Below are 57,671 nucleotides of genomic sequence, written 5' to 3'. Positions count from 1 at the left end.
GGTCTTGCCCTGCTCAACGGCACTCAGGCATCAACAGCCTTTGCTCTTGAAGGCCTGTTTGCGGCAGAAGACCTTTTCGCCTCAGCCACTGTGTGCGGGGCTATGTCTGTTGAAGCGGCACTCGGAAGTCGTCGTCCATTTGATCCACGAATCCACCGCGTACGTGGTCATCGTGGCCAGATGGATGCAGCAATGGCATACCGCCATCTGCTTGACAACACGAGTGAGATAGGTGAATCGCATACTTGCTGCGAAAAGGTACAAGATCCCTACTCATTACGTTGTCAGCCACAAGTTATGGGCGCATGTTTACAGCAGATCCGTAATTCAGCAGATATTCTTCAGACTGAGGCGAACTCTGTATCGGATAACCCGTTGGTATTCGCAGATGATGGTGACATTATCTCGGGTGGTAACTTCCACGCAGAACCTGTCGCGATGGCAGCCGATAACCTCGCTCTAGCGATTGCAGAGATCGGCAGCCTATCTGAGCGTCGCATGGCGCTGCTCATCGACAGCGCTTTGAGTAAACTGCCACCATTCCTTGTTGACAATGGCGGGGTTAACTCTGGTTTTATGATTGCTCAAGTCACTTCTGCGGCGCTTGCAAGCGAAAACAAAACCTTGGCTCACCCTGCTTCAGTAGACAGTTTGCCGACATCAGCCAACCAAGAAGACCATGTTTCTATGGCGACATTTGCTGGTCGTCGCCTACGTGATATGGCCGAAAATACACGTGGCATCTTAGCGGTTGAATACTTATCAGCTGCGCAAGGATTAGACTTCCGCGCACCAAACAAGTCATCAGCGAGAATTGAGGAGGCGAAACAGATACTACGTGAGAAAGTTAGCTTCTATGATAAAGATCGCTACTTCGCTCCAGATATTGAAGCGGCAAACTCACTGCTTATGATGGCGGTTCACAATCACCTAATGCCAGAAGCGATTCTACCAAGTATTGCGTAAGGACTAAGGGTTAAAAACAAAGCCCCTACTTGTATAAGTAGGGGCTTTATCGTTTTTAGGGCACACAAACCTTTATATCCAACGCCTTACTCGTTGCTTGTAGTCCAGATACTGTGAACCAAACAGTGCTTCTAGCGCTCTCTCTTCGGGCAAGATTTGAAAGCGATTCATGTACACAATAAAGCCGAAGCTAAACACGATCGCTAGCAGATTTTGTTGCCAATATGCATAACCAAACAGCAGTACAAACAACCCTAAATACATTGGGTTGCGCGTGTAAGAATAAATACCAGAGTCCACAACCGTCGATGCATCGTCGACCTTTATCGGGCTTACGGTTGTCTGAGCACGGCGAAACTCGTAAATTCCCGCTAAACCAACAAACCCAGCCACAACAAAGCAGAGAGCAAACAGCAAGCCAGCGAGTGGAAGGTTTACCTGAAAAGTGAGAAATTCATGACTCAACTGGTTACTCGCGACAATAAACAGTACAAACAGTGCGACAGGTGGAATTTTACGTTCCAATTTGTCCATGGAATCTCCCTAGAGATAAGATCGTATAGAATAAAAATAGCTCAGCGTTTGACGCTGAGCTATTCGATTTAAACAATCTGCAACAGAGCTTGCAAAGGATGCTGCGTTTTGACCTGTTCAAATCGCTTAACCTGACTGCGGCATGAGTAACCCGTGATCAGACAGCGATCTTTTGGCAAATCCTGCAAACGGGGTTTCCAACTTAAGCCATAGATATCTTTCGACATTTGCAGCTTGTCGACCTCATGGCCGAACGTACCAGCCATACCACAACATCCCACCGCCACAGTGTTTAACTTGGCGCCGAAGTGAGCAAAAATCGCTCCCCACTCTTTTTCAGCGTTAGGCATTTTTGTCTTTTCAGTACAATGAGCAAACAGATACCACGGTTGCTCTTCACTCGCCGGACGTTGTTCAAATTCAACCAGTTTTGGTTCTAACCATTCGTGAACCGTCAGTACTTGGAAATCACCTCGCTGATCACCCAACACCTCCTGATATTCATCTCGATAGCAAAGAACTAACGCCGGATCGACACCCACGAGTGGTACGCCAACATCCGCCACTTGCTGAAGAAACGCTGCGGTATTCGAAGCACTCTGCGCGAAACGTTTAAGGAAACCTTTAACGTGCTGTGCTTTACCATTTGGTTTAAACGGCAATAGCACTGGTGTCTTGCCAAGTTTCGCGACCAATGAAGCAAAATCTTCGACCACTTGCGCGTCGTAATAACTGGTAAATGGGTCTTGAACGATAACAACGTGGTTTGCTTTGTCCTCTTTGGACATCGCGGCAAGTTGTTGAAGGTCAAAAGCTTTGAGTGCCGATGTGCGCTGAGCCAAAGTAGGAACAGACAAGAGCGGCGAATCAACATAGCCTACTGATTTAGCGGTTAAGTCTTGAACCCACTGCTGTTTCAGCGCGCCATTGACCAGCTTTGGCGCTTTAGCCAAAACGGGCAACATGGTTTCGATGTTCGCAACTAGATAATCCTTCACTGGACGCTGGTAACGAGAGTAGTAAATATTTAGGAAGCGTGAGCGGAAGCTAGGTACATCAACCTTGATTGGGCATTGGCTGGCACACGCTTTACACGCGAGACATCCATTCATCGCTTCATAAACTTCATGAGAGAAATCATACTCATGACGCTTATTGAGGGTGTTGCGCACCCTTTCAATCATCGTCTTGATGGTTGCGTTATCTTCTAGGGTCTGCTTTTCGAGATCAAGAATATCAACCCCTTGCTCTGTTAGCTGTCGCAACCACTCTCGCACCATTCCCGCACGACCTTTAGGTGAATGGCGACGATCCGCGGTCACTTTCATAGAAGGACACATCGGCGATGAGGTATCGTAATTGAAGCATAACCCGTTCCCGTTACATTCCATCGCTTGTTTGAAGCTATCTCGTACCTCTACGTCGATCTGGCGATCGAAGTAACCACGCTTAACATCCGTCACCTTAACCAGCTCTTCATTGCTGTCAATCGGCGTACAGATTTTGCCCGGGTTCATCTTATTGTGTGGGTCACAAGCCGCTTTGACACGGCGCAGCTCAGCAAACAATTCTTCGCCGAAGAATTCTGGTCCGTATTCAGAGCGATAGCCTTTACCGTGCTCACCCCACATCAAACCACCATACTTAGCCACCAGCTTGACGACTTCGTCAGAGACTTGATGCATCAATGCTTCTTGCTTCGGATCGCACAAATCCAGCGCGGGTCGAACGTGCAACACACCAGCGTCAACGTGACCAAACATGCCGTAATTCAGCGACTTGGCATCGAGCAATTCGCGAAACTCACCGATAAAGTCCGCAAGATTTTCTGGTGGCACACAGGTATCTTCAGCAAAGGCGACTGGTTTTGCTCTTCCTTTCGCCGCACCAAGTAGGCCAACCGCTTTTTTACGCATGTTGTAGATACGGCCAATACTCGCCACATCATCACACACTTGATAGCCAATAATGCCCGCTTCTTCATTCGCAAGCATGTCATCGAGTCGTTGACATAAGGCCTTCACCTGTTGCTCAACTTCCTCAACATCTTGCCCTGCGAACTCAACCATGTTGATGCCCTGCATGTCTTTGCCAGGAACATCCGTCAATAGATCACTAACGGTATGCCAAACAATATCTTGTTTAGCCAGATTAAGAACTCGCGAGTCAACCGTTTCGACCGAAAGCGCCTTGGCTTCCACCATAAACGGTGCGTTACGTAACGCGGAATCAAAACTGCTGTACTTGATGTTAACTAGAGTGCGTGCTTTAGGAATTGGCGTTAAATTCAGCTTCGCTTCAGTGATGAAGGCTAATGAACCTTCTGCACCACATAACACTCGTGTAAAGTTGAATTGATCCGTCTCGGTATCTAATGCATTTTTCAGGTCATAACCTGTTAGAAAACGGTTGAGTGGTGGAAACTTCTCTTCGATCTGTTGGCGTTTTTCACGACAAATTCGCTCCGTCGTGTTGTAAGCCTCATAGGCATACTCACCTTCTGTAGGCATGCCATGTGACAGATCCGACTCCAAACATGAACCGTCTGCAAATACGGCTTGCACAGACAACACATGATCAGACGTTTTGCCGTATTTAAGAGAACCCTGGCCTGAAGCGTCGGTGTTAATCATACCGCCTAGTGTGGCTCGGTTACTGGTTGATAAGTCTGGAGAGAAAAAGTATCCATAAGGGCGTACCGCATCATTGAGTTGGTCTTTAACAACACCTGTTTGTACGCGAACCCAGCCTTCCGCTTCGTTAATCTCCAGTACCTTATTCATATGGCGAGACAAATCCACCACAATCCCCTTCGTCAAGGATTGACCATTGGTGCCTGTGCCACCACCACGCGGAGAAAAGGTGACTCGTTCATATTGAGACTGAATGGCTAACTTACCAATTAACGCAACGTCTTGAGTTGTTTTAGGATGAACAACTGCCTGAGGTAACTGCTGATAAACACTGTTATCGGTAGACACGGCTAATCGACTTGAATACTGACTTTCAATATCGCCACTAAAACCGTTCGCTTTGAGTTGTTCGAGAAAGGTGAGTACGATCGGATCCACATCCGATTGAGAATCTAATCTTGGTAACATTTGCTTCCTGCCCCCTACGACGCCGATCCTATCAGCACTGGGTTCGCTAAAGTGTAAAAAACTATTATTTGAATCAGGTCACTTTACAACATTTAAAAGAGTGATCAAAACAGAAATGCAGTGTCAGAATGGAAGTTATCGCATTTTTTTCCCACACTTATAAATAATTGATCCAATTTAAAGTGTTTCTATGAGCGAATCATCCATGAAAAAAAATAAAATCGTCACCACCGAAGACATTCTATTAAAGTTATGTCAGTCCGTTTCAGGTGTTCTAACTTCTGCAACGAGCTCAAATGTTACCTACTCTGCAATGGTGCAGAAAATTACCAAGACCAGCCTTAAACCTGACTTTGGCTGTTTTGTACTGTTTGACGGAGGGTTCTCAGGGTTAGTCGTGATTAACTTCACTGCAAAAGCGGCACTCGAAGTCTACACAAACTATATGCGAAACATGGGAATGCCCGACGAAGAACTTGCTGTGCTGCATACCTCAGATGAAGTGGCAGATGTTCTGGGTGAATTGATGAACCAATTGGTTGGTCACTTTACCAACCAAGTACGCAAAGACCTGCAAACACACATTACTCAAAACCAGCCAAAGATGCTCTCTTTAAACAAGCAAGTGAATTTGTCTGTCGATACCAATCTCGATCGCCCACAAGCACGCCGTGTTACCTTCTCAACTGAGCAGGGCAACATTTTTTACTTAGAGCTAGCAATGGACAAAACTGAGTTCATTCAACTTGAAGAATTTGACGTCGCTGAGGATGAATGTCCAGATACGATCCTAGAACAAACACAGCTTAAGATGAAAGCGAGTCAAGAGAGCAAAGCGGCTTCTAATCAATCAAGCAATGCGAATGACTTACTCGATGAACTAGGAATCTAACTTCACGACGTCACTCTGACCCAACTCAACCACGCCCCGAATACCGGTGGCGTGGTTGCACATCCCCCACCCCACAACGTTTATAACTACAACGTATTTCCGTTTTTACTCAGAAAACGTTAAAATGTTCGACTTTTCTAAATGAGTGAAACGTAAAGCGGTCGATGGATAAACAAAAAGCCCTCAAAAAAATTGCCAAATGTTTAGAGCTTGGTAACTCTGCCAACGTCAACGAAGCAGCCAATGCGATCAAAATGGCTCATCGTCTGATGCTCAAATATGGCCTCGATAAAGACGATATCGAGTTTATCAAAATGGGCAAAACACAATCGACCCACTTACTACCAGCCAGTGTCGCTTCAAACTTGTTACGCATCATTCGTGGCATCAACACTAAGTTTGGTGTCGAAGCAGTGCTACTTAACCATAAAGGCCTCAAACGTGTAGAGTTTATCGGTGAAGCTGACCGCGCTATCTTTGCAGCCTTCGCGTTCGATATTATTTATCGAGAGATGAACGAACAAACTGGCCGCTTCCGTAATGGTTTTGCAGGAACAGGGACACCCGCCAGTGAAGTCACTCGCCGAGTTAACTCATTCTTATCAGGCTGGGTGGAAGGTGCGCTGGAAAAACTTCCAATCATTAGCCCAGATGAAGAGTCTGCAAAAAAGATCGATGACTATATTGATAAAGAGTTTAAGAACATCGATCGAGAGACCTTTAAGCAGCAACTTAGGGAAGCGATGAAAAATCTTACTGAAGATTACGAAGTCGGTCTTAAGAAAGGTCGCACTGTGTCAGTCAATCGTCCAATCAACGGGGCCCAAGCGCCGAAAATGCTCAGATAGTGTAATTTTCGTTCAGCTATCGTTAATCTTCGGTCAATTAATCTTGATATAAATTGACATAATAAATGGCATCAGGTTTATTCACTGTCATCCAAAAAACAGACATAAGTCTGGTTCAAAATATAATGATACACGGAGATGTTATCGTGAAAAAAATCACGCTTGCTCTAGCAGTAGCTATCGCTCTTTCTGGCTGTCAGGCAACTCAACGCCAAAATGCCACTACCGGTGAATCAGAGACTAACTCTGCGACCAAAGGGGCATTGATTGGTGCCATCGCAGGCGCAGCAGTTGGTCTAGCGACCGGCGATGATGCAAAAGAACGTCGTAAACATGCGCTCATTGGCGCTGCGGGTGGTGCAGCAGTGGGTGGTGGTGTGGGCTACTACTTCGACCAGCAAGAAGCCGCACTACGCAAACAGCTTCTCAATTCTGGCGTTCAAGTTGAACGTGTTGGTGAGAACCAACTTCTGCTTCGCCTTGAAAACGGCATCGGCTTCCAGTCGAGCTCTTACCAACTAGACCCAAGCATCCACAACACGCTACGCGGCGTTGCACAAATTCTTGTTGAATACCCAGATACAAGCTTAGTCATTGACGGCCATACAGACAGCACAGGTAGTGACACCACAAACCAAGTTCTATCTGAACGTCGCGCTGAATCTGTTCGCTCTTACCTAGTATCTCAAGGTGTTGCTGCCGGTCGTGCAGTCGCACGTGGTAATGGTGAGCGCTACCCTCTGTGTTCAAATAGCACCGCGGAAGGCCGAGCTTGTAACCGCCGTGTAGAAATCCAGATCCTACCTCTTAAGTAATCTGCATTTCTCAACGTGACCATTTCTATTGGCTTCTCCGGAAGCCAATTTTATATCCATCACCTCAAATATGTTCAATTGTTATCAATTTTTACCGAGTAATTGATATACTTAGCAAATACTGCCCGCTTGCCAATCATGTCCAGAGGTTAATTTGCGCATCCTTCCCCTTCTACTGCTAGCGTTGTCCGCCTTTAGCTATGCCCAAACGGTAGAAGAGCTGATCAAAAGTGCCCAAAACAACAATGTCCACGCTCAGCTTGAGCTGGCTGAGATGTATAGCCAAGGCAATGGTATCGAACGCTCAGACTCAGAGGCATTTTATTGGTATCAGCAAGCGGCCGAAAGTGGCAACTCATCTGCGGCGATTTATCTAGGGCGTGCTTACCTCAACGGTGTTGGAACGAGCCCCGATGTTGAAAAAGCGATTTTTTGGTTAAACAAAGCCGCGTTTGAGGGAGATCCCCAAGCGCCTCGTCTTATCGGTGAGCTATACGAAAACTTGCAGCAGCCACCCAATAATTTGGACCTTGCTGAGATCTGGTATCTCGAAGCGGCGAAGAACGATCCCAACGCAGAAAACGCCTATGCTCGTATTTTAGAAGAGCAATTTAATGCCCGAAGAGCGAAACAAGTCGCCGCTATTGATCAGCTTGAAGTGGCATTTGATCACCAAGAAATCGAATTGAGTCCAACAGCAAAGTCTGTATCGCAAAGCCAACAGGCGGCAAACAGTCTGGTATATGCTCTATCCGCATTGCTATTGGTGAGTCTCACTCTTGTCGGCTGGTTATTGCGAAAGAACCAAACGCTCCAAAAAACCGCCAATACCACCGAGTCAGACACGCAACGACAGCAGATCAAACTTGAACGAGAACTCAAGCGCAAGGAAGATATTCTCAAGCAGCAAAAACGACAAATGGAGGTCATGTATCGCCATATCAAAAAGCAGCAAGAAAATACCAAGCCGGTAGTCACAGAGAGTCACAGTGAGAAGCCCCTAACGCTAGCGTGTGCCCTTTTTGGCTTTAACCCAGGCAAGATACCCGCCGAAAAAGAGATCAAATTAAGATACAAGCAACTGTGTAAAATCTACCACCCAGATCTCAAAGGCAGTGAAGAAGAAATGAAGCGTTTGAATCAAGCGTTGAAAATAATTCTTTCAAGTGTTAATAAATAGTTACATTTAAATTTATAAATATTTCACTTACCTTTTCAGCGTTTAAAACACAAGGCTGCGCAATCGATCACCTTCCCAATACACGTAACAAATGCTTAACTAAACCACGTAGTTTGTGTCATACTCCAGCGCGAAAATAGCACCTAAAAAATTAAGGTGGGGAGAGTATATGTTTACTATTGAAGGCGTGTGCGACTGGTGTAAGAAACCAAACATGCTAACCAAACATGATTACGTTGACGGAAAATGTCACCATTCATGTAGAGAGTGCAATGGCCTAGCGACTTTTGATGTTCGTCAGTTTAACATTGAAGAGTTACAACATAGAGAGCGACAACTTAGCGCTCTACGCTAATCAGCATTGTGTCTCCAGCGATGTAAATAAGCCACCGAATGACGGTGGCTTTTGTATTTTTAGTCTCTCAGTCACTGACGGCTAATCTGCATCCGGTTGTGACTCAGGAGCAGCTTGTTCAAACGCCGCAAGCTTATTAAGTGACGCCGTCACTTGAGTGATGTTCGGATACGCAGAGAGATCAACCTTAAACCGCTTGGCATTGTAAACCTGTGGAACGAGACAGACATCAACCAAGCTAACATCGTCTCCGACACAGTAGCGCCCCCGTGTCAGTTTTAGCCTCTGCTCTAGAGCATCAAACCCTTTCATTATCCAATGGGCATACCATGATGATTTCTCTTCGTCCGTGACGTTGAGTGTTTGAGAAAGATACTGTAAAACGCGCAAGTTATTGAGCGGATGAACATCAATCGCAATATCATGAGCCATCGCCTTAACCTGATAACGTAATGCTCGGTCAGTTGGCGTCAACAACACTTCCGGATAGGTCTCATCGAGATAGTCGATAATCGCTAAGGACTGATTAAGCCGCATCTCACCATCGATCAAAACGGGTACCAATTGATTGGGGTTGAGACGCTTAAAATCGGTCGAGTGCTGTTCTCCACCATTTTTAATCAAATGAATGGATCGCTGCTGATAGTCGAGCCCCTTAAGATTGAGGGCAATTCGGACTCGATAAGCCGCAGATGAGCGCCAGTAACCATATAAAATACGATCACCCATACTTAACCACTTGTTGGTCAATTGCACCAAAAATCGAGTGCCCATCGTTATCAAGCATTTCTATTTTGATCCGGTCACCAAACTGCATGAACCCAGTAGAAGGTGAACCATCACGAATCGTCTCTATCATTCGCACTTCTGCAATGCACGAGTAACCCACGCCACCTTCGGCAATCGCGGTACCATGTTCTGTCCCCTGTTTGTTTGACACCGTGCCCGAACCGATAATCGCACCGGCAGACAGTGGACGACTCATAGCAGCATGCGCAATGAGTTGTGGAAACTCAAATGTCATATCCACACCGGCGTTAGGGCATCCAAACGGCTCATTGTTGTAAAAACTTAATAGCGGCAGATTGACCTTGCCACCATCCCAGTCACTGCCCAATTCATCAGGAGTGACCGCAACCGGAGAAAAAACAGACGAAGGTTTAGATTGGAAGAAACCAAATCCTTTTGCTAACTCGTTTGGAATCAAACCGCGTAATGAAACATCATTGACGAGCATGACAAGTTTGATTGACTGAGCAGCCTCTTCAACACTGACGCCCATTGGTACATCACCGGTGATAACGGCAACCTCACCTTCAAAATCGATGCCCCATGCTTCATCAACGACCGGAATGTCATCACACGGGCCAATAAAGGCATCCGACCCACCCTGATACATTAGAGGATCGGTCCAGAAACTTGGCGGCATTTCCGCGCCACGCGCCTTACGCACCAATTCAACATGATTGACATAGGCTGATCCATCTGCCCACTGGTAGGCTCTTGGTAACGGTGATTCGCACTGCAGAGTCGAGAAAACCATTTCGTTGGTCAATTCGCCGTTATTCAATGCGATGTACATTTCATTTAACTGTGGCTCAACACGCTGCCAGTCATCCAGTGCTTGCTGCATTGTCTGTGCGATTTCTGGCACCGCGACACAATGAGTGAGTGATTTGTTCACAACAACCAATAAGCCATCTCGGCTGCCATTTTTTAGGCTTGCTAACTTCATTCTATTTGCCCTTATTTTTGTTCTTTCCAGCTATCGATATACTGCTCATTTTCAACCTGACGTGCGTGCTCACTAATTTCGAGTGCATGACGGGTATCGATCATCACTGCCACTTCATCGGTGAATTTCTTCTTATACTCCTGCCCTGCTTTAAAGGCCTTGGGATGTGGGCCGTGAGCAAATCCAGCGGGATGAAAGGTCACCATTCCCGCCTCAATGTTGTCGCGACTAAAGAAATCCCCTGCGTGGTAGAATAGCACTTCATCGTAATCATCATTGTTGTGGTAAAACGGCACCTTTAACGCCCCAGGATCACTTTCAATAGGCCTTGGCACAAATGTGCAAATAACAAATCCTTGCCCCACAAATGTCGTATGCGCTGACGGCGGCAAATGATAACGGTGCGACATAAGTGGCCTGATATCACGCCAGTTAACTCGTACCACAGAAAGGTCACCATGCCAGCCTATCGCATCTAGCGGATTAAACGGATAAGTGACGACGCTCACCTGCTCATGACGTTTAATGTAAACTTGTGTCGACTGTTCTGAATACTGATCTTTAAATGCCTGATCAATTTTCGGAACGTCGAGCACCGCTGGGTCAAAAACAGCGTGATTACCAACCATGCCTTTTTCCGGCAAGGTATAAGCGGCATCCGTGTTTTCAATCATCAGGATGAACATCGGCTCATGGGGTTCAAGCCGCCAAGTGGTTGAGCGAGGGATCATCACGTAATCCCCTTCAACCACCTCAAGGTGTCCATAGTCACAAAACAGATCGGCTTTGCCCTGATGAATGAATAAGAGTTCATCGCCGTCTGCGTTGCGTGCTAGGTGATCCATCGCACTATCGAGCTTCCAGATACGAACTTTACAGTTAGCGTTATGCAGAAGGTAAGGTACCGACCATGGAGAGTTCTGAATCGAGGCTTCCACTTGGTTGAAATTGAACGCACGAGGTTTTAGCTCACCCTGCCAATCACTCCAACCTGTAGGGGCATGCTGGTGATGGAAGTGAGCGGCAGGGCCAAAGAAACCACTGCGCCCCGCTTCGCGTTCATAAATCGCTTGTTCCGGGAAGTCAGCGTGTGCCTGCTTGGAGCACACTCCCTCCCGATGCGGGAATGTTATCCATTTATGCATCGTTTAGTACTCCACGACGAATTTGATCTTCTTCAATCGATTCAAACAAGGCTTTGAAGTTACCTTCGCCAAAGCCCTCATTACCTTTACGCTGAATAATTTCAAAGAACACCGGACCAATAACCGTCTGGGTAAATATTTGAAGTAAAATACCATCCTTCATTGGCGCACCATCGATAAGGATCCGCAGATCACGTAACTTATCGACGTCTTCACTGTGACCTTCCACACGTCCATCGATCTTTTCATAGTAGGTGTCAGGTGTCGGCATAAACTCCATGCCACGGTCACGAAGTGTCTGTACCGTTTGATAGATGTTATCCGTCGTTAGGGCGATATGTTGAATACCTTCACCGTTGTATTCACGGATAAACTCTTCTATTTGTGATTTGTCGTCAGAAGATTCGTTGATTGGAATACGGATCTTGCCACAAGGCGCGGTCATCGCACGGCTGACAAGGCCAGTCAGCTTGCCTTCGATATCAAAGTAGCGGATTTCTCTGAAGTTACCGATACGCTCGTAAAATCCAGACCACAGATCCATATTGCCTTGCTTAACATTATGGGTTAAGTGGTCAATCTCGTACAAGCCGACATCCATCTTTTCTAAACGTTGCTTGGCATCGTCATAAAAGCGGAAATCGACTTCGTAAATATTGCCATCTTGGTAGCGATCAACAAAGTAAAGCAGACTCTCACCGATACCATAGATCGCTGGAATACTGAGTTCCATTGGACCTATCTCAGTGATGTACTCTTTCGCACCATTGTCTAGTGCTTGTCTCATCGCAACCGAAGAGTCTTTCACTCGGAAGGCCATGCCACAAACTGAAGGACCATGTACCTTAGCAAATGCATGAGCCTGACTGTGTGGCTGAGCATTTACGATAAAGTTCACGTCACCTTGACGGTAGAGCCAAGCCTCTTTAGAACGGTGTTTTGCGACTTCTGCAAACCCAAGTGAGTTAAACAACTGCTTTAGGTCTTGAATACCCTTCTCATCTGCCGCTGTGTATTCGACAAACTCAAAACCATCAGTGCCTAATGGGTTGTACGCTTCGTTCATTTGATGTCCCTCGTGTATTAGTAACTACCATGTATCTATCAATAACTTGGCTTATCACGAGCAAAAAATGAATCTTTACGCGCAATTTCAAGGTTACGCAAATGTAATCAAAAACTGTAAACGGCGAATTTAAAAACCCATTTTAGCCATTAAAAACAACAACTTAAAACAAAACCGCGCAGTAACATTTATTTTACATTTCAAGCATCAACGACCGTGAATGAGGAATTTTTCAACTTTGCCTACATCGAGTTCTGAACCTAAGAGTGCGTGCCATTAGTGTTTGATAAAACGAGTAAATAGTCACCTGAACATGTATAAGCCCAACAGATACCTGACGATAAAAAGCCTGTCAGAGTCACCGATAGATTGACGTAGCGCAGTTTGCGACTCGGCTGAGCAAGATATGGTAATCCCCTCTGTTCCTAACGAGGTATAACAATGACTCAAATTAATCGTGAACGTCTGGTCGAACACTTTATTCAACTTGTCAAAATTGACAGTGAATCTCGCAACGAAAAGCAAATTGCTGAAACGCTAGCAGAGCAGCTCGGGGAGCTTGGCTTTACCGTACATAAGTTAGCTGTCCCACAAGATGTCTCCAATGGCTTTAACGTCTACGCTCGCTTGGAAGGTGAACTTGCCGACAGCATCGTACTGAGTTGTCACATGGATACCGTAACCCCAGGAATTGGTATTGAGCCTATCATCGAAAATGGCATTATCCGCTCTAAGGGGAATACCATCCTTGGCGGTGATGACAAGTCGGGTATCGCTGCAATCATAGAAGCAGTCCGTTGTATTCAAGCGGCTAACCAAGCTCACAAGACCATCGAGATAGCATTCACTGTTCATGAAGAAGGCGGACTATTTGGTTCGCAGCACTTTGACATGTCTTACATCCAGTCAGACAAAGCGATCGTACTCGATACAGGAGGGCCGATTGGCACCATAGTCAATGCCGCTCCGGGTCAGCAAAAAATCGTCGCCAACTTTATCGGTCGTCCTGCGCACGCCGGTTTGGCGCCAGAAGAAGGCATTAGCGCGATTCAAGTCGCAGCAGATGCTATCACTCAAATGAAGCTACTGCGCATCGATCACGAAACAACGGCTAATATCGGGATTGTACAAGGCGGTAATGCGACCAACATCGTTATGCCTTCTTTAAAAGTGGTCGCAGAAGCGCGCTCACTAAATGATGAAAAACTCTCCCAGCAAGTATCGCATATGATTGAGACGTTTCAGGCAGCGGCCGATAAGTATGGTGCTCAAGTAGAGATTGATTCAACCCGCGCATACAACGCATTTGTCATTGCTGATAACCACCCTCATATCGAAGCAGTTAAAGCATCATTTGAGGCGATTGGTGCTAAGCCTTACACCAAAGGAACTGGGGGTGGTAGTGATGCAAATAACTTCAATGCGAAAGGATTAACCACCGTAAATATCTCAACAGGTATGGCAAAAGTACATACCACAGAAGAGTTTATCGCCGTTGACGATATGGTCAAAGTAAGTGAGTTTGTTCAACACTACCTTACACACTAACCGTAAAAAAAGCCGCGACCGCGGCTTTTTTATTCTCTGGTTAATTTGACCAGCCGCGCTTCGCGCACCTCTTGTTTCATCATCGAACCGAACTCTTCAAAGGACAGTGGCTGAGAAAACAAGTAACCTTGGTATTGGTCGCATCCTTCTTGACGTAAAACATCAAGCTGCTCCTGATACTCAACCCCTTCAGCCACCAGCTTAATGCCTAAACTATGTCCCATCTGAATGATGGTTCGAACAAGCACTCGGTCTGAGTGGCTAACGGCACAATCATCGACGAAACATTTATCTATCTTGATCACATCCGTCGGTAACTGTTTGAGATATTTAAGGCTAGAGTATTCGACACCAAAATCATCAATCGCAACCGAAACGCCAATGGCTCTCAACTGGCGACAGATATCGGTAATGTTTTCTGGGTCACTCATTAAGGTCGACTCTGTAATCTCCATCTGCAATAGATGCGATGGCAGTTGTGTCTCTTTTAATGCGTGGCATACCACTTCGAACAGATCAGCGTGAGCAAACTGAACCGTTGAGACATTGACAGCAATACAGATGGATAGCCCCTGATCATGGTAACGTTTTGCTTGACGGCATGCTTCTATGATTATCCACTGGCCGACAGGCACGATCTGAATCGTTTTTTCCGCAATAGGGATAAATTCACTAGGGGAAATAGGCCCAAGCTGAGGATGGTTCCAGCGCAACAACGCTTCAGCACCAACAATGCGTGCGGTTTCAATTTCCACTTTGGGCTGGTACATCAACATAAATTGATCGCTTAATAACGCCGACTTAATTTCCGTTTCAATCTGATGCTGCCTAATTGTCTCGCCAAGTAGTTCATCATCAAACCAGCACACCGCTCCCGCTCCTTCAGAGCGTGCTTTATACAATGCAAAATCTGCGTTTTTTTCCCATACTTCGGTGCTGCCAAGTGCATCTCCCGCCATCGCAACGCCAATACAGTAAGACAACCGATGAGATGTATTGTCGACATTGAACATCACTCTTTGATGGCGGCTCAGTTTATCAACCAGATCATTGAGCTTTTCTACAATGTCCTGTTGCTCCACAACAACGAGAAATTCGTCACCACCAAAACGGTAAACCTTACCATCATCCCCGACCAAGTCTTTCATATGCCTGGCAAACGCGACGAGAAGATCATCTCCATGGCGATAACCAAGCCTGTCATTGACATTTTTAAACCCTTCTAACCCAATGTGGATCAGCCCAAATTTCTTGGCGTTACTCTCATTTATTCGGCTTATGTCCTCCCGATACGCATTGATATTCGGCAGTTTTGTGAGGTAATCGGTTTGACTTTCTATTTTAAAGACAAGGGCTTGCTGCTTGGTCTTCATATATGAATAGGTCATCAATGTTGCGAACACACTACTCGCTGTCATTTCAATCGACACATCGATAAAGGCATCAAACTCAGTGAGTGACAGTTGATATAGGTAGCCATTGATCAACGCTGCACAAACAGCAATCGGCCATAACGTTCCTGGGAATAACACCACATAGCATAAAGGAAGCGCAAAGAGGCATACCTTGATCTCATCAAGACCGAAGTGCTGCACTAAACCTCCAGCAATAAATATCGCTACACCAGCAAACGCACAAAGGTGTTTGAATGCAAGTACTTGCGTGTATAACGCAAAGAGGAGTAATGCAGGAAATAGGTAAAACGGCATCTCCCACGGATGTGGATCAGATAAAAGTGCACGGGACATGACGCCCACTGCAGCAATATAGGCGATATAGCTTATAACCTGCACGCTTTCATTGAATTTAAACAGCCGCATCCTGAGCCTTCATTTCCCAAGCAATTACTTTAAACGTAGCGCATTTTCTGAAAATCGCTTTACTCGTTACCAAATCAGTGCCTCTATCCTGAGACAGATAATAAAAACGCCTCTAAGATAGAGGCGCTTTTAGGGCGAAGGCGGAAACAGACTAAAGACCGAGCTCTTGCGATAAGGCCTTCATTTGTTTTAAATCCATCTGATGAACACGAATCATTTGTTCAACTTGACTCAACCTTGATTGTGCTTCGTCTTGCTTATCACACGCATCTGATTTGGCATCCCAAGAGGTGCCTTCCAAATAGACATCACACTGTTTTTTCAATTCAACGATTTTGGGCGCAAGTTCTTCACGTTCTTTCTCTAGGGCTTCTAGCTCCTGAGAGACTTTCAGTTCCTGCTGGAACAACTCACGTGAACGCTCAAACATTGTTGCCTGCATATCGGCCTGTCGGTTGAGCTGAGTATTCTGGCTATTCACCGTGGTTATTTGCTGTTTTTGCTGCGCAATCTGCTCTTTCAAGGTCGTATTTTCGGTTTGTAGTTCGTTGACCTGTGACTGAAGCGCATCCAAAGCCAGTTTATGCTCTTGTTGCTGAGCATTCATCGCCAATTGCAGCTTCTCTTCAACCTCATCATCAACCTTGGCAACTCTCTGCTCTACTTGAGTGGCCATTTGTTGTTTGTCAGCCACTAACGTTTGATATTGTTGTTCAAGAGATTGGTAAGTCGATTCCCACTTTTGTGCCGTGAGTGTCGAACCCACCAAACCACCTAACGCAAGACCTAACGCACCAGCGATGACAATATAGAGGCGAGCACGCTTGTCTCTCTCCTCAATCACAACAACGTCATCATTCTCTTGTATATCGTTTTGTTCGTTCACTTATTGCTCCTAAAGCCTAGCGAATTAGTTCTGTAACCATGATTGTTGCGGTATAGATAATAAAGCTGGAAACCAACGTTATTACGACGTACTTCTGCAACTTCTCGCTCGTACGATAGCGGATCAGTACAAACGCGATGACAATCAAAAACGCGATGGCAAGTAACCTTGTCATAACCTCTCCTTGGGCAGATCCTATACTGATTACTTTATACCATTTTTTGTGCCTAAATAGTCAGAGTCAGGTTGTTTTCGCCACCCACAGTATTAAATAAATTATTTCAATTGGTTACTTTAAATACGTTGTGACCAAATCTGGATGAAAAGGCGTCACTTTTATTTGTATATCAGCATTTTATTTGGTGTGTCACTTAGAATGAGGTATAAAGAACCGTAATAAAACCATGGGACCAAAATGATGAAACCATACAAACTAGACAATAAAAAGCGCCGTATTCAAAAGAAACTTTTCCTAGGCGAGTTTGCAATGAAAGGTTTTGAACTGAGTTGCGAAACAAACATCAATGATTTTGATCGATACGATGCATTTGTTGATGACTTCATCGACTACATCGATGGACTAGGTCTCTGCTTTGGTGGTGGCGGCTTAGAACTCTTCGAAGGTTTCCTATGCTGTAACCAACGCTATGCTGATGCGACTGAAGAACATCAAGCTCAAGTTTTAGCATGGTTAGAAGCACGTGAAGAAGTGAAAGCGGTGAAAGTGAGTGAACTCGTAGACGCAAACTACTTCTAATCTCGATTATAGCGCCTTAAACGGCGCTATTTTTTTATTGGTCTTATCTCACTTCCATTCCTAGATTGTACTGCGCTAAGCAGCGTGTCACGTAACTTACCTTTAACAAGGCAGCAATAATTATCGTACTAATATGGGCGGCGATTTGTTCGCTCAAAGTGAAGTGTTGCGCATATGGGTAGCAAATCAGCACACTAAATATCAACGCCACAAAGGTAAGAGTCAGAGCGACATTGGAAAATGTTAGTAACTTTTTGAATGTTATTTGGCTTGGTTGAGCAGACATATCGACCTCACTTGGATCATCTTATAGTAGTTCAAGCTCCACACTGCATTTCTCTTGCCATGATTTAATTTTAATAAAATCAACAAATTACGACTACCACTCCCAGAAATAAAGTCATATTGACATCATCAAACAAGAGTCAATATGACACAATAAAATCATTAAAACCCACACTTATCTCGATAATAAAATCGATCAAAAACATGCAATTCTGTTATTGAATTACATCAAAATAATGATAAAGTTCACACGTCGACAGCGAACAGTGCTATCGACCAACTTTTGCTCTTAAATTGAGCAATTGTTCCGATGAAGACTGCAGGAGAGCGGTTATTTACCAAATGTTAACATTTGCATAAAATAACCTACCGAAGAAGTAAATCTTTCAGGTGCTATTTAGGTAGCGAGGACTGTAGTTGGAGGAACCTCTGGAGAGAACCGTTAAATCGGTCGCCGAAGGAGCAAGCTTTACGCAAGTAAAGTGAAACTCTCAGGCAAAAGGACAGAGGAGTGGAAAGATCTAACCTACTACACCGCTTTTCTGCCTGTAGTTAATCAGAGATCCCTGATCTCTGTGCTTTCCCTCTTCTCCTTAAATAAGCATTATCACTTAAGGGGAAATCATGGATAACCTGCAATCTTTACTAAAAACAATCGACAATTTTGTCTGGGGCCCACCGCTTTTAATCTTGCTGGTTGGTACTGGAATATACTTCACTTTTCGCCTCGGCTTACTGCAGTTTCGACACCTTCCAACCGCTTTGAAACTCGTTTTTAGCAAAGATGACTCTGGCAAACAGGGCGACGTCTCTAGTTTTGCTGCTTTGTGTACAGCTCTTTCGGCAACAATCGGCACTGGTAATATCGTCGGTGTCGCGACAGCAATCAAACTTGGCGGGCCTGGTGCGCTATTTTGGATGTGGCTTGCGGCTCTGTTTGGTATGGCAACCAAGTACGCAGAATGTTTACTCGCCGTAAAATACCGCCAAACAGACGACAAGGGACAGATGATTGGTGGCCCAATGTACTACTTACAGTACGGCGTTGGTTCCAAAACTCTGGCCGTTTTGTTCGCGGTATTTGCACTGGGTGTTGCCTGTTTTGGTATTGGCACCTTCCCACAAGTCAATGCCATTCTTGACGCAAGTGAATTATCGTTTGGCGTTTCACGCGAAATATCAGCGAGCCTACTGACTTTATTAGTAGCATTTGTGACGATCGGCGGCATCAAATCTATCGCTAGCGTCGCGGGTAAAGTCGTCCCTGCGATGGCACTTTTCTACGTTGTTGCCTGTTTAAGTGTGATTATCACCAATGCAGATAAATTGCTTGATGCGATCGAACTAGTGCTCGTTTCTGCCTTTACTTCAACGGCAGCAACGGGAGGCTTCCTAGGCGCAAGTATCATGCTGGCAATTCAATCTGGAATCGCTCGTGGAGTGTTCTCTAATGAGTCCGGCCTTGGTAGTGCACCCATGGCGGCAGCGGCGGCAAGAACTGACTCTTGTGTCAAGCAAGGTCTTATCTCAATGACAGGCACCTTCTTCGACACAATCATCATCTGTACGATGACAGGTCTGGCGTTGATTCTTACGGGAGCATGGCAAAGTGACTTCGCTGGTGCGGCGATGACAACACACGCTTTTGCCGTCGGCCTGAACTCACAAACTTTTGGCCCAATGCTGGTTTCTATTGGCTTGATGTTCTTCGCTTTCACGACCATTTTAGGCTGGAACTACTACGGAGAGCGCTGTGTCGTATACCTCTTTGGTACCAAAGCAGTATGGCCATACAAGATTGTTTTCGTCTGTTTAGTGGCGTCAGGTGCATTCTTGCAACTCGACATGATCTGGATAATCGCAGACATCGTCAACGGCCTGATGGCGATTCCGAATTTGATCGGGCTGATCGCGCTGCGTCAGGTTGTGATTGAAGAGACCAAACGTTACTTTGACTCCGCAATCAACCTCGTTCAAAAGCCTCAACACGTCGTTTAACCTTTTGTAGATCGGGCAAGCCGCCAATCGGCTTGCCCTTTTTATCATCGCTCACTGAACTACGCTGTCGTCACTGCTAAATAGACAAGAAAGATTGGCTGCCCCCTTAACTTTCGCCTGATGTTCTATGCTTGTACTGTTAGAGCCTCCCTACCTCATTTCTTCTATGATTTATGCCAATTCACCCTATTCTGAGAGCTCTGTCGAACTGAGAGAGTTCAATCTTCGTCAATATCTGGACGAGATCCTTGTCTCCATGCAGTGCCCGTTAACTCAACTTGTATTTGATTCCTTTCTTTCCTATACCCATAAGAGGAACCGTCCTAGTTAACAGGCACCACATACGTTTAAAATTAGCAAGGAAGCTGATATGCCACTAGAGCTGCTCAGGGAAATGGATGAACCCACACTACCTGCTTGGAAAGTCTTAATTGTTGACGATGAGGCTGATATTCATCAAGTGACCGTATTGGTGCTAAAACGTTTTAAACTTGATAACCGACCACTCGAATTCATCCATGCGTATTCTGGAGCAGAGGCAAAAGAAAAACTCTCTACCTATGACGACATCGCCTTGATATTTCTCGACGTTGTGATGGAAACCGATGATGCGGGACTTGAAGTCGCACGTTGGACTCGTGAAGACTTAGGAAATCACAAAACACGCATCGTTTTACGTACTGGTCAGCCAGGACAAGCACCTGAGCAATCAGTGGTCGCCAACTACGATATCAATGACTATAAAGAAAAAACCGAACTGACCAGCCAAAAGCTATTTACCACGGTACTGACTGCCATCCGTTCCTATCGAGATATCGTTACTATCGAAAATGCAAAACAGATGGAAATTAATTATCGCATGGGGCTAGAACGCGTAATTCAGTCCACTTCTGTGATATTTCAACAACATACTTTGCAAACCTTCTCGAGTGGAATTTTAAAGCAGGTACTCTCTTTACTGCGTATGAATGACCAAAGCATGTTGGTCTCGGTACGCGGCCTAACCACACTGTGCCAATCGAATAATCAATATAAAATCTTGGCTCAAATTGGTGATAAAAAGGAAGAATTAGACCCTACCACTCGTCGCTATCTAAATAGTGCTATTGAAAAACAAGCCAGTATTATCGATGGTGATGTATTCGTTGGTTACTTCTCTACCAGTTCAGGAGCAGTGAGCCTACTCTATCTAAAAGGCGCTAGAAAAATCACCAAACTGGAAAGTCAGTTGCTCACTCTTTTTTCTTACAGCGTCAGTCTCGCGTTCGAGAATCTCTCTCTTAGTCAGGAGATCATTGATACGCAAGGAGAACTCATTTACCGCCTTGGTGATGTGGTTGAGTCGCGCTCGCAAGAAGCAGGAAATCACGTAAGGAGGATGTCGGAGCTCAGTTATGAATTGTGCCTATTGCTCGGTTATTCAGAAGAAAAAGCCAACGTATTACGCCAAGCCGCGCCAATGCACGACATCGGAAAGATTGCCATCCCAGATTCTGTTTTACTCAAACCAGGAAAGCTCAATAGCGAAGAATGGCAAGTGATGAAAACTCACTCAGCTATCGGTCACAACATACTTGCTGGATCTAAAAGGAAGATTCTTCAAACTGCTGCGACTATCGCCCATCAACACCACGAAAAAGTCGACGGGAGTGGATATCCTCAAGGGTTAAAAGGCGATGAAATTAGCATAGAGGCAAGGATCATTGCTGTTGCAGATGTCTTTGACGCATTAACCCATGAACGCTGTTACAAGCCGGCTTGGCCGATAGAAGACGTGATCACAGAACTAAAGCGCTGTCGGGGTAGTCACTTAGATGCCCACGTGGTCGATACTCTACTGGACAACATTGACGTGGCATTGAACATCAATAACACCTACACCAGCAATTAGGCACAACTAAAGTGTTGTGTCCTCAACAATCAGTTTTGCCCCTAATAGGATAAGCACAGCCCCCGTCGTACCTTCCATCCACTTCATAAAACGAGGACTTTTTAACAACGTTTTTGCACTGGTTAATGCCCCAGCTAAGCCACATTGCCAGCACATGGCGATGACAAAGTGGATGCTTGCCATGAATAGTGATTGCAGCAATGGTGAGCCTTGTGGGTCGATAAACTGGGGTAAAAAAGCCAGATAAAAAACCGCCGTTTTCGGGTTAAGGACATTGGACAAAAAGCCTTCACGCAGTGAACGACGAATGCGGAGGGATTGATCCTTACCCTCTTTAAACTCCATACCCTGCTGTTTACCCAGAACCGTCTTTAAACTACTGATCCCCAACCATATTAAATATGCTGCACCCAACATTTTAATGAAGCCGAACAACTCCGCGGATTGAGCTAATAACGCAGAGATCCCAACCGCTGAAAATAACGCGTGGACAAACAAACCACTACAGATACCAACGCTGGTTATCGAGCCATCCACAAATCCCGCGCGCGAGGTATTGCGGATAACCAGAGCAGTATCCAAACCCGGTGTGAGTGTTAATATGGTGATAGCGATGACAAACGCTTCAAAGTTTTCAATAAACACAGGATCCATCCTCCTAACTATTTGTCTTCAAACTACCTATTTCCGTCCTAATTTGCCAGAGAATAGTATTGATCTCGAAAACATCTGACATGATCACTGCTTGGTATCACTGTTAATGGTTGGTAAACTGACGTTCTATTTCCAAGGTCAAGGAAGGCATTTCAATGAGTGCATTCAATAAGTTAGTCCAACATTCTAAAAAGATTTCTCATTTTAACCACTTAGCCGCTATCTGCGGCTGGGATCAGGCAGCAATGATGCCTAGTGGGGGTAACCAAGCACGTTCTGAAGCCATGGCGGAGCTGTCAGTTCATATTCATGGCCTGCATACTCAACCACGCCTCGAAGAGTGGTTCTCTGAAGCGGAAAATGAAGCATTAGATGCTCAGCAATCCGCTACCTTACGTGAACTTAAACGTCAGTGGCAGCAAGCCAACGTCTTGCCGGAGGCCTTGGTTCAAGCGAAGTCATTAGCTGGTTCAAAGTGTGAACATGCTTGGCGTAGCCAAAGAGGTGAAAACGATTGGAATGGTTTTGAGAAAAACTGGGCAGAAGTCGTAAAACTGTCTCAAGAAGAGGCTCAAATCCGCGCCGAGGCGAACGGTCTTTCTCCTTACGATGCGATGCTAGATATCTACGAACCAGGCACCAGTTCCGCTTCTCTCGACCAATTATTTAGTGATGTCAAAACATGGCTACCTGATCTAATCAACCAAGTCATCGATAAACAGGCAACGGAGCAGTTCATCCAGCCGCACGGACGCTTTGACCCCCATCAGCAGAAAGCGTTGGGGTTAGAAGTGATGTCACTGCTGCAATTTGACTTCAACCATGGTCGACTTGATGAAAGTGTTCATCCATTCTGTGGTGGTGTTCCAAGCGACGTACGCATTACGACTCGATATGACCAAAGTGAATTTGTTCAATCACTGATGGGAATTGTTCATGAAACTGGCCATGCTCGATATGAACAAGGCTTGCCAAAAGCGCTTGCTGGTTTACCTTCAGGTGAAGCGCGTTCAATGGGTATTCATGAATCTCAATCTCTGTTCTTTGAAATGCAGGTTGGACGAAGCGAACCCTTTATTGCCCATTTGTCGAAATTGGCCGCTAAAAACTTCCTTGGCCATGATGCCTCGCTATTCACTCAGGAGAACTTCCATAAGCTTTACACGCGAGTGAAAAAGGACTTTATCCGTGTTGATGCTGACGAACTGACCTACCCTGCTCATGTAATTCTTCGATATGAAATTGAACGTGACCTAATCAACGGCAATATCAAACATACCGATGTGCCTGAGCTATGGAATCAGAAGATGCAGCAGTATCTTGGTCTCTCAACAGAGAACAATTATAAGAATGGTTGTATGCAGGACATTCACTGGACAGATGGCGCATTCGGTTACTTCCCAAGCTACACACTAGGAGCGATGTATGCCGCACAGTTTATGGCCGCAATGCAGAAAACGGTTGATGTGGACGCTGCAATTCGAAGCGGTGATCTAACTCCAATCTTCACGTGGCTATCAGACAACATTTGGAGTAAGGGAAGCTTGTTGACAACTGACGAGCTAGTAAAACAGGCCACGGGGGAAACCTTAAACGCCCAGCATTTCCAAGCTCACTTAAGAAGTCGCTACCTGTAAATTATATCGGGCAGCCCGCGCTGGGCTGCTCGGTTTGCTAGCGAGACACCGCATTGCGCAGAAAACTCTAAGCCATTTATCCAAACTTACAGTAAGAGAAAATACTTAGTATTAATTCGGTAAACACTGACATTTCGATTATTGCTAATTGTCTGATAGTTAATCAAAAATAGAAAACTATCTGATAGAAGGAAGTAATAATGAAAAACTTTGTGTACGGCGTTACCTTACTCACCTTGGCTTTCAATTCACAAGCTGACCCACTTTATACAATCGATGAAACACTCTCCACCATTAGTTTTGCTACGATTAAAAAACAGTATATTGCTGAGTCAGCAGTCATCAACCACATACAAGGCATGGTTGACGAAACAGGAACGCTTAAAGCAAGGGTTCCTTTAACTCAGATCAACACTGGCATCCCTATTCGAGATGAGCGTTTGAATCAATTATTTTTCAAAACCGACGCTTATCCAAACGCTGAAGTCATCGCCAAAGTACCAGAGGAGGTACTCACCAGTGATCAGTACATATCACGATTGAGTATCCCACTGTCAATAACGTTAATGGGTACAACAAAGGAAATAACGACAAGTGTCAATGTCATAAAAACCAATGACATTTTATCTGTTTCAACCAGCCAGCCAATGATCATCAATGCCCTAGACTTTGCCATTCCGGAAGACAACCTGAAAAAACTAGCGGAAACCGTAGGTTCTATCTCGATTTCCACGTCCGTACCAGTCTCGATATCCATCGTCCTAAGTAAATAAGCCAACATGAATTAGGCAAAGGATTCATTATCCTTTGCCTTTACTCTCAAACGGCAGATCTATCCCTCGCAACGAGAGCCCCACGGTCATCGATAGCACCAACTTAAATTCAATTTATTGAATAAATTTAATATGCAACTCAAAAAGTATTTTCATTTATTAAATTGAACCCCATTCTGAAAAACAACATTTCAGAACTTACCAAATATGATAATTAATAAGCTGATCCCATAAATAGATTACGGTTTCAACCAACTATAATTTGCTGCTATATACTAAGTTATTGATTACATGGCATTACATGTCATTTAGACACCAAACCAAGATCTTAACAGTTGATTCAGGGCGGTATCGCGCTTTGTTAGCAACTATGATCTAATAGGCCAAAACAATGTGAGTGCGGTGCGCCAAGCCAAAGACACAAACAAGCGGGTTGGTGTAACGATTACAGAGCACAAGTGTTCTTTGGTTTATCAATTAACCAAGGTATGCTCGCGCCCTGACTATTAATTAACGCTAAAGACAAGTGTAATAAATGGACTTTATTATCGGGAAAAATTAACTAAGAAAAGGACTTCACTATGCGTAAATATCACTATTTAGCACTACTCATGTCAGCCTCTTTTTTCTCTATGGCTGGAGAACATACTGTCAGCTTTTCGGCTAGAGTCGTCGAACGACCTTGCCCTATACAGACTGAAAATCATACAAATAAATTTATACAGACTGAAAATCATGCAAAAAAATTAATCGAAGATAGCTGTGTCCCCTTCAAAAAACCTGTATATGAAGCAATTTATGATACAGAAGATGATGGCATTACAGTCAAACATATTGGTAACATCGTTCATGTAACCTATCTATAGACATTAGTAATGTGGCTCACAAGCTGTAGTTAATGCTAGCATTGAGCCCATATCATTGGCTATTTGCTATCATTTTCTACCACTGTAACAACCATACCGGCTTCCACAACGACTTCATTCGGATGTTTTTCTATACCGCTAAATATTCCCTCAATTCCTTTGCTTCTTCTTTTAGCCTCACTAGGTTAACACAGAATACTACTGATAAATCTAATGATCGTAAAACGAGAACAATCCTATAAAACAAGTTCAAAACTCTGTCGTCCAATACCCATCGCATTTCCATAAAACCTACAAATAAGCGTAAGAGAGGCTACTAGCCCCTCTTATGTCAACCACAGACTAATCCTCTGACTGACAAAATGTCGCTATATACAGAGCTTCAACTTTTTCTCGAGCCCACGGTGTACGGCGTAAAAACTTCAGAGATGATTTTATTGATGGGTTATTGTAGAAACAGTTGATCTGAATTTCTGCGTCAAGTCCTTCCCAGCCGTAATGCTCTTGCAGGCGGGTAAGAAGTTGCTCTAACGTAATACCATGTAATGGATTGTTCGGCTGTTGCTGACTCATTGAATAGTGTTCCGACGATATCGAGGTGTAAAACGAGAGTCTAGCAAATATCAGTTATCTTTATTACGTTTTTCACTCCACAACGCACGTCCTCGTCTTTTACTTTTGCGGGTTTGGCAACGAATCAAAATCGCTTGTTTCTCCTCGTTAGACGCAGCTGACCAATTTAGGATCTCGTCTAGAGTTCGAAAACAACCTAAACAGATCTCTTCCTCATCAAGGCAACAGTGGCGAATACATGGACAAGCGATTGTCGATACGCCACTGTAACTTTCATTATCTCGGTTCATTTCACACCCCACTGTCTAGATTCTAGACCGAGATGAAAGTGGGTGCCTTACCCTAACCGCAATACTACCCTTGAGATCCGGCTACAGTGCATGACACTACCTTCCGTTTTGCTGTAAATAGCTCACGATGTTCTCAAACGCGATTCGGAAATAGAGCTCATAGCTGTTTTGTTCGACGTAACCGAGGTGGGGTGTGGCGATCACATTGGGTAAACTAAGCAAAGGCTCACTCTCTTGGTTTGCCGGCTCAACATCAAACACATCTAGCGCCGCCCTCTTGGTGGGAACCCTAACTAGCTCTTGGAATAGAGCAGACTTCTCTATCAACTCCGCTCGGCTCGTATTCACCAGTAAAGAATTTGATTTCATCCGTGCAAGATCATCGGCTGTAACACAGGCTCTAGTGGCATCATTCAGTCTCAAATGCAAAGAGACAATATCGGCTTGTGTAAAGAAATCCTGCTTAGAAGATGGTGCACTAAAACCATGCTCAACCGCCAACTTGCGTGAAGCTTCACTACCCCACACCATCACTTGCATACCGAATGCTTCAGCATAGCGTGCTATCCTCTGACCGATGTTTCCGTATCCCCAGATACCTAGGGCTAAGCCACTTAACGTGCGACCTAAACCAAGGTCTCCAGAGCTTTGCCATTGACCATTTTTTAGGTTGTTGGAGTAAATAGGAATATAACGACTCGCAGCCATAAGAAGCGCCCAGCACAATTCAGAGGGAGCGATAGGCGAACCACGCCCCTCTAGGACTTTGACACCATATTTTTCACATAGTCCGACATCAATATGATTGCTCACTTTCCCAGTTTGACTAATCACGCTGAGATTGGGCAATTTCGCCAGTAAGGACTCGCTGATAACCGTTCGCTCCCGAATTAACACTAACACCTGAGTGTCTGCTAGCTTGACCGCCAGTTCATCTTCGGAGTAACTCTGACTAAAAACGGTTACATCATGCTCAGTAAGGAGCTTAAAACACTCTAAGTTTTTGACCACATCCTGATAGTCATCCAAAACGGTAATATTCAATTTACACTCCTTGTTCAGTGAGTACTCAACATATCACTGCGATATCATCACTGCCATGATTCGTTTGACTATCTATCTACCCTGCGAAAAATAACACCTTCTATTTTCTCATAAGGTGCTGTTTTTACTTGCCACTTTAAAGTAATACAGCCAAAGTAGCGGCAGATAGTTCAACAGCAAATTTTAGCGTCATGTTTAATAAATACAATCATTTGGCTTCCGAGCAAACCAAAGGCGTTTCAGCGTCCGTCTTATCCTCTTTGCTGTTTGCAACCATCCCTGCTTATGTCCAACTGCAACCAGAAATGGCTACGAGTTTAATCTCTGGAGGAGAGAGCCACTGGCTAGCGGTTCAGCGAATCATTTGGAGCACGCTGTTGTTTGCACTATTGCTGTTATTTACCAAGCGATTACCACTGCTTATCTCAGCGTTAAAAGAACGTAAAGTGTGGTTTAGATACCTGATATCTGCCCTATTTGTTGCTCCCCAGTATTGGTTGTTTGTCTGGGCGCCGGCCAATGGAGAAACGCTCAATCTAGCCCTTGGATACTTCACTCTGCCAATTGTAATGGTATTGATAGGACGCTTTGTTTATCAAGAGAGTCTTACTCGCTTACAGAAAGTAGCTTGCCTGTTTGCCTTGCTCGGCACCATTTGGGCTTACGCTCTATCCTCAGGTGTTTCATGGGTGGTGTTAGTTGTCGCTTTGGGTTATCCGGTTTACTTTATCAACCGGAAAGCAATCCCACTTCCGGCCGATATAGGGCTGGCGATCGACCACATCATCTTGTTTCCGTTTGCCATGCTAGCGATGTTCTATCTCTATCCAGCACACTACATCACTGAATTGCCAACCACGACGCATCTCTACTACTTCGGTTTAGCGGCGGTTTCTGTAACACCGATGCTGCTCTACCTCTATGCCTACACTAAGCTTCCAGTGTCTCTTTTTGGCCTGCTTGGCTATGTTGAACCAACCTTTATCTTTATCGTAGGTTTATTGATTGGCAGCACCATAACCCTGCAAGAAGTTCCCACTTACTTGTTTATTATGTGCGCCTTAATCGCCTTGATTACGGACAGTCACAAACGGCTGAAAAATATTCGGATAAAACGGCATCACTGATCGGACGCCTCACCTGTTTTGATTCCATGTTATCTTTTATCTTTAAGTTTGTCGGCTGGATGATTCACGCCGTCATTAGTGACTACATCACCTAAGTCGAAAGGGTTCACCCCTTCCAGACAACCAATGTTAAACCCATATTCACTGGGGTTGGAACGACGTTGATGGTGGGTGTAAATACCACAGTTGGAACAAAAATAGTGTTTCGCTGTTTTGGTATTGAACTGATAGAGTTTAAGAACATCTTCTCCTTCCACAATGCGAATACCACTTAGGTCAACTGAACCAACAATTGCTCCCTTGCGACGGCATATCGAACAGTCACAACGGCGTGGATTTTCGATACCATTAGGCAAGGTCAGCTCAAGCACTACACTGCCACAGTGACAGCTAGCTTTGTGCTTAAGCTTGATTTCTGTATTGCCCACTTTGTTCATCATTATTTTTCCTCCTTGTGGTGTTCGCCTCTATGGCCGAATAGCAAAGTCGCGAGTGTCTCGCCAAACAGCTATCCTTTGGCTTTTCCGTTGGGATCGTTATGCGCTAATCGCGGCGGCGTTTTCAACCATCACCACCCCTTGTTGCTCTAACTCATGGACGACACTCTCAGCGTTGTCAGGAAACACCGCTCGAGTTGAGGCAAGGTTAATGATGACTTTAAACCCAGCTGCAACTAACTGCTCGACCGACTTCTTAACGCAAAAGTCGAGAGCTAAGCCTCCAACGATGACGGTATCAATCTGATTGCTACGAAGAAATTCGATGCCACCAGTCGACAGTGTGTCTGCCTGATCGTGGTAAAACGCACCGTACGGGTGAGCATCAGGATCAATGCCTTTATTAATCTGAAAATCATACTCACGTACTGATGGTAAACCCGGCAAGAGTTCTACCCCTTGAGTGCCAACGACACAGTGAGGGTTCCATTTGATATCCACTTCCGGCAGGCCTACTGGCTCAAGCATCCTATCCGGACTTTCCGCTTCCCAAGCGGCACCGGGTGGATGCATATCACGTGATACTAATTTCAAACTTGCTTTACCATGATTGAGTATAAGCTCATCAACTATCTGTAACGCACCCGCGACGGGCAGTTCGTTTGGACACAGTTCACTAAACCCTTGCTGTGGGTCGACGTCGATACAAGCGGTTTTGTTCTTCTCGATTTCTACACGTTGCATGCGCATCTCTAGCTCCTTCTTGATATCAACGTAAACAAGTTTGAAAATAAGTCACACTCTTCTCGCTGAGGCTATATACCTGAGCAGGCTTTCCGCCTTTGCCTCTGTTTGTTGAAGCCATTTTGTTGGCACTAACGATTACGCCAGTATCGATAAGACGTCGTTTCACCGTCATCCGATTCACTTCAACACCGAACTTTTCGTATGCCGCGATAATGTCTGACACTAAGAACTCCTTATCAAGAGCAAATAAGGCAACAGAGGTGTATTCGATCGCGGCACGTAATTTATGCCAAGCCAAGGAGATCAGTTGAGCGTGGTCAAACGCTAACGCCACTTGGTTATCGAGCACTTCATTGAGCCCAAACCATCTTAGCTGTTCACGACACAACCCGCTGTTCTCGATCTGTTCAACATTTGCGTTATTAAGTAACGCGTAATGTGCAATAGTCACACTCCACCCTTCAGGGTCACGCTTCGGGTTACCTTCAACCATTGGTTGGCTGATGTAGTTAGGATAGGTATGAATCTTCTGTCGACAAATACGGCGACGTGCTGCGTCAAAATCTTCATCCGCAGGCTGTCCACCTTGATTGGTCAGATCTTGCTCAAACACAAAACCACCTGGAATTGACCACATACCATGTTGAGGCCGGTCAGCGTTGTTGCGCTTAATCAGCAATACTTCTAACCCGCTCTCTCCTAATCTGAGGCAGATCATGTCGATAGTGACAATCATGGTGAATTTCCTACATCCTTAATTCAACCAACACCTTACCACTGGAATGCAGCAGGTCAACAGGAAAGTAACGTTTTGTGATTAACTACGTTAATTTAATTTTCATGCCCTTAAAAGGCTTTTGGCTATAAGCAATAATTCATTTAGGGAAATAGCGGTTAGACTAAAGTAGTTAATAACACAATTTGACAAACCTAATAGGCTACTTTAAAGTTTGGTGGAACAATTAGCCTGATTAACCGATAGGATGGTTGAATGACCACCAAGCTTTTCAATGACCGTATCATTCAAAGTGCTCTCGATCTCGACGTTTATAAGATCAATATGATGCACGCTGCTCATAAGTACTATCCAACCACGACGGTACGCTATGAGCTCATTGTTCGTTCAGATGAAGACCTTTCCTATCTTGCGCCGCAAGTAGAAAGTGAGATCGCGAAACTCGCGCACTGTTATTTTTCTCAACAAGAACTCAGCTACTTAGCGAGTCAGGCTCCCTATTTAGAATCCGGTTTTATCGAGTATTTGCGCAACTTTCGTTTTAAACCTGCTCAACAGGTGTCTGTGACCACCTCAACAGCAAGCGGAAAGCCCCAGCTAAAAGTATCCGTTAGTGGTCTCTGGCATGAGACCATCCTGTATGAAACGCTAGCGATGAGTATTATCTCTGAACTCCGCAACCGAAGCCGCTGGAGTCATATCCCTTATGAACAGTTCCACAATGTTCTGGCGGAAAAAGTCGCTAGACTTAAAATCGAGCTCGACCAGCGCAAGATCGATAATTTCACGTTTTCCGAAATGGGTAGCCGACGCCGTTTCAGTGCACAGGTACAGCACGATGTGGTTGATTACCTACGCCAACATGTCCCAGATTTAATGTCAGGCACCAGTAACTACCATTTGGCAAAACAGTTTTCGCTAACTCCTATCGGTACGGTTGCCCATGAATGGTTTATGGCTCATCAGCAGCTTGCAAAACCTGGCGAGTCACAAAGAGTTGCCCTCGATCTCTGGCAACAAGCCTTTGATGGTAGTTTAGGGATTGCCCTGACCGACACCATTGGCATCAACGCATTCCTGCAAGATTTTACTTTGCAACGCGCCAATGCCTACGCTGGCGTGCGTCATGACTCTGGTAACCCTTTTGATTGGGGTGACAAAATGATTGCTCACTACCAGTCACTCGCTATCGATCCAAAATCAAAAGTGCTGATCTTTACCGATGGACTTAACTTTGAGCGTGCGCTGGAGATTTGTCAGTACTTTGCCGGACGAGCGAATATCAGCTTTGGTATAGGAACGTTTCTGGCTAACGATATGGGCGATTGGGAGGATCAAGACGGTCGCTATCAACCCCTCTCTATGGTAGTGAAGATGGCTCAATGTAATGGTGCTCCAGTGGCAAAAATCAGTGATGAACCTGAAAAAGCCATGTGTGAAGATCCTGTCTTTCTTGCCGAGTTAAAGCAGAATTTTGGGCTTGAGTCTACATTCGATAAAGCAAGCTGATCGCGAAGCATTAATAGAAAACGGAGCATTACGCTCCGTTTTTTTGTTTTATAACGTCTTATAAGCTCATAATTTTTTTGAACTCTTCTTCAGAATACTTCTTCTCTGTGCTCTTGGTTAAGTCTGTCATCATCTTATATCTTAGTTCCGTCGCCATACTTAACGTACGTTTAAGCTGCCCGTAAGAGTAGTCTGAGGCCATGTTCAGTGCCGCCTGTTTATCGGTTTTGTACATGCTAGTCAACGTTTGATCTAAATGCTTCACTTGTTTATAGAGCTGATTTTCCTCTTCGTCCCATGTCGCTTTTAAGATCGGTAGATACTTATCTGGATTGGCAGACGCCAATGCCGTTAAGCTTCGGAACTGCCAATAGGCAGAATCATCACTATATGTATCATCACCCACTTTGAACGCTTTAGGGTATTGGTGCAATGTGGAATATAGCGGCACTAAAACTGATTCAGGTAACACACCAAAGCTCTGCCAAATTACCCCTTGCAGTTCATCCGGCATATTTGGTCGCAACTGAATAATATGCGATTCTAGCTGACGCTCGACCCGAATTGGTCGTTCCGCCTTGCCCTCTAGCGCCGTCCCATCGAAAGTCGCGCTCAACACTTGCGCGACATCTTTCACCGAGATTTTCTCGTCAGGCTTCATAAACAGAGGGTACTGTGCAAGTCGACTTTGTTGGTACTTAGACGGAGTGAGCATCTTTTGCCCTAACCATTCGCGGTCAATATTGTACTCATCCCCTATCACACCAAAGGCTTTGGCGAAATTGAACGACTTTTTGTCAGCCTTATCGAGAAGCTTATGCTGCTCAACAAACTCGAAGATGCCTTTTGAATGTAAAACATCTTTATTGTCTAAGTTCACACCGTGTATGCGCAGGCCATTAGCGATCATCGCGTAGCTATCATCCGGTACTTTTACCGCTATCCAGTGGTGACCTGAACCGATTTCAAACAACCAAGCTTCGTTGATATCAGCGATGTAGAGGCTGTTGCCCTCACCCGCGCCATAGGTTTCGATATATTGACCAAGAAGCTCGACGGCTTGCTTGGCATTCTCCGCCTGAGGAAGAATTAATGTAGGAATGATCGCTTCAATAATCCCCTTCTCGACCAGAGGATCCACTTTGGCAACCTTATCGTTTACCTCAGCGCTTGTCGTCGCGGAGATAGCAACATTGTGCTCATTGATACCACGCTCTTCATAGAACTTGCCATCACTATCGACGGTTTTCGCATCCCAGTCAGGTATCGCTGAGTAGGCATAGAAGTGCTTCGGCATCGGCACAACCAAGCCATTGCCGAGTTTCCAATCGCCTTGTTGGTTATCTTGCGCTGGTCGATACTCAAGGTATTTATTCCAGTTGTTGACACCGAAGTCTTCGTTACGCGCAATCATGATACTGCCATCGCTAGAAGCTCCTTTGCCGACGATAAGACCAGTACAGGCTATTGCATTACCACTTAATGCGACAGCGACAGCCGTTGCTAGAAAAGACACAGACCATGTTTTCATCTTAATTCTCCGCATATGAAACGAGATAGAACCTAAGTTCACGTCAGTTGTATTTGCAGGTATTTTTATTGTCGTAATAGGAACTGAGTGTACTTAGGATTGGGCGGGAATTTTCTTCCACTCGTCACATTAATGACAAATTAAAATGAGAATAATTATTTGAAAAATATGCATTTTTTGCATAATTCTCGGTATTATTTAAAGGTCAACTTTGCCAGTACTCCAATCAAACTTCGCACACAGTTGTTTAAGCTCTGCCACTTCAGATGCGGTTTGTGACACCAACCAATCCAAAATTTCATTGGCAATAGGGGTATAATTTTTTTGATAACAATAGTACTGCCAGTCACTATGCTGTAAAGCAATTGTCTCAGGGCATTTGAGGAACTTTCGTTTGAGTTCAGGTAATACCAATAGCAGATCCGTCACGGTTACACCCTGTCCCGATAGACACGCACTTAACGCCAAATCTAAACTAAAAAAGACGGTATCGCGTCCCTGCTTTTTACCTTTCAGATCCGCATTAGCAAGCCACAGTTTCCAGTCTTGGTGATCAAGCGTGGCATGCAGATGAGGGAGTTTAAGCACATCTTCAATCTGAATGCTTTTATCTGATAGTAACTCTGCGTAAACAGGTGCCATATATTCTGCTCGCAAGAAGCTCACACCAGGCTTACCAATATAGCGTTCACGCTTGCGGCTATTAATGATCAATAGATCACAATCTTCATGTTCAAGTATCGGATCTTCTTCAATTGAGGGGATGATAACTATCTCATGTTCAGGATATTTTTCGTTGAGCAGAGCAACATTGGGCATCAAAACACGTGTGGCATAGCTAAGGGCACTCTTTATTACGATGCGTTTTTTTGTCGGTGCTTTCCACTGTGCAATCAGGGAATCTAACTGATGGAAGTGATTACTCAGTATCTGATAAAGATCTCGGCCCTGTTCGGTTAATTCGATGGAGCGATGTTTACGAATCAACAGTGAAACCGTCAGCTCCTCTTCAAGCTGTTTGATCTGCCGGCTGACCGCACTTTGCGTGACGTTGAGCTCATCCGCTGCTCTGGTAAAACTCATCAAACGAGCCACCACTTCGAACACCTTGAGTGCATTGTGTGAGTAAGGAAGATTTGAATAAGGTGTCATCACTTTTCCCATGATCTGAACTCATACCAGAGTGACATAAATGTCATTTGAATGCCAGTTGGATAATCATTACCTTTATGTGATTCCGATCACGAGGCGCACCATGAAAAAAATACTCTCCCTGGCGATACCACTGATTATTTCGCAGATGATATCAATGGCATTGGTTCTAACCGATGTTTGGATGATGTCGCGATTAAGTGTATCCGCGATTGCCGCAGGAGGATTAGGCGCGTCTATCTACTCTTTTGTCTTCATTGTTGCCGGTAGCACTGTGGGTTGTGTCGCTAACCTTGTGGCAATTGCCTATGGGCAGCGCGTTGCACGTCCTGAATTTGGTAATCAGCAAATTCGTCTTGCGGTCAAAGGGGCCGTGCTGCTTTCGCTCGTTCTCAGTGTTGTTCTCACGGTGAGTTTTGCTTTTGTACCTCAGCTATTATCGCTCGCTAACCAACCAGCAGAGTTATCCGAGCTAGCGATGCAATATGTCGATACCCTCAAATGGGCGATGCTTCCATCGCTATTACTTCTGGTACTGCGCGGCCTCACCAGTGCTTTTGGCAATGTCCGTTCGATCATGGTGATGTCTCTCCTGACGGTCATACTGAATGTGCCTATCAGCTACTTACTCGCCTTCACTTTTGAACTGGGACTGGCTGGCCTTGGAGCGGGTACAGCTCTAGCTGCAGTTATTGTCATGATTGGCTATGGTCGTTGGGTTTTCAAACGCCCCGAGTTCGCCTCTTTTGCCCCTTGGCTTAATCGTCATGAATACTCCTTAACGCTGCTAACCCCTCTTCTCACTATGGGCTTACCTATTGCGTTAGCTGCTCTGCTGGAGCACGGGTTGATTTATGGCGGTACATTAATGGCAGGTACCATAAGTATTGCCGCTTTGGCGCTGCATCAAATCCTGCTGCAATGTCTAAGTTTTACTTGGAATATCAACTTTGGTTTTTCTCAGGCAGCGGCGATTTTGGTTGGTCAAGACTTCGGAGCAGAGAATTATGATGGTATCAAGCGCACCGCACTGCGTAGCTTTGGCCTAACCACAATTTTGAGCATCGTACTCGCGGGAGGCTTTATGCTTTGGCCTGAAGCGATTGCCGCCATGTTTAACCTAGATGCTGAGCTGACTCAATTGCTGACCATGGTACTTTGGGTGGTTGCACTGTCATTTATTGTGGATGCTTGGCAACTGCTCGCAATCAATCTACTGCGTGGAATGAAAATTGTCGTTGCACCAACCATTATGACGGCTATTGGTTACTGGTTGTTCGGACTGCCTGCGGCTTGGTTACTGATGCCAGAGCATCAGCTCGCTGGCATTTGGGGAGGAATTGGTATAGGTCTTGGCGTCACTGGTGTATTGCTGCTTGTTCAATTGCTTATGGCGATTCGAAAACAGCGCTCATCCGAACCTCTTGCGATGGCAATGAGCTAAACGCTCATTGCCGCAGAGTGGCGAGCTCGCTTAGAGGCAGTGAACATAACGATCACTCTCTCACACGCCGATAATGAATTTTTGCTGGTAAAATAACATCTTGTGCCCCCAAATGTGGGTCACTAAGCAAAGACTTACCTGCCTCAAACAAAGCAGATGCAATCGCATTACAATCCTGCTCTATCGAATCAATTTTGATTGGCAGACAATCAAGAATGTCATCGTTATCGAAAGTCGCAATACGAATATCACTATCAAGCAGTTTATGTTGAGTCAGATAACGTAATACCCCTTCGAGCAGCGAATAGGACGCGGTAAATACCGCCTTTGGAGGGCGCCCCAACTGAATCGTCGCTTGCTCAAACATCTCATAACCCGATCTCGGCTGATAGTCTTTGCTAAACACATGCTCAGCCACAAAATGAACTCCGGCTTTCGCTAATCCAGATTGAAAGCCTGCAAAACGCTCTTTACTTGGTGAGAGTTCTAGCTGACCACCGATGTAAATGCATTCATTTACGCCTTCAACTAAGCGTTCAACAAGCTGCTCAGTGGCACCTTTCGCATCGGTTTTAATCTTGGTGAAGGGAGTTTGATTTAATACACGGTCAAATAAGATAACTGGTGTTGTTTGGCGAACTTGCTGTAACACGGTGTCATCCACCATAGAAGTTGCAACCAACAGCAGATCAACTTGGCGGTCAACCAAACTCTCAACCGCTTCTTTCTCCAGCTGAGGATCATCTTCAGATGAAGCAATCAGTAATTGATAGCCGCTGGCACGACAAAGTTGTTCAAGACTCTTCGCAATTCGCGCAAAACCCATATTCGCTAAGTCAGGGATCACCAAGCCGGCAGTAAAGGTCTTTTGTGATTTGAGCGCTCTGGCATAGATGCTCGGCGTATAGTTATTCGCCTGAGCAATTTGCTCGACCTTTTCAACCGTAGCCTGATTGATACGGTGTTTTTTTGCATGCCCATTAAGGACGAAACTGACCGTCGATTTCGACACTCCCGCCAACTTTGCGATGTCGGCCAATTTGAGTTTTTTGCTGGTCATGATTGTTCAGTCCATCCTTTCAATGAATATCATCTGACTACCTATCCAAGCGCCAAGCATACTACCAATTCCTGCTCACCCATACTGACACTTCTGCTCATCGCAAAAAAGATCGTTTGCGATCACAATTTCTCTCACAATCTCGTAAGTATAGTCATTTAACCTATATAGCTAAACCGTTTTAGCTATATAATTAGCTCTACATCATTTGACAACATGAGGTAATACTAATGAACAGAGTTTGGTTGACTGGCGATGCGGTTGTAGACCTTATTCCAGATACAGATACGACCTATTTAAAATGCCCCGGTGGCGCTCCAGCCAATGTCGCTGTCGCCATCGCACGACTGAATGGTCAACCTGCCTTTTTCGGTCGAGTCGGTCAAGATCCTCTTGGGCGCTTTATGCAACAGACCCTAGCGCGCGAAAATGTGGACACTGAGTTTATGATACTCGATAGCGATCAACGTACCTCAACAGTCATTGTTGATCTCGACGATTCGGGTGAACGTAGCTTTACCTTTATGGTTAAACCCAGCGCTGATCAGTTCTTACAGCCAAATGATGTTCCAACATTTAAAACTGGAGAATGGCTGCACGTGTGCTCTATCGCTTTAGCCAATGAGCCAAGCCGAAGCACGACTTTGTCTGCCATGCGTCAGATTAAATCGGTTGGTGGTTTTGTTAGCTTTGACCCTAATCTACGCGAAGAAGTGTGGGCTAACCCAGACGAGATGAAACCGATCGTCAACCAAGCCATTGCCCTAGCCGATGTGGTCAAATTCTCTGATGATGAGTTGCTTTACCTGACCGATACCGATGCACTAGAGGCTGGGTTGAACGCAATTGAAAGCTATAACAATACTCTAGTGTTGGTTACACAAGGCGCGAAAGGCGCTCTAGTCGTATTTGAGGGTCACCACCGTTTACTGGCTGGTCAGGCAGTTACACCGATTGATACCACCGGCGCTGGCGACGCTTTCGTTGGTGGCTTACTGGCTAAACTTTCTCAAAGCAGTGATTGGGCGACTCAAGAAACCATTGATTCAGCGGTTGTCTGGGCAAATGGTTGCGGTGCGTTAGCGACAACTCAAAAAGGCGCTATGACAGCTCTGCCCACACAGCAACAACTGCTCGACTATATCTAGCAAAGCTTACCAAACCCCAAATGATAAATTTGGGGTTTTATTGCCATCGATTAACGCACCGACTTAAAGGGCGCCGCGCTCGGATTGAGCTTCTTGATGGTCACTGGTGAACGTGCGCCATGGAGAGAAATACTCGTGGCATCAGGGGCAGTAAAGACACGAGATGTCATCACCGCGTCACCGTGGTTAACAAATATCTCAACCGAAGAGTTATCTGCCAAAATCCTGAGATTTATGCGCTCAGACTGCACTGGAAGTTCTCGGATACTATCCTGAGCCCAATTAAGAGTGTTCGAACGATCTAGAATCAAACGCGACTTATCCATATCAGCATGCACAATCAGCTTATGCTCACTGCCCTCAAATAGGTGCAAAGTCGCCCCCCACTCCAACTCGATACTGAGATCATACGACTTGGTCTTTAGATCGTAGGGTTCGTTTGTGAGCTCAATTCTGGTCTGGGACGCCACTAAACGATCAAGTTCGCCAATCGGCCACTGGATTAACTTGCCCTCTTTGACGCTTAACTCTCGCATTGCAGTGAGCTGGTGTATCCAACCATTCTCTACGCTAGGCTGATCCACCTCATCTGGTAATCCCATCCAAGCACACAAAATCCGACGGCCATCAGGCGTTAGCATGGTTTGGGGAGCGTAAAAGTCGAAACCATAATCCAGATAGGCAAATTCCCCAAAATCGATACCTTGCTGATTGTTCCAGTTCGCTTTCACAATCCCATTCTGGTGAGGAACCGTGTTATGCGGTGAGAATGATTCAATACCCTGTGGCCCGATAATGAGATAGTGTTGTTCATCTAGTATGAACATATCTGGGCATTCCCACATATAACCGAAGTCACCCAACTCTGCACCATACAGACCATCATACTGCCAATTTTCCAGATCATTTGAGCGATACAGCGCGATGCGGCCTTTTAACTCCGTTGTCTGCGCGCCGAGTAGCATCAGCCACTCTTGGTTGTGACGGATGATTTTAGGATCGCGGATATGTGGCGTGACACCATCAGGTAATTCAGAAATTACAGGACCACGTTTAACGAAGTTACGCCCGTCGCTTGAAACCGCAACGCACTGCGTCGTATGCCGGTCACGTTGCTGACCAATGCGAGTATTGCCAGTATAAAACAGCATCAATTGTTCATTGTGGCTAACGGCATGGCCAGAAAATACGCCGTGAGAATCAAACCAATCCGAAGGAGTAAGAACCACGGACTGCCAACGCCAATTGATCAAATCCGTGCTGGTTTGATGGACCCAATGCTTATCCTTGTGCTGGCAAGCATACGGGTACCACTGATAAAACAAATGATACTCACCGTTATGATAAATGAAACCATTAGGGTCATTGAGAAGCCCGTTTGGCGGTGAAATGTGCCACTCAGGCCGGTAAGGACACTCAGTAGGTATCGTACGCTTCGTTAAGTGGCTCTGCTGACGGTCAGCAATTACCTGGCCAATTTCGAGCAGCTCGTTACGACCTATTGACTCGGGTCTATCGAATACCAGTTGATACTCACCCAATACATTCGTCACCTCGTAGGGGTATTCACCTCGAGTGATCAAATCTATTTCAGCGACAGAGAAAATCAGCTTGTCCTCAGGAGCCAATACCCGAGTTATGTTGTTTTTGCCTCCGCATAGGGAGAAATAGTGCGCAATGGACATCAAAACTTACCTAAAAAATTGGGAACGTTTGCAAAATTACATTATCAACAACCAAACTACAAGATACATTACGGTCTTAATGCGGGTTCTCTGTGATCACAGGCACAAAAAAACCTAGCTCAAGCTAGGTTTAAGTATATGGTCTCGTTAAGTTACTTGCAGGTATCGCGAGCGATATTTTGGAAAGTTAACACAACCTTACTCATCACTTGGGGTGCACCGTCAATTAACTCAAGTAGCATCTTGGCTCCACTTTCTCCTGCTTTATCAAAAGCATAGTTAAAAGTTGACAGACTTGGGGAGTTGATATAGCCCAACTCATCATTCCCCACCCCTAGCACTTTCACTTCCTTGCCGACTTCAATATCTGCTTCTTTAAGCGCCTTGATTGCCCCAACGGCGATTCGGTCGGTTGCGCAGAATACGCCATCCATTGTTGGATACTCGTGGATAAGCTGCTTCATATTGGCATAACCAGACTCAATGCTAAATTCGCCATGGCAGTGAAACAGTAGCTCATTCGCCTGACTCATTGCCAAAGCTTGTTTTAAGCCTTCAGAGCGAAGTTTGTCGACTGCAAGGTCAGTATCAGGCACACCAATAAAGCCGATATTCTGACAACCCGCAGCCAATAGGCGATTACCCGCTTCAAACCCTACACGTAGATCATCGTGAACTACACTGGGAATATTGAACAGAGAACCATCCTGACCAACCAGTACTACGGGGGATTTTGACTGATTAATCGCCATAACCAACTGCTGATCAATGTGAGTAGCATAGAGGACAATGCCTTCTACCCTCTTTTGATTAAACAATTGAATATACTCAATTTCTTTCTCACCAGACTGTTGAGTGCTGGCAAGTAAAACCTGCTTTCCCGCTTGATCAAATATACGACTTAAGCCATCGACGCCCTGAGCGGTGGCGTTTGAAGATACCCGAGGAACAATCACACCCACTAGGTTAGTTTTTTGCGATTTTAGATCTTTAGCGACTTGGTTAACGACATAACCTACCTCTTCTACCGCTTTCATCACCTTAACTTGGGTGGCTTTTTTTACTCCATACTCGTTATTAATGACCCGAGATACGGTAGATTTTGAGACTCCGGCCAATTTTGCGACGTCATGTAAACTTGCCATGAAAGAAAGCCTTAATAAGTTATTGGGATTATTTGCAAAAACTAGCAGATTTTGGCACAAAATCCACTTTGCCCAAACGGTTTAGCAAAATAATTTAGCAGATCTAGTTCACATAAAGCCACACTATACTTTGACTGAATGAGATTGATCGAAAAGAATCACTTTTGCAAACGTTCCCAAAAGAGTCATTCGCGCTCTTGTGAACTATTAATTACATAAGCTACAGATAATATTCGGGGTTTGGAATGAACTATCCAATAATTGCAAAAGAGCTGCTGGAACTGCTTGGCGGTAAAGACAACCTTCAAGCGCTCGCCCACTGTGCGACACGCCTTCGTTTAGCACTCAAAGACGAGTCGCTGATTAATGAAGAAAAGATCAGTAACTTAGATGGCGTTAAAGGCCAGTTTAAGGTTGCTGGCCAATATCAGATCATTTTCGGTTCTGGTATTGTCAATCAAGTTTACGCTGAAATGGCTAAGCTTACAGGAATGACCGAGATGTCAACGAATGACGTCGCCAGTGCTGGAGCTCAAAAGCAGAACATTGTTCAGCGCGCGGTCAAAGGTCTATCCGATATCTTCGTACCCATCATTCCTGCCATTGTTGCTGGTGGTCTGTTAATGGGTATTTTCAACTTGCTCACTGCGCAAGGACTCTTCATCGAAGGCCAATCTCTGATCGAAGCCAATCCTGGTCTCGCCGATCTTGCAAGTATGATTAATACCTTCGCTAACGCTCCTTTTGTCTATCTTCCCGTTCTGTTAGCTTTCTCTGCCAGTAAAAAATTCGGCGGTAACCCGTTCCTTGGTGCCGCATTGGGTATGTTAATGGTGCACCCTGACCTTCTCAATGGCTGGGGCTTTGGTGGTGCCAGCGTAGCGGGAACAATCCCTACTTGGAATATTTTTGGTTTCGAGATCCAAAAAGTCGGTTACCAAGGTTCCGTACTGCCTGTTCTTGTATCCGCCTTCATTCTAGCAAAAGTGGAAAATGGACTACGTAAAGTTATTCCCTCGGTTCTCGACAACCTGCTCACTCCCATGCTTGCGATCTTCATCACTGGCTTCCTGACATTTACACTCGTTGGCCCTATTACACGTGATCTCGGCTTCCTTCTTGGTGATGGATTAAACTGGCTTTATGACTCAGCAGGCTTCATCGGTGGTGCACTATTAGGATTTATCTACGCTCCATTTGTCATCACAGGGATGCACCATAGTTTTATCGCCATCGAGACACAGCTTCTCGCCGATATTGCAGTGACTGGCGGCACCTTTATCTTCCCAATTGCTGCTATGTCTAACATTGCTCAAGGCGCAGCCGCATTGGCGGTAGGCTTTACCACTAAAGATATTAAGTTGAAAGGCATTGCGATGCCGTCAGGTGTGACTGCTTTGCTCGGCATTACTGAACCCGCGATGTTCGGCGTTAACCTGAAACTGCGTTATCCATTTATTGCTGCTATTCTAGGTGCTGCATGTGCTAGCGCGTTTATCACCCTTTTCAATGTCAAAGCTCAAGCGTTAGGTGCTGCGGGTCTACCTGGTATTATCTCTATCGTCCCTGACAAACTAGGCTACTACATTGCGGGTATGGCTATCTCATTCGTGGTTGCATTCGGCCTCACTCTGGTGCTTGGTGCTCGCGAACAGATCAAGTCAGCAAATACCGCAGCAGCATAAACTGCTTTACTCTGTCCCCTGTAGCCAAAGCTTGTTTTGGCTCCGCCCCACTTAGCAGTGGGGCATTTTCGTTGGTTCGATTTGCACTGTCTTTCTACTGTAGCGACATAAAAAAATGCCACTGGCTTACGCTAGTGGCATTTTTTATTGCTTCACTATAAGGAGATTAATCGCGGAGTGTTGCGCCAAATTTCTCTGAGACGTGAGCAACGATTGTATCGACTGCGCCTGCAATGTCCGCATCTTCAAGAGTGCGTTCTACAGATTGTAGTGTAAGCGCAATAGCTAGGCTCTTCTTGCCTTCTTCTACGCCTTTACCAACGTAAACGTCAAACAGACGAGCATCTTTCAGAAATTCACCACCCTGCTCTAGACATGCTGCAACGATGTCACCAGAAGCGGTCGCTTCGTCAACAACAACAGCAATGTCGCGGCGGTTTGATGGGAACTTAGAAAGCTGAACCGCTTCTGGGATCACTTTAGTGCTAATTGCATTCCATTCTACTTCGAACACGATAGTGCGGCCGTTTAGACCAAACTTACGCTCTAGCTCTGGGTGAACAGTACCGATAACACCAATTTGCTTGCCGTCAACAAGGATCGCAGCAGACTGACCTGGGTGAAGCGCTGGATTCGCAGCTTTATCTTCTGCTGAAAGCGCAGCAAAAGAGTAAATGCTTTGGTTAGCGGTTAGCTCAAGTACAGCTTCTAGATCGCCTTTTAGGTCGAAGAAATCAACAGTGTTGGTCGCGATATCCCAGTGCTCTTCGCTGCGAGTACCCGCAATAACACCAGCCAGCATAGGCTCCTGACGCATACCATTTTCAGCAGATTCACATGGAATGAAACGCAGACCGTATTCAAACAAGCGAACACGTGGCTGTTGACGTTTTTGGTTATGAACAACCGTGTTCAGAAGGCCTTGAATGAGACCTAGACGCATCGCTGACATATCCGCTGAAATAGGGAAAGGCAGGATTAATGGTTCAATACCCGGAACGATAAGTTTCTGCTGCTCTGGCTCAACGAAGCTATAGGTAATCGCTTCTTGGTAACCACGATCAACCAGTAGATTACGAACGCGTTTTAGCGGAATGTCTGCTTCAACGTGGTCGTGCATCTTAAGTGCCGCCACTGGATTTTGGTTAGGGATGTTGTCGTAACCGTAGATACGACCCACTTCTTCAACCAGATCTTGCTCAATGGCAATGTCAAAACGCCATGTTGGTGCTGTTGCTGTCCAACCTGCATCTGTTGTTTCAACCGTTAGGCCAAGACGCTCTAGGATTTCAACAACATCGCTGTCTGCAATGTGGTGGCCTAGTAGGCTGTCTAGTTTGGTACGACGTAGTGATACTGTGTTTGCTTTTGGTAGGTCCGCTTGCGACTCAACAGCAACCACTGGAGCTACTTCACCACCACAGATCTCAACTAGAAGTTCTGTTGCACGCTCCATTGCGCTCGTTTGTAGTGCGAAATCGACACCACGCTCAAAACGCATTGAAGAATCTGTGTGCAGACCGTAGCTACGCGCGCGACCACGAATGTGATCTGGTGCGAAGAAAGCACACTCTAGTAGCACGTCTTTGGTTTCAGACGTAACACCAGATTGTTCACCACCAAAGATGCCCGCAATCGCTAGCGCTTTGTTGTGGTCAGCAACAACAAGAGTATCGGCGTTAAGTTCAGCTTCAGTGCCATCTAGAAGCGTGAGCTTCTCGCCCTGCTCTGCCAAACGAACCACGATACCGCCGTCGATCTTGGCAAGATCGAATGCGTGCATCGGTTGACCTTGCTCTAGAAGAACAAAGTTAGTGATGTCAACAACTGGGTCGATAGAGCGAATACCACAACGGCGCAGTTTCTCTTGCATCCAAAGTGGTGTTTCTGCTTGCACATTGACGTTTTTAATCACACGACCTAGGTAACGAGGACACGCCGCTGGCGCTTTCACTTCGATAGAAACTTGATCGTCGATAGCGGGAGCAACAGGGTTTACTGCTGGCTCAGTGACATCAGCACGGTTAAGAACGCCCACTTCACGAGCCATACCACGAATGCTGAAACAGTCCGCTCGGTTTGCCGTTAGGTCAACGTCTACTGTCACGTCATCTAGCGCTAGGAATTCACGGAAATCAGTACCGATTACCGCATCTTCCGCCAGTTCCATAATGCCATCTGATTCTACGTCAATGCCTAGCTCAGAGAATGAGCACAGCATGCCATGTGATGGTTGACCACGTAGTTTGGCTTTCTTGATTTTGAAATCGCCTGGTAGCACAGCACCAACCGTTGCAACTGCAACCTTGATGCCTTGACGACAGTTAGACGCGCCACAAACGATGTCCAACAGTTCTTCTGCACCAACATCGACTTTAGTAACGCGTAGCTTATCTGCGTCTGGGTGCTGACCGCACTCAACCACTTGACCAACTTTAACGCCAGTGAAAGAACCCGCTACCGGTAGAACGTCGTCTACTTCTAGACCCGCCATAGTGATTTGGTGCGTTAGTTCGTCAGTGGATACCGCAGGGTTTACCCACTCACGAAGCCATGATTCGCTGAATTTCATAGTGATGTATCCCCTGGATTACTTGAACTGTTTTAGGAAACGAAGATCGTTCTCGAAGAACGCACGTAGGTCGTTTACGCCGTAACGAAGCATAGTTAGACGTTCAACACCCATACCAAATGCAAAACCAGAGTATTTCTCAGGGTCAATTCCTACGCTGCGCAGTACGTTCGGATGAACCATGCCACAACCTAGAACTTCTAGCCATTTGCCGTTTTTACCTTTTACATCCACTTCTGCTGAAGGCTCAGTGAATGGGAAGTAAGATGGGCGGAAACGAACTTCAACTTCCTCTTCAAAGAAGTTACATAGGAAGTCATGCAGGATGCCTTTTAGCTGAGCGAAGTTAACGTTCTCGTCTACTAGCATGCCTTCCACTTGGTGGAACATTGGCGTGTGCGTTTGGTCGTAGTCGTTACGGTAAACACGGCCCGGTGCGATGAAACGGAATGGTGGTTTGCCATTTTCCATCGTACGGATCTGAACGCCTGACGTATGGGTACGCAGCATTAGATCTGGATTGAAGAAGAAGGTATCGTGATCAGTACGAGCTGGGTGATCTTCTGCGATGTTTAGCGCATCAAAGTTGTGGAATGCATCTTCAATCTCAGGACCAGACTCAGTGTTAAAGCCTAACTCACCAAAGAACTGCTCGATACGCTCTACAGTACGAGTAACAGGGTGCAAACCGCCGTTCTCAATGCGACGACCTGGTAGCGTTACGTCAATCGTTTCAGCAGCTAGCTTCGCTTCAAGTTCTGCACTTTGAAGTGCATCTTTACGCGCAGCAATCGCTTGCTGAACAACGCCTTTCGCTTTGTTGATCTCTTGACCAGCTTCACGGCGTTCTTCTGGTGGTAGTTTACCTAGGCTTTGAAGTTGAACAGTCAGTTCACCTTTTTTACCTAGATACTGAACACGCACTTCATCAAGTGCGACTAACGAATCTGCAGCTTCAATTGCCGCGTTCGCGTTAGCAATGATCTCTTCTAGATGTTGCATCGTTTCCTCATCTACCTACACCTATATGCAAGTCATAGGCATAAGTGGTAGTGTCCATTTTAGGTAGAGCAATTATATACTCATACCCGACAGGGATTTTGGGTCTATAAATAGCTATACATAGTAACGAATGACTGATGCAAATCCAAACTGAAATCTGCTTATTTACTGCCTTTGGGCAAAAATTCACCTCAACGCTTGATAAAAGTGTTTTTCATACCCAGTTATTTGGCATGAGAAGTATAGAAAGGAGTCACAATGACAGTAATCATCAATCCAATCCAACCAACTGATGACAGTGAGATTCGTGCAATCATTAAAGCGGTTGGCGCAGAATATGGCGCCATTGGTGAAGGATTTGGCCCGTCAGACCCTGAAGTGGATGCGATGAGCCAAAGCTACACACTGGATAAACAGAGTCTGTATCTCGTTGCGAGCATTGATGGCAAGATCGTCGGAGGCTGTGGATTAGCCCCCTTTAATCACTCACAACAAACCTGTGAGTTGAAAAAACTGTTCTTGTTACCACAAAGTCGCGGTCTAGGCCTTGGTAAACAGCTAACTGAACTCTGTTTAGAGTTCGCGACGCAGCAAGGCTTCAGTGAGTGCTATTTAGATACACTCACTTCGATGAAGTCCGCTATTTCACTGTATGAAAAACTGGGCTTTACACATCTTGAGCAACCGCTAGATGGTACAGAACATAGTTCATGTGATGTCTGGATGCTAAAGAAGTTATAGCTCCATCGATATATCTGCCGCACTTGACACGCGATTGCGGCCTTCGGCTTTCGAGCGATACACCGCGTTGTCGGCTTCTTTGATCAAATCATTGAAGTCGTTCATTGCAGAAGTGCGCTCCCCTACACCAACGCTAATACTTCCTCTCCAAACACTTTGCCCCACTGGTACTAGCATTTGATTCACTTTGTTTCGAGTCAGTTCAGCAATGTGCATACCACCCGCTAGATCCGTGTTAGGACAAATCACAAAGAATTCGTCTCCACCTAAGCGACAAACAAGATCGTCACTTCTAAACGAGTCAGCCAGCGTTTGAGCAAGCTCAACTAACAATCGGTCGCCCGCGTCATGGCCTGCGGTATCGTTCACTTGTTTAAAGTAATCGACATCGATCATGATACAAACCAGTGGTTCTTTGTTGTGTATCGATTCATGCCAGTAAGTTTTGAGTTTGCGAATAGCACAACGGCGGTTTGGCAACTTAGTCAAAGAATCCGTCAGTGACAATTCTTCAAGCTGCTTGTTAACCCTCGACAACTGCTGGGTGCGCTCTAACACCTTGTCTTCTAGGCACTGGTTTAGCTCTAGTAGCTCTTTATTTCGCTCTGACACCTGCTCAAACAGTCCATTCAAAGCTTTTAGCAACGGCTCAGTGGAGGAGTCTTGCTTTTTCTCTTCTGTTTCCCAAGCTAGCTTAGGATCAACCCCCGATTCAATCTGCTTCACCTGACGAGACATATTCTGATCGATGCCAAGTATGTGGTAAGCCAACCAATGGATAAGAAAGTTGAGTAGATGCTCAGAAGCCTTTTTATTTCCTTCATTGATAAACGCTTGCATACTCAAAATATCAGCCATAAACGCTCTGTGTATCTTGATATGCTCTTCAACATGCTTTTGATAGACACCAGCGGTGCGCATCAAGTTTTCTTCTTCCTTAAAGTGGAACTCGGCGTATCGCGACAGCTCAAACAACGCTATGCGTATATCTTGCATAGAGATGTTGTTCTGTGCGATCAGAGCACCATAGCGGTTAATGATTTCGACCAAGTATTGATGCTGTTCATCGACATCATCCAACCCTGTTTCATAACAGCTATCCCATTCAAATGATTTCATTCAACCTAGCCTTACAAATCATTCATTGCCCTTACCAATAAGGGCAATAACATAATTACCTTAACTGATTAGGGGCGATAATACATGCTTTTAACTCAAGGCTAAGGGGTCTGCATCAAAAAAAGGGAACTTGATCAGCCCCCTACAATAATGGAATCAATATCACACTTGAAAAGGGTGACATAGGCACACTTTAGAAGTAATACTCTAGCGAAAATTCAATCAAGTCATCCTTGCGGGCAAAATAGAGCAAATCGTTCGGGCTTTCATTAGCGAACAGCCAAGCATTGATGTTCCATGAGAGATGATTGGTCAAACGACTCGATGCCTCTAGTTTGGCATTATATACGTCGCTATGATCTAAATCCTGTGTCAGACCAACCAATACTTCCGTACTATCTTCATCATTGAGCGCAAAACGCGTACCAAGAAACAGATCGTTCTGACCGATGTTCTGCGCATTGTTACCACGGCTATCATAGAGATACTCAGCGATCAGGCCGATATCCCAGTTTGTTTCGAATGGCCCAACGATGGTGTATTCAAAGCCAGACACTAGACCAGTGTGGTGGTCTAAGCTATCTCGGTAGATGCTTTCCATTTTCCACAGCCAATCACCGACGATCCCCTGAATATCGAGACCTATCTGTTTCGCTTGTGCGTAATATGGCTTAAGTTCTCTTTGTTCAAGTTGATAATAGGGATCTCGATTGGTGCCTTGAAAATAGCTTAAACCGATATCCCAATCGCCATACATCTTCGAATACCTTAACGCATAATCGATATGTTGCTCTTGGCGGGAGGACTCATAATTTGCTGAATTTGAGACTGGAATGGTCGGCCTAAGTCTTCCATCTTCGCCGGCAAATGTGCGCTCTCTAAAATAGGGCAACACCATTGCATCGAGGGTTCCCCACTCCTTAATCGAAGTCAGGTGCACCATTGGCTGGCCCAACTTATCTTCCCCTTCTACAGATTCAACCGCATCCGTTTGGTTAACGATGTCCACCAGATGCGTCGATTCCGTCACACCCCAAAAAACCTTACCAATCCCAACTCGCAGCTCATAGTCATCCCAATAAGTTAAGTAGAGCGCTTCGCGGATATCGCCATGAGTCCGTTCACTATCAAGGCTATCGGCACGGTAGAACGGTACAAAGGTAAAATCCGAGTTATCACTCACTTGCCAATAAAACTCCGGTTCTGCAACGAATGAGCTCTGTGCTTTGTTCTGCCCTTGTAGGCCACTTGAGAAAAACTGTCGGTGCTCTATGTTGACTTGTCCGGACAACTCAGCTGCGTGACATTGTAACGCAATCACAGTCAGTAGTCCGCTGGCCAACAATTGGCCAGCATTCGTTAGTATTTGCTTCATAAATCCCCTCACTTAATACGATTGAGGATGTTTTTCTCGAAATCCTTTTCCGTCAGTCCCGTCTTAAACGCCATACTACTGGTGGTTAAAATTGTACTTTTACCCGTTTGATGATTAACCATCGCCATTGTATGGGCTCGCCAGAACTTATCGAGGTACTGCTTGTAATCTGTGAATGCCAATGTTTTAAGCAGTGAGCCTTTACGGTCATAAAACTCTACTTTTAATGGTCGGTAGTGCTGCTTATCCAACCAAACCAACTGCTTGGTGTAGCCGGAGTTTTGATCTGTTGGCGTCTGTTCCAACAAATAGACTTGCGTGTCATCAATGACCTGATCACCGAGATAGTTAAAGTTATACTTCTCTAGCTCAAATGAGCTCAAATCCTCATAGGCAAACTCACTCCCCATGAATGGGCCCGATTTATTGCGAGATGATATACGCTTCACTCGTTTAAGCGCCGGTAGATAGAGCCATTGGTCATCGGCTTTCACGCTGTGTGAGTGGTTCAAAAATGCCGTACCTTTCACGTCACGGGGTTGATCAAATATAGTTAGTCCTTTGTCTCCATCATTCGCGACTTCGAACGACTTTAGGCGCATTGCTCGCGTACTACTCTCACCCTGAGCGTTTTTCAATATCATTTCCATCGTCGCAACCGAGTCTTGCCAACCCTCATCACGGGCTTTGCGCTCGGTAGCGATTTCCAACCCACGCTCTGGTGTCGCCAACGCTTGGCTACTCCCGGCAAGTAATGTCATTAAAGTGACCGTCTTAATCATTGCAATTGAGGTTCGTTTCATGTTGATTTCCTTAATAACTTGTCGTTTGTGTCACTGGTGAACGATGTTGATTCTCTGTTTCTAACTCTTTTTCGAGGTAGCTTGCTGTATCGAAACGCATCAACAATGCGGGTAAGAAAATAAAGTCTACGACGAGCGCGATAAAGATAACCATTGCACTGAGCTGACCCATATCCGCATTGAGTCTAAAGCTCGACATAGCCAGTACAGAGAAGCCTGCGATGAGAACAACGGTGGTGATCCATAGTGCTCGGCCAACAGTGTGAAAAGCGTAACGCACTGCCTGTTCAGCGGACTGACCTTGGCGACGGGCTCGTTGATATTTAGCGAGGAAATGCACTGAGTCATCGACGACGATGCCTAACGTCAAAGTCACAACAACAGATAGGCCTAAGTTAATCTCACCAGACGTCACTCCCCATAATCCAAAACCGATAATTGCCGGAGCCATATTAGGCACGACGCTAATCAATCCCAACCTGACCGAGCGCAGGGCGAAAATCATCAATGCCGAGATTAATATCAACGTGATAGGCAACGTTGATAGCATACTCGCCATGTTTGTTTCACCAATATGCGCAAACATTAGTGAAGGGCTCGAAGCGACAACCTGATACTGAGGGGCGTTAGCTGCGAACCAGTCGTAAATGCGATTTTCTAGCTCAACCAGTTCTACGCTGCCTAAGTTATCGACGGTCACGACCATTTTGATCGAAGACTTGTCGACATTGATTTGGTTATTTAAATCTAAGCCATAAGGCAGTGACATTTCATAAAGCAACAAATACTGTGCTGCCAGCTCACGATCCAGTGGCAAGGTGTAGTAGAGCTCGTCGTCACTATGCATGTTCTTATTTAGACGTTTATAAACGTCGGACAAGGTTGCCACATGATCAGTCTCTGGCTGATCTCGTAACCAACGTGAAAAGTCACCTATTGATTGCAGAAAAATCGGGTCAGCGATACCTTGCGACTGATTGGTTTTGATTGCGATACTGATGTTCGTCATACCGCTAATTCGTTGTTCCATAAAGTCCGCAGCTTGCCTGAACTCACTTCCTGTGCCGAAATACTTCACCGATTCGTCATTAACTTTGTTCAGCGGCAGTAACGTCGCCGATACCGCTATGACGAGTGCAGATACTGGTAATAACGCTTTGCGGTTTTTTACTACCCAATCACCCAATTTATCCATAAAGTCCGAAGACTTAGGCTGATCTGCGTAATCTGCTTTTATGCGCAGAGGCATCACCTTTAGCAGTGCGGGTAATAAAGAGACCGATAAAAAGCAAGCGATCATCACACCCAGCGCAGCAAGGTTGCCGAAATCGCGCAATACGGGCGAGTCAGACATGTTCATCATCAAAAAGCCAATCGACGTCGTGACAGAAGTAATCAAGATGGGTACAAAGTTAATCGCGATACTCTGATCAATAGCGTAGGATTTGCTATACCCTTTCCTCATGTTTTGACGCATTGTTGCGATGACATGAACACAATCCGCGACTGCCAATGTCATCACCAGCGTAGGTATATTCACTGTCGCCGTGCTCAAGAACATTCCAGCCCATCCAGACAGACCCATGGTCGAAGTCACTGCACCAATGATAACGACTAAAGTAGCGACAACACTCAATGGCGAGCGAAGCATAAGCGTTAGAAAAACAAGGATGACCAGTAACATAGTGGGTACTAAGGTCGAGCTATCCTGCTGTGCTGCTGCCATAAACGCGTGGTTCATTGCGATAATGCCAGCCTTGTGAAACTCGATATCTGGGTACTTTTGCTGATATTCCGCTATTAATTGATTTGCGTAGTCTACAACCTCAAGAACCTCTCCGGTTTTTTCGATATCCGGTAGCTGTACCGTTATATTGACGACCGTAACATCGCCCTTTGCAGAGATTAAAGAGTGCTTAACGACTGGCTCTGATAGCGCAATATTTTTAATTTTTTCAATTCTCTGCTCCGTCAGTGGATAGTCTTCCAACAGCAGGTCTTCAACAATTAAATCGTCGTCTTCTGCTTCCGTATGTTGGTAGTTAGCCAGAGAATCTACGCGGCTAGAATAAGGGATTTGCCAAGCATCTTTGGTCAGTTGTTGAACAAGAGTTAAAGTTCTTTCCTCGAACACATTACCACTGTGTGGCGCAATAACGATCGCAAGGTTGTCAGACTTAGCAAATGTGGTCTGAATTTCGTCAAACGCTCGCAACTGAGCGTTCTGACCGTCGAAAAAGATATTGTAGTCACCTCTAAAATAGAGATTCTTGGCGCCTATGGTCGCCGTTACCAGCAAACATAGAGTAATCAGTAATACCCACCAACTCATGCGAGTGGGTAAGGTTAACAAGTTCGGTGGTTGTTTTGAGGTTGGCTTTTGTGCTGTCATCACACTCTCCGTTTGTGACGTTTCGTCAAAAATCATCATTTAAAAACCAGCATCGGCTGGTATTTAAACAACAAAACTGTTATCAAGCGCTATCAGTTGATCTTCAGTGTCATTTTTTGACGATTCGTCACTAAGGGCGATTTTAAAAGCCCACTTGGGCTTTTAAATAAGTGATCTATCGGCCAACAGAGTTGAGATATTCGATCTCTTGAGCAAACAACTCTTGCTCAACTCGTTGCCAGGTCTTTCGGTAATCCCACTCACTAGAGAGAGGTTTCCAGTTAAGACCATCCAACAGCATATTCGCGTTATGTAACACAGAGAATGGATCTTGAATACGTTTGATACAGTGGCTGTTTGACGCATTTTGAGCTAGGGCGTTGGAGCCAAAAGCGATTGACCAGTTGGCAAAAACAATCGCATCAGAACCGATACCGGGGGAAAACTTTAAATCCCCCTGCTCAACGGCAAAATTGACCAGTTGATCAGCGTTACTGATCACTTGCTCTTCAAGCTCATTAAGCACTTTAACCCGTTCTGGTGAAGCTTTCTCAAGAACCCATGGGCTCTTCGCCATGATTGCACATGTTGAAAGTACAGGCTCCATACGTGCATATATACGATAACCTACATGCATCGCTATCACTTTTTCACGGGTGCTTCCATCAAACTCAGCTGCCCTTGCAAACAAAATACCTTCGCTTCTCAACGAGTGAATGCAAAGCGCTAAAATCACGTCTTCTTTGCTGCAAAAATGGTTATAGATCGTTCCTTTTGAGTAGGCACTCGCAGAGGTCAACTTATCCATAGTTAAGTTACTCCAACCCTGCTCCTGAACCAAAGACTTGGCAAGAAGAGTTAGCTCAACTTCTCTATCTGCGATAGCCTGCTGCTTTTTGGAACGCCCAAAACTGCACCCAGAACTTTCTTTTTTGTCACTTTTACTACAACCAAAGCCAAACATGATTCATCAATCCGTATCTGTCCATTACTCCTTAATGTCTTAATTGTAACACGAATAACGAAAGCGTGATAAATCACTTTTATGACGCATCGTCATTTTTGACATTTCGTCATAATAGTGCATTTATTGATCATTGCAAGCGCTTTTAAATAAAATATTTATGGCAGTGATAATTGATTCTCACTGCTAAGATAAGGTGACAGTCGTTTTATGAGGAACCTATGACGATGAGCGCTTTCAATGTTTGGACAGCCACCCTATTATCTCTCACCGCATCGCTTTCAACCCATGCTTGGCAAGCAGACATCATAGTATCTGGTCTTAATGTGCCATGGGGAATGAGCGCGTTTAATGATGATCAACTCATGGTGACGCAACAAAACGGCGAAATAGGTGTAGTGACTCTCTCTACAGGCAATTACAGTACCATTGCAAAGCTCGTCCAGTCACAAGCGTATGGACAAGGCGGATTGCTCGATGTTGCACACTCGCCGTTTAACAAGCATCACTTCTATTTCACTTATTCAAAGGTGGTGGGCTCTGCCATCGAAACCACGCTTGCTCGTGCCAGCTACAAAGATGGCACACTCTCTGACTGGACAGATTTGGTCGTGACACAATCCGGTTCTGATACCGGACGACACTTTGGTAGTCGAATTACCTTCGATACCCACTTCGTCTATTTCTCTGTCGGAGATCGCGGTGAACGAGATAATGGACAAAACCTGGCGACCCATGCAGGAAGTATTCTTAGAGTATTACCCGACGGTACGACTCCACCAGACAATCCATTTACTAATGTCAAGGGCGCTCAAGGTGAGATATGGAGCTATGGTCATCGCAATCCTCAAGGGCTCTACTATGATCGTCAGAGTACAACCTTGTGGTCTATTGAACACGGTCCTCGTGGTGGTGATGAGATAAACCAGATCGTTAAGGGGGCCAATTATGGGTGGCCTGTAACTTCTCATGGTAAGGAATATTGGGGGCCTATCGCAGTCGGAGAGGCGACAGAAAAAGAAGGGATAGTCTCGCCAACTAAAGTGTATATACCATCGATTGCACCCAGTTCATTGCTGCTATACAGTGGCAGTCAATATCCTCAGTTATCAGGAAAATTATTAGCGGGAGCCTTGAAGTTGACCCACATTAACGTGGTCAAGATAGACAACAACCAAGCGATGGAAGAAGAGCGAATCCTGACAGAATTAGGTGAAAGGATACGTGATCTCGAAGTGCTTCCCAATGGAGAGATCGTATTCAGTACCGACAGTGGCAAAATCTATCGCTTGGTAGACGAGCACAATTAGCTTAATGACGTTTATCTATCTGCCCAAGAGGTTTGGTTACGCCCGCTCTGTTTACTTAGATACAACGCTTTATCGGCGAGATTAAATAACGCTGTCTGCATTGCTTGGTGAGACATGTAGCGTTGGTCAAAGTCTTGCTCACTCGCGAGAGCACCACCTATCGATACGGTCACTCGTCCATATGGCTGATTGCCTTCATGGGCGATATTCAATGCCTCTACCGCCTTCCTCACGCGCTCACTAAACTGAACCAGTTCTGTCTTATCGGTTCTAGCCAAAAGGATGACTAACTCTTCACCCCCGTAGCGAAAGGCAAGATCACTCTCACGCGCCACCTTATTGATGACTGCCCCCACTTCGGACAATGCGTTATCACCAGCCGTATGCCCATAAATGTCATTGAACGCTTTAAAGTTATCGACATCACAGACCAAGGTCGCAACATACTGCCCATTGCTCAGTTGACGCTTAAAGAATGGTATTGCCGCTCGCGAATACTTGTAACGTGATCCCAAGCCCGTTAATGGGTCTGTATCTGACCTAGCACGTAAGATGCTGAGTTGATTGTCTAATTTAATCAATAAGCTATGGTAGGCTTGTGCTAATTGGCCGATTTCATCACTTCGATTCAGTTCACGAAAGTGTGCAATATTGGCGTGGGTCGTATCAGAACGCATATGCGCTGCCAATGATTTAAGAGGTGAAACAATCCAGTGAGATACCCAACCAATTAACACCAAAGAGATCGCAAGCGCGACAATCGCCTCTGCAACAATCTCTTCAACCAAGGAACGTTGCAGATTAGTCAACTCACTGGCATCAAACACCGCCCATATCTCCCCTCCCATTGAGTTGGTCAAAGGAATAACGACATTCAGCGCACACAGCTCTTCATCGAGATAGTAACCTTCCCCTAAGGTTGCAGGTTTCGTCCACGGCACAAAGATATCTTTTTCAATATCTAAACTTTTCGCCATCGACTCATGTTCGCGCATGAGGCGACTTTTAATAAACAATAACTTCTTTTTGCGTATAGGGTTATCGAAGTTGACTGAATCGATTGACTCATTCATCGCTGTTAATTTGATCTCGAGCTGCTCAAACTCTTCGAGGTTCACATCAGCACGCCATAGATATTCAAAACGCTTAAAAAAGCGGATACGGACATCTTGAGCTGAAAAATCTGACTTACCTGTCACTTCTAGATATTCAAGATCATCGATGGACGAAAACAGTTGGCCTGTTGCCGAGGCGGTGAGATTTGAGTAATTGGTTCCGGCGACTGACGTTGAAAGAAACGGGATATGCGGTGCGAGCGTCAGTTTTGCCAACGATGCAGAATATTCGATATGCCGATTCCACTCACTATGATAACGAGTGTAACTGAATCCAGAGACAAGGATCATCACCAGTAAGACGTGCGAAAGCACCAACATTTGATTGATAGAAAGCTTAGAGCACAGCCTTCTGGGAGCATTTGTCACTATCACACTACCTAAAAGTGATTGCCTTGAGCTGTGAAGAGGATGATCCTTACATCATTAGCCCACAAAAAATTACCAGCTATAGTCTTATCAGTTGAACGTGCATACATTCTCTACTGATAAAGTTGTAATTTTATGCGATCCGTCGAAAAATTCACATACCCAATGATGATTATTTACTCATTAGTTGACGTAATCAATCAGACGCAAGTAGCAGTGTATAGAAACCAAAAAGCCCCAGCATTTCTGCTAGGGCCTTAAATTTGGAGCGACACACGAGGTTCGAACTCGTGACCTCAACCTTGGCAAGGTTGCGCTCTACCAACTGAGCTAGTGTCGCGTAATGCGTTAGATGGTGCCCCGGGCCGGACTTGAACCGGCACAGCGCGAACGCCGAGGGATTTTAAATCCCTTGTGTCTACCAATTCCACCACCAGGGCACACAAATCTAAATTTGTGATGGAGACACCATCTATGATATCGATGTAAAAACCGCTACCAAAATAATCTGGAGCGACACACGAGGTTCGAACTCGTGACCTCAACCTTGGCAAGGTTGCGCTCTACCAACTGAGCTAGTGTCGCAAATGGAGGCGCGTCCCGGAGTCGAACCGAGGTCCACGGATTTGCAATCCGCTGCATAGCCACTCTGCCAACGCGCCTCTGTCACACCAAGTGGAAGAGTTAAACGCTCAATTCCTCTTGGGTACGGGTTGCATTCTACGGATTCGAACTAATGAGTCAACACTATTTTTGAAATTTTAAATCGTTTGTCTATTTAACCGCCAAAACAAGCTAATTTGGTTAGTTTGCTAGCAAATTTTTTAGCAAATCCACGGAGTTA

General features: G+C 45.3%; 50 protein-coding genes, 4 tRNA genes and 2 riboswitches (1 of these 56 only partly in view). Of the genes, 20 read left to right on the top strand and 34 right to left on the bottom strand.

The features are described from left to right. Positions 1–966, top strand: partial view of a histidine ammonia-lyase gene (gene hutH, locus ACQEXT_RS03280; RefSeq protein ID WP_426950675.1) — the 3' portion only. The gene continues 576 nt to the left of window position 1, outside the view; the window shows 966 of its 1,542 coding nt (coding positions 577–1,542); the start codon falls outside the window, past its left edge; the stop codon is at positions 964–966. A gap of 72 nt (positions 967–1,038) precedes the next feature. Here the strand turns inward: hutH and ACQEXT_RS03275 are convergent, their stop codons facing one another. Both ACQEXT_RS03275 and ydiJ read right to left on the bottom strand, forming a co-directional pair. Next, positions 1,039–1,500, bottom strand: coding sequence for a methyltransferase family protein (locus tag ACQEXT_RS03275; protein ID WP_426950619.1), 462 nt, complete (start codon positions 1,498–1,500; stop codon positions 1,039–1,041). Between the two features lie 68 nt (positions 1,501–1,568). Beyond that, the gene (gene ydiJ, locus ACQEXT_RS03270; protein WP_426950617.1) at positions 1,569–4,601 is read right to left on the bottom strand and encodes a D-2-hydroxyglutarate dehydrogenase YdiJ; all 3,033 of its coding nucleotides are present in this window, start codon (positions 4,599–4,601) and stop codon (positions 1,569–1,571) included. A gap of 205 nt (positions 4,602–4,806) precedes the next feature. Between ydiJ and ACQEXT_RS03265 the strand changes: the two genes are divergently transcribed. From ACQEXT_RS03265 to ACQEXT_RS03245, 5 genes are all read left to right on the top strand, one after another. Beyond that, positions 4,807–5,493 carry a DUF3334 family protein gene (locus ACQEXT_RS03265; protein ID WP_138972244.1) on the top strand — a complete coding sequence of 229 codons (687 nt, stop codon included), beginning with the start codon at positions 4,807–4,809 and terminating at the stop codon, positions 5,491–5,493. A 164-nt stretch (positions 5,494–5,657) separates the two neighbouring features. After that, positions 5,658–6,341: a DUF2786 domain-containing protein gene (locus ACQEXT_RS03260; RefSeq protein ID WP_269376870.1), complete on the top strand. Its 684-nt coding sequence runs from the start codon at positions 5,658–5,660 to the stop codon at positions 6,339–6,341. Positions 6,342–6,487: 146 nt separating this feature from the next. Further along, complete coding sequence (locus ACQEXT_RS03255; RefSeq protein WP_331427850.1) at positions 6,488–7,156, top strand: OmpA family protein; 669 nt, start codon at positions 6,488–6,490, stop codon at positions 7,154–7,156. A 154-nt stretch (positions 7,157–7,310) separates the two neighbouring features. Further along, positions 7,311–8,336 (top strand): hypothetical protein, encoded by a 1,026-nt coding sequence (locus tag ACQEXT_RS03250; RefSeq protein ID WP_426950615.1) that lies wholly within the window; start codon positions 7,311–7,313, stop codon positions 8,334–8,336. A 169-nt stretch (positions 8,337–8,505) separates the two neighbouring features. Beyond that, complete coding sequence (locus tag ACQEXT_RS03245) at positions 8,506–8,691, top strand: hypothetical protein (RefSeq protein WP_138972240.1); 186 nt, start codon at positions 8,506–8,508, stop codon at positions 8,689–8,691. An 81-nt stretch (positions 8,692–8,772) separates the two neighbouring features. Here the strand turns inward: ACQEXT_RS03245 and maiA are convergent, their stop codons facing one another. Genes maiA through hppD form a run of 4 tightly spaced genes read right to left on the bottom strand, consistent with a single transcriptional unit; the run spans position 8,773 to position 12,637 of the window. Then, complete coding sequence (gene maiA / locus ACQEXT_RS03240) at positions 8,773–9,420, bottom strand: maleylacetoacetate isomerase (protein WP_426950614.1); 648 nt, start codon at positions 9,418–9,420, stop codon at positions 8,773–8,775. Continuing rightward, entirely contained in the window at positions 9,413–10,426 is a 1,014-nt protein-coding gene (locus ACQEXT_RS03235) for a fumarylacetoacetate hydrolase family protein (RefSeq protein ID WP_426950612.1), read from the bottom strand. The genes maiA and ACQEXT_RS03235 overlap by 8 nt, the downstream gene beginning before the upstream one ends. An 11-nt stretch (positions 10,427–10,437) precedes the next feature. Then, positions 10,438–11,571, bottom strand: a complete 1,134-nt coding sequence (locus tag ACQEXT_RS03230) for a homogentisate 1,2-dioxygenase (RefSeq protein WP_331416979.1) — start codon at positions 11,569–11,571, stop codon at positions 10,438–10,440. Then, on the bottom strand, positions 11,564–12,637 hold the full coding sequence (gene hppD / locus ACQEXT_RS03225; RefSeq protein ID WP_426950611.1) for a 4-hydroxyphenylpyruvate dioxygenase: 1,074 nt from the start codon (positions 12,635–12,637) through the stop codon (positions 11,564–11,566). Before hppD ends, ACQEXT_RS03230 begins: the two co-directional genes overlap by 8 nt. Positions 12,638–13,078: 441 nt before the next feature. Between hppD and ACQEXT_RS03220 the strand changes: the two genes are divergently transcribed. Beyond that, a complete protein-coding gene (locus ACQEXT_RS03220) occupies positions 13,079–14,185 on the top strand; it encodes a M20/M25/M40 family metallo-hydrolase (RefSeq protein ID WP_426950609.1) in 1,107 nt (368 codons plus the stop codon). 29 nt (positions 14,186–14,214) lie between these two features. Here the strand turns inward: ACQEXT_RS03220 and ACQEXT_RS03215 are convergent, their stop codons facing one another. The 3 genes from ACQEXT_RS03215 to ACQEXT_RS03205 form a co-directional block, all read right to left on the bottom strand. Beyond that, positions 14,215–16,005: a putative bifunctional diguanylate cyclase/phosphodiesterase gene (locus ACQEXT_RS03215; RefSeq protein WP_426950608.1), complete on the bottom strand. Its 1,791-nt coding sequence runs from the start codon at positions 16,003–16,005 to the stop codon at positions 14,215–14,217. A 151-nt stretch (positions 16,006–16,156) separates the two neighbouring features. Next, positions 16,157–16,891, bottom strand: coding sequence for a chromosome partitioning protein ParA (locus ACQEXT_RS03210; RefSeq protein ID WP_138972233.1), 735 nt, complete (start codon positions 16,889–16,891; stop codon positions 16,157–16,159). A 16-nt stretch (positions 16,892–16,907) separates the two neighbouring features. Continuing rightward, positions 16,908–17,066 (bottom strand): hypothetical protein, encoded by a 159-nt coding sequence (locus ACQEXT_RS03205; protein ID WP_171052208.1) that lies wholly within the window; start codon positions 17,064–17,066, stop codon positions 16,908–16,910. A gap of 243 nt (positions 17,067–17,309) precedes the next feature. Between ACQEXT_RS03205 and ACQEXT_RS03200 the strand changes: the two genes are divergently transcribed. Continuing rightward, the gene (locus ACQEXT_RS03200; protein ID WP_269376940.1) at positions 17,310–17,648 is read left to right on the top strand and encodes a 50S ribosome-binding protein YggL; all 339 of its coding nucleotides are present in this window, start codon (positions 17,310–17,312) and stop codon (positions 17,646–17,648) included. 43 nt (positions 17,649–17,691) lie between these two features. Here the strand turns inward: ACQEXT_RS03200 and ACQEXT_RS03195 are convergent, their stop codons facing one another. After that, positions 17,692–17,934, bottom strand: coding sequence for a hypothetical protein (locus ACQEXT_RS03195; RefSeq protein WP_426950607.1), 243 nt, complete (start codon positions 17,932–17,934; stop codon positions 17,692–17,694). A gap of 309 nt (positions 17,935–18,243) precedes the next feature. Next, positions 18,244–18,357, top strand: a riboswitch (glycine riboswitch). 2 nt (positions 18,358–18,359) lie between these two features. Continuing rightward, positions 18,360–18,443, top strand: a riboswitch (glycine riboswitch). A gap of 114 nt (positions 18,444–18,557) precedes the next feature. On the opposite strand from ACQEXT_RS03195, the gene ACQEXT_RS03190 reads away from it, so the two are divergent. Both ACQEXT_RS03190 and ACQEXT_RS03185 read left to right on the top strand, forming a co-directional pair. Beyond that, positions 18,558–19,931 (top strand): sodium:alanine symporter family protein, encoded by a 1,374-nt coding sequence (locus tag ACQEXT_RS03190; RefSeq protein WP_331416972.1) that lies wholly within the window; start codon positions 18,558–18,560, stop codon positions 19,929–19,931. A 370-nt stretch (positions 19,932–20,301) separates the two neighbouring features. After that, positions 20,302–21,822 (top strand): HD domain-containing phosphohydrolase, encoded by a 1,521-nt coding sequence (locus ACQEXT_RS03185; RefSeq protein ID WP_426950606.1) that lies wholly within the window; start codon positions 20,302–20,304, stop codon positions 21,820–21,822. A 6-nt stretch (positions 21,823–21,828) separates the two neighbouring features. Here ACQEXT_RS03185 and ACQEXT_RS03180 read toward each other — a convergent pair whose 3' ends face one another. Then, positions 21,829–22,467 carry a LysE family translocator gene (locus ACQEXT_RS03180; RefSeq protein ID WP_426950604.1) on the bottom strand — a complete coding sequence of 213 codons (639 nt, stop codon included), beginning with the start codon at positions 22,465–22,467 and terminating at the stop codon, positions 21,829–21,831. A 164-nt stretch (positions 22,468–22,631) separates the two neighbouring features. Between ACQEXT_RS03180 and ACQEXT_RS03175 the strand changes: the two genes are divergently transcribed. The 3 genes from ACQEXT_RS03175 (at position 22,632) to ACQEXT_RS03165 (ending at position 25,752) form a co-directional block, all read left to right on the top strand. After that, positions 22,632–24,113 (top strand): carboxypeptidase M32, encoded by a 1,482-nt coding sequence (locus ACQEXT_RS03175; RefSeq protein ID WP_426950603.1) that lies wholly within the window; start codon positions 22,632–22,634, stop codon positions 24,111–24,113. A 200-nt stretch (positions 24,114–24,313) separates the two neighbouring features. Further along, a complete protein-coding gene (locus ACQEXT_RS03170) occupies positions 24,314–24,886 on the top strand; it encodes a YceI family protein (protein WP_426950602.1) in 573 nt (190 codons plus the stop codon). Between the two features lie 581 nt (positions 24,887–25,467). Continuing rightward, entirely contained in the window at positions 25,468–25,752 is a 285-nt protein-coding gene (locus ACQEXT_RS03165; protein WP_426950600.1) for a hypothetical protein, read from the top strand. Positions 25,753–26,094: 342 nt separating this feature from the next. On the opposite strand, the gene ACQEXT_RS03160 is transcribed toward ACQEXT_RS03165, so the two are convergent. The 3 genes from ACQEXT_RS03160 to ACQEXT_RS03150 form a co-directional block, all read right to left on the bottom strand. Continuing rightward, positions 26,095–26,325, bottom strand: coding sequence for a VF530 family DNA-binding protein (locus ACQEXT_RS03160; RefSeq protein WP_426950599.1), 231 nt, complete (start codon positions 26,323–26,325; stop codon positions 26,095–26,097). A gap of 50 nt (positions 26,326–26,375) precedes the next feature. Continuing rightward, positions 26,376–26,615, bottom strand: coding sequence for a DUF1289 domain-containing protein (locus ACQEXT_RS03155; protein ID WP_426950597.1), 240 nt, complete (start codon positions 26,613–26,615; stop codon positions 26,376–26,378). A 96-nt stretch (positions 26,616–26,711) separates the two neighbouring features. Beyond that, a complete protein-coding gene (locus tag ACQEXT_RS03150) occupies positions 26,712–27,659 on the bottom strand; it encodes a D-2-hydroxyacid dehydrogenase family protein (protein ID WP_426950596.1) in 948 nt (315 codons plus the stop codon). Between the two features lie 191 nt (positions 27,660–27,850). On the opposite strand from ACQEXT_RS03150, the gene rarD reads away from it, so the two are divergent. Continuing rightward, a complete protein-coding gene (rarD, locus tag ACQEXT_RS03145) occupies positions 27,851–28,786 on the top strand; it encodes an EamA family transporter RarD (RefSeq protein ID WP_426950595.1) in 936 nt (311 codons plus the stop codon). A gap of 29 nt (positions 28,787–28,815) precedes the next feature. Here rarD and ACQEXT_RS03140 read toward each other — a convergent pair whose 3' ends face one another. The 3 genes from ACQEXT_RS03140 to ACQEXT_RS03130 form a co-directional block, all read right to left on the bottom strand. Then, on the bottom strand, positions 28,816–29,226 hold the full coding sequence (locus ACQEXT_RS03140; RefSeq protein ID WP_426950593.1) for a GFA family protein: 411 nt from the start codon (positions 29,224–29,226) through the stop codon (positions 28,816–28,818). A 96-nt stretch (positions 29,227–29,322) separates the two neighbouring features. Next, positions 29,323–29,973 (bottom strand): isochorismatase family protein, encoded by a 651-nt coding sequence (locus tag ACQEXT_RS03135; protein WP_426950592.1) that lies wholly within the window; start codon positions 29,971–29,973, stop codon positions 29,323–29,325. A 19-nt stretch (positions 29,974–29,992) separates the two neighbouring features. After that, positions 29,993–30,706, bottom strand: coding sequence for an NUDIX domain-containing protein (locus ACQEXT_RS03130; protein ID WP_331418422.1), 714 nt, complete (start codon positions 30,704–30,706; stop codon positions 29,993–29,995). Between the two features lie 255 nt (positions 30,707–30,961). Here ACQEXT_RS03130 and pncB point away from each other — a divergent pair, with 255 nt between their 5' ends. Further along, positions 30,962–32,215 carry a nicotinate phosphoribosyltransferase gene (gene pncB / locus ACQEXT_RS03125; RefSeq protein ID WP_426950590.1) on the top strand — a complete coding sequence of 418 codons (1,254 nt, stop codon included), beginning with the start codon at positions 30,962–30,964 and terminating at the stop codon, positions 32,213–32,215. A gap of 58 nt (positions 32,216–32,273) precedes the next feature. Here pncB and ACQEXT_RS03120 read toward each other — a convergent pair whose 3' ends face one another. Both ACQEXT_RS03120 and ACQEXT_RS03115 read right to left on the bottom strand, forming a co-directional pair. Continuing rightward, on the bottom strand, positions 32,274–33,746 hold the full coding sequence (locus tag ACQEXT_RS03120; RefSeq protein WP_426950589.1) for a C69 family dipeptidase: 1,473 nt from the start codon (positions 33,744–33,746) through the stop codon (positions 32,274–32,276). A gap of 198 nt (positions 33,747–33,944) precedes the next feature. Next, the gene (locus ACQEXT_RS03115) at positions 33,945–34,898 is read right to left on the bottom strand and encodes a LysR family transcriptional regulator (RefSeq protein ID WP_426950674.1); all 954 of its coding nucleotides are present in this window, start codon (positions 34,896–34,898) and stop codon (positions 33,945–33,947) included. A 103-nt stretch (positions 34,899–35,001) separates the two neighbouring features. Between ACQEXT_RS03115 and ACQEXT_RS03110 the strand changes: the two genes are divergently transcribed. After that, a complete protein-coding gene (locus ACQEXT_RS03110; RefSeq protein ID WP_426950587.1) occupies positions 35,002–36,342 on the top strand; it encodes an MATE family efflux transporter in 1,341 nt (446 codons plus the stop codon). 52 nt (positions 36,343–36,394) lie between these two features. Here the strand turns inward: ACQEXT_RS03110 and ACQEXT_RS03105 are convergent, their stop codons facing one another. After that, positions 36,395–37,402, bottom strand: a complete 1,008-nt coding sequence (locus ACQEXT_RS03105; protein WP_426950586.1) for a LacI family DNA-binding transcriptional regulator — start codon at positions 37,400–37,402, stop codon at positions 36,395–36,397. Between the two features lie 230 nt (positions 37,403–37,632). Between ACQEXT_RS03105 and ACQEXT_RS03100 the strand changes: the two genes are divergently transcribed. Then, a complete protein-coding gene (locus ACQEXT_RS03100; protein ID WP_426950585.1) occupies positions 37,633–38,550 on the top strand; it encodes an aminoimidazole riboside kinase in 918 nt (305 codons plus the stop codon). A gap of 50 nt (positions 38,551–38,600) precedes the next feature. Here ACQEXT_RS03100 and ACQEXT_RS03095 read toward each other — a convergent pair whose 3' ends face one another. Together ACQEXT_RS03095 and ACQEXT_RS03090 are read right to left on the bottom strand one after the other, a co-directional pair. Further along, positions 38,601–40,235 (bottom strand): glycoside hydrolase family 32 protein, encoded by a 1,635-nt coding sequence (locus ACQEXT_RS03095; RefSeq protein WP_426950584.1) that lies wholly within the window; start codon positions 40,233–40,235, stop codon positions 38,601–38,603. A 152-nt stretch (positions 40,236–40,387) separates the two neighbouring features. Next, positions 40,388–41,380, bottom strand: a complete 993-nt coding sequence (locus ACQEXT_RS03090; protein ID WP_426950582.1) for a LacI family DNA-binding transcriptional regulator — start codon at positions 41,378–41,380, stop codon at positions 40,388–40,390. A gap of 245 nt (positions 41,381–41,625) precedes the next feature. Between ACQEXT_RS03090 and ACQEXT_RS03085 the strand changes: the two genes are divergently transcribed. Beyond that, positions 41,626–43,065, top strand: a complete 1,440-nt coding sequence (locus tag ACQEXT_RS03085) for a sucrose-specific PTS transporter subunit IIBC (protein WP_426950581.1) — start codon at positions 41,626–41,628, stop codon at positions 43,063–43,065. Between the two features lie 166 nt (positions 43,066–43,231). On the opposite strand, the gene pheT is transcribed toward ACQEXT_RS03085, so the two are convergent. Together pheT and pheS are read right to left on the bottom strand one after the other, a co-directional pair. Further along, positions 43,232–45,637 (bottom strand): phenylalanine--tRNA ligase subunit beta, encoded by a 2,406-nt coding sequence (pheT, locus tag ACQEXT_RS03080; protein WP_426950579.1) that lies wholly within the window; start codon positions 45,635–45,637, stop codon positions 43,232–43,234. An 18-nt stretch (positions 45,638–45,655) separates the two neighbouring features. Next, complete coding sequence (gene pheS / locus ACQEXT_RS03075) at positions 45,656–46,639, bottom strand: phenylalanine--tRNA ligase subunit alpha (RefSeq protein ID WP_138970371.1); 984 nt, start codon at positions 46,637–46,639, stop codon at positions 45,656–45,658. A 258-nt stretch (positions 46,640–46,897) separates the two neighbouring features. On the opposite strand from pheS, the gene ACQEXT_RS03070 reads away from it, so the two are divergent. After that, positions 46,898–47,380 carry a GNAT family N-acetyltransferase gene (locus ACQEXT_RS03070; protein WP_426950577.1) on the top strand — a complete coding sequence of 161 codons (483 nt, stop codon included), beginning with the start codon at positions 46,898–46,900 and terminating at the stop codon, positions 47,378–47,380. Here ACQEXT_RS03070 and ACQEXT_RS03065 read toward each other — a convergent pair. The 5 genes from ACQEXT_RS03065 to ACQEXT_RS03045 form a co-directional block, all read right to left on the bottom strand. Beyond that, positions 47,375–48,499 carry a GGDEF domain-containing protein gene (locus tag ACQEXT_RS03065; protein WP_138970369.1) on the bottom strand — a complete coding sequence of 375 codons (1,125 nt, stop codon included), beginning with the start codon at positions 48,497–48,499 and terminating at the stop codon, positions 47,375–47,377. The genes ACQEXT_RS03070 and ACQEXT_RS03065 overlap by 6 nt on opposite strands. 193 nt (positions 48,500–48,692) lie before the next feature. Further along, positions 48,693–49,874: a hypothetical protein gene (locus tag ACQEXT_RS03060; RefSeq protein ID WP_426950576.1), complete on the bottom strand. Its 1,182-nt coding sequence runs from the start codon at positions 49,872–49,874 to the stop codon at positions 48,693–48,695. Between the two features lie 8 nt (positions 49,875–49,882). Beyond that, complete coding sequence (locus ACQEXT_RS03055; RefSeq protein WP_426950672.1) at positions 49,883–50,635, bottom strand: outer membrane lipoprotein-sorting protein; 753 nt, start codon at positions 50,633–50,635, stop codon at positions 49,883–49,885. Positions 50,636–50,687: 52 nt separating this feature from the next. Next, positions 50,688–53,069 (bottom strand): efflux RND transporter permease subunit, encoded by a 2,382-nt coding sequence (locus tag ACQEXT_RS03050; RefSeq protein ID WP_426950574.1) that lies wholly within the window; start codon positions 53,067–53,069, stop codon positions 50,688–50,690. A gap of 175 nt (positions 53,070–53,244) precedes the next feature. After that, positions 53,245–54,033, bottom strand: coding sequence for a TetR/AcrR family transcriptional regulator (locus ACQEXT_RS03045; protein ID WP_331418497.1), 789 nt, complete (start codon positions 54,031–54,033; stop codon positions 53,245–53,247). A gap of 227 nt (positions 54,034–54,260) precedes the next feature. On the opposite strand from ACQEXT_RS03045, the gene ACQEXT_RS03040 reads away from it, so the two are divergent. Beyond that, positions 54,261–55,343 carry a PQQ-dependent sugar dehydrogenase gene (locus ACQEXT_RS03040; protein WP_426950671.1) on the top strand — a complete coding sequence of 361 codons (1,083 nt, stop codon included), beginning with the start codon at positions 54,261–54,263 and terminating at the stop codon, positions 55,341–55,343. 11 nt (positions 55,344–55,354) lie between these two features. On the opposite strand, the gene ACQEXT_RS03035 is transcribed toward ACQEXT_RS03040, so the two are convergent. The 5 genes from ACQEXT_RS03035 to ACQEXT_RS03015 all read right to left on the bottom strand — a co-directional run bounded on the left by ACQEXT_RS03035 (position 55,355) and on the right by ACQEXT_RS03015 (position 57,489). Further along, positions 55,355–56,827 (bottom strand): diguanylate cyclase, encoded by a 1,473-nt coding sequence (locus ACQEXT_RS03035; RefSeq protein ID WP_426950573.1) that lies wholly within the window; start codon positions 56,825–56,827, stop codon positions 55,355–55,357. Between the two features lie 264 nt (positions 56,828–57,091). Further along, positions 57,092–57,167, bottom strand: a tRNA-Gly gene (locus ACQEXT_RS03030). A 13-nt stretch (positions 57,168–57,180) separates the two neighbouring features. Beyond that, positions 57,181–57,267, bottom strand: a tRNA-Leu gene (locus ACQEXT_RS03025). A 69-nt stretch (positions 57,268–57,336) separates the two neighbouring features. Next, positions 57,337–57,412, bottom strand: a tRNA-Gly gene (locus tag ACQEXT_RS03020). A 3-nt stretch (positions 57,413–57,415) separates the two neighbouring features. Continuing rightward, positions 57,416–57,489, bottom strand: a tRNA-Cys gene (locus ACQEXT_RS03015). Positions 57,490–57,671 lie beyond the last annotated feature (182 nt).

Source organism: Vibrio sp. TRT 29B02, from assembly GCF_050113655.1.
In the GTDB taxonomy this organism is placed as follows: Bacteria; Pseudomonadota; Gammaproteobacteria; order Enterobacterales; family Vibrionaceae; genus Vibrio.
Note: the sequence above shows the minus strand (reverse complement) of the source record. Positions and strands in the feature narration are given on the sequence as shown.

Coding starts and splice junctions, on each gene's coding strand:
- ACQEXT_RS03275 (WP_426950619.1), bottom strand. CDS start 1,500: ATGGACAAATTGGAACGTAAAATTCCACCTGTCGCACTGTTTGTACTG.
- ydiJ (WP_426950617.1), bottom strand. CDS start 4,601: ATGTTACCAAGATTAGATTCTCAATCGGATGTGGATCCGATCGTACTC.
- ACQEXT_RS03265 (WP_138972244.1), top strand. CDS start 4,807: ATGAAAAAAAATAAAATCGTCACCACCGAAGACATTCTATTAAAGTTA.
- ACQEXT_RS03260 (WP_269376870.1), top strand. CDS start 5,658: ATGGATAAACAAAAAGCCCTCAAAAAAATTGCCAAATGTTTAGAGCTT.
- ACQEXT_RS03245 (WP_138972240.1), top strand. CDS start 8,506: ATGTTTACTATTGAAGGCGTGTGCGACTGGTGTAAGAAACCAAACATG.
- maiA (WP_426950614.1), bottom strand. CDS start 9,420: ATGGGTGATCGTATTTTATATGGTTACTGGCGCTCATCTGCGGCTTAT.
- ACQEXT_RS03235 (WP_426950612.1), bottom strand. CDS start 10,426: ATGAAGTTAGCAAGCCTAAAAAATGGCAGCCGAGATGGCTTATTGGTT.
- ACQEXT_RS03230 (WP_331416979.1), bottom strand. CDS start 11,571: ATGCATAAATGGATAACATTCCCGCATCGGGAGGGAGTGTGCTCCAAG.
- hppD (WP_426950611.1), bottom strand. CDS start 12,637: ATGAACGAAGCGTACAACCCATTAGGCACTGATGGTTTTGAGTTTGTC.
- ACQEXT_RS03220 (WP_426950609.1), top strand. CDS start 13,079: ATGACTCAAATTAATCGTGAACGTCTGGTCGAACACTTTATTCAACTT.
- ACQEXT_RS03215 (WP_426950608.1), bottom strand. CDS start 16,005: ATGCGGCTGTTTAAATTCAATGAAAGCGTGCAGGTTATAAGCTATATC.
- ACQEXT_RS03205 (WP_171052208.1), bottom strand. CDS start 17,066: ATGACAAGGTTACTTGCCATCGCGTTTTTGATTGTCATCGCGTTTGTA.
- ACQEXT_RS03200 (WP_269376940.1), top strand. CDS start 17,310: ATGAAACCATACAAACTAGACAATAAAAAGCGCCGTATTCAAAAGAAA.
- ACQEXT_RS03195 (WP_426950607.1), bottom strand. CDS start 17,934: ATGTCTGCTCAACCAAGCCAAATAACATTCAAAAAGTTACTAACATTT.
- ACQEXT_RS03190 (WP_331416972.1), top strand. CDS start 18,558: ATGGATAACCTGCAATCTTTACTAAAAACAATCGACAATTTTGTCTGG.
- ACQEXT_RS03185 (WP_426950606.1), top strand. CDS start 20,302: ATGCCACTAGAGCTGCTCAGGGAAATGGATGAACCCACACTACCTGCT.
- ACQEXT_RS03175 (WP_426950603.1), top strand. CDS start 22,632: ATGAGTGCATTCAATAAGTTAGTCCAACATTCTAAAAAGATTTCTCAT.
- ACQEXT_RS03170 (WP_426950602.1), top strand. CDS start 24,314: ATGAAAAACTTTGTGTACGGCGTTACCTTACTCACCTTGGCTTTCAAT.
- ACQEXT_RS03165 (WP_426950600.1), top strand. CDS start 25,468: ATGCGTAAATATCACTATTTAGCACTACTCATGTCAGCCTCTTTTTTC.
- ACQEXT_RS03160 (WP_426950599.1), bottom strand. CDS start 26,325: ATGAGTCAGCAACAGCCGAACAATCCATTACATGGTATTACGTTAGAG.
- ACQEXT_RS03155 (WP_426950597.1), bottom strand. CDS start 26,615: ATGAACCGAGATAATGAAAGTTACAGTGGCGTATCGACAATCGCTTGT.
- rarD (WP_426950595.1), top strand. CDS start 27,851: ATGTTTAATAAATACAATCATTTGGCTTCCGAGCAAACCAAAGGCGTT.
- ACQEXT_RS03140 (WP_426950593.1), bottom strand. CDS start 29,226: ATGATGAACAAAGTGGGCAATACAGAAATCAAGCTTAAGCACAAAGCT.
- ACQEXT_RS03135 (WP_426950592.1), bottom strand. CDS start 29,973: ATGCGCATGCAACGTGTAGAAATCGAGAAGAACAAAACCGCTTGTATC.
- ACQEXT_RS03130 (WP_331418422.1), bottom strand. CDS start 30,706: ATGATTGTCACTATCGACATGATCTGCCTCAGATTAGGAGAGAGCGGG.
- pncB (WP_426950590.1), top strand. CDS start 30,962: ATGACCACCAAGCTTTTCAATGACCGTATCATTCAAAGTGCTCTCGAT.
- ACQEXT_RS03120 (WP_426950589.1), bottom strand. CDS start 33,746: ATGAAAACATGGTCTGTGTCTTTTCTAGCAACGGCTGTCGCTGTCGCA.
- ACQEXT_RS03115 (WP_426950674.1), bottom strand. CDS start 34,898: ATGACACCTTATTCAAATCTTCCTTACTCACACAATGCACTCAAGGTG.
- ACQEXT_RS03110 (WP_426950587.1), top strand. CDS start 35,002: ATGAAAAAAATACTCTCCCTGGCGATACCACTGATTATTTCGCAGATG.
- ACQEXT_RS03105 (WP_426950586.1), bottom strand. CDS start 37,402: ATGACCAGCAAAAAACTCAAATTGGCCGACATCGCAAAGTTGGCGGGA.
- ACQEXT_RS03100 (WP_426950585.1), top strand. CDS start 37,633: ATGAACAGAGTTTGGTTGACTGGCGATGCGGTTGTAGACCTTATTCCA.
- ACQEXT_RS03095 (WP_426950584.1), bottom strand. CDS start 40,235: ATGTCCATTGCGCACTATTTCTCCCTATGCGGAGGCAAAAACAACATA.
- ACQEXT_RS03090 (WP_426950582.1), bottom strand. CDS start 41,380: ATGGCAAGTTTACATGACGTCGCAAAATTGGCCGGAGTCTCAAAATCT.
- ACQEXT_RS03085 (WP_426950581.1), top strand. CDS start 41,626: ATGAACTATCCAATAATTGCAAAAGAGCTGCTGGAACTGCTTGGCGGT.
- pheT (WP_426950579.1), bottom strand. CDS start 45,637: ATGAAATTCAGCGAATCATGGCTTCGTGAGTGGGTAAACCCTGCGGTA.
- pheS (WP_138970371.1), bottom strand. CDS start 46,639: ATGCAACATCTAGAAGAGATCATTGCTAACGCGAACGCGGCAATTGAA.
- ACQEXT_RS03070 (WP_426950577.1), top strand. CDS start 46,898: ATGACAGTAATCATCAATCCAATCCAACCAACTGATGACAGTGAGATT.
- ACQEXT_RS03065 (WP_138970369.1), bottom strand. CDS start 48,499: ATGAAATCATTTGAATGGGATAGCTGTTATGAAACAGGGTTGGATGAT.
- ACQEXT_RS03060 (WP_426950576.1), bottom strand. CDS start 49,874: ATGAAGCAAATACTAACGAATGCTGGCCAATTGTTGGCCAGCGGACTA.
- ACQEXT_RS03055 (WP_426950672.1), bottom strand. CDS start 50,635: ATGACATTACTTGCCGGGAGTAGCCAAGCGTTGGCGACACCAGAGCGT.
- ACQEXT_RS03050 (WP_426950574.1), bottom strand. CDS start 53,069: ATGACAGCACAAAAGCCAACCTCAAAACAACCACCGAACTTGTTAACC.
- ACQEXT_RS03045 (WP_331418497.1), bottom strand. CDS start 54,033: ATGTTTGGCTTTGGTTGTAGTAAAAGTGACAAAAAAGAAAGTTCTGGG.
- ACQEXT_RS03040 (WP_426950671.1), top strand. CDS start 54,261: ATGAGCGCTTTCAATGTTTGGACAGCCACCCTATTATCTCTCACCGCA.